Here is a 57,671-nt window from a genome sequence, read left to right as displayed (position 1 = left end):
CAGTTTGAGTTTTTTCCTATCTTCAGATAATCGGTCAGCATGAATATAGGCTCAAACACTTTTCTGATTCTTGAATTTCTTTTTTCACCATCCTGCCATCCCCAGTACGAATTATAATTTTTACCCATGATATCATAAACCTCCTGGGTATTCGGAGAATTAGAAGCCCTGTATGTAGGAGATCCGAAACCGGTCAGGTTGATGGAATGCCTGTCACTGAACTTCTTTTCAATAGAGCCAAAATAGGCATAAGCATCCTGATAAACCCCGTCAATAATCGCCCGGTCTCCCCATCTTCGGCTCCCCGAAAAGGTAAATGCCCATCCGTCTTTGGTAAGACCGGAAGAATAGGTTGCCAAAGCCCTCTGCATATAGCTCCTGTTGGTGAAAGAATAAGCTAATGAGGTCTGTTTCCTATAAAAAGAAGCTCTTGTATTATAATACATCACTCCTCCCAAATTACCGAAAGTGTATTCTGAAGGAGTAATATTATCTACATTTTCATAAGGATACCGCGTTACATCATTCAGTCCACCCCAGTTACTGAAATCTATCTTCCCGTCATCATTCTTAGACATGGACACCCCGTTGAAAACCACATCCTCATATCTGTTGTCTACACCTCTGGGCCTGAACCAGTAAGCTCCCAGCTCAAACGCGGATACATTCTGAAAAGCATCTCTTCCTGAGCTTAAAAGCCCTACCGTAGGCTGCATGGCAGAGCCTCCGTCTTCAGTGTCATTGGCAGAGTCATCAATTACTACCACTCCTGCATCTGTCCCCAGATTGTAATTGAGTGTAATAACACCCAAATCTTTTCTCTTCTCGTCAGCAGTTACATCAAACTCTACAATTTTTGATTCATAATTCGGTTTGGAAACAGTAATAAGATAATGGCCGGGCATTAAGTCTACAAACTGGAAGTACCCGATTTTATCCGCGGTGAGGTCATCGCTGGATTCCGCCAGATCTACTTCTGCTCTCTCCAGGGGCTTACCGTCCTGATCTTTTACATAGGCGAAAACAGTGGTTTGCGCAAAGTAATATGACGCAGGCAATAATGTAAACAAGGAGATTAGGGATAGTTTTTTCATCATAATAATTATTTTTTTGTCCCTTCCTTATTCAGGGATAATAAATTTAGAATTATTTTTATTATATCGTGTGTTTTTAAGCCCTTATTCTATTAATTTTCTTAACAAGCGCTATTTATTGCAAAAAAAGCTCCCATTTAACATCAATAGTAGAAAGCCACATATTAAGGTTAATTAACTTCATTCTGATATAAAATTAGTAATTTTATTTCCTTAATTTTCCGAAATATACTAAGAATATGAAAAAATATTTAATTGCTGTTGCTATTTTCTGCTTTGGGCTTGTATTTTCTCAACAGAGACAGGTGAGGAGAGCCGCCATCGCTTTTCTGAATGTTGAAAACCTTTGGGATACCATCCCTTCTGCAGATTATATTGACGGAACATTACCGGTTTCTGATCCCAGATTTCACAGAAGCGTTCCCCTCGACTCCCTTCAATATCTTGAAATCACTGAGGATTATAAAGGAGAATGGAACGATGATCTGTTAATAGGAAAAAAGGTGGTCCGCAGGCAAGTCCTGGCAGATGAATTTACCATGAACAGCCCTAAGAGATGGGGAACAAAGTTTTACAACCAGAAATTAGCCAACGAAGCTAAAGTAATTTCAGAATTAGGAAGACAATATACCAATGACAATCCTGTCATCTGCGGGCTTATTGAGGTGGAAAACAGGCAGGTTATTGAAGACCTGATCAAACAGCCGGCTCTGGCAAAAAGCAATTACGGTATCGTTCATTTCAATTCCTATGACGCCAGGGGAATTGATGTGGCCATTATTTATCAGAAAGCAAGGTTTTCCGTTTTGAATTCCTATAAAAAAGAAATAAAAATCTTTGATGAGGACGGAAAAAGGGAATATACCAGGGATATTGTTGTGGCTATCGGACTGCTTGACGGAGAAAAAGCAGGCATATTCATGAATCACTGGCCTTCCAGAAGAGGTGGCGAAGCCGTTTCCCAAGCCAAAAGAAACATGGCTGCTACTGTATTGAAGAATGAAATGGACAAAGTATCTGCAGAAAATCCAGGCATAAAGCTATTCTCAATGGGGGATTACAATGATGATCCCGTAAGCCCGAGTCTGAAAAAATACCTTTCCGCAGTAGGTGATCCCAAAGAATTATCAGATCAGTACCCTTATTACAATTTAATGTATAAATTATATAAAGCAGGTGTAGCATCGCTGGCCTACAGGGATTCGGGGAACCTATTCGATCAGATCATTGTTTCAAGAAACCTGTACTCTCCGGAAAAGCTCACTCCCACCTATTCTATTTATAAAGCTGAAATTTATGCTCCGTCCTATCTGGTCAACAAGGAAGGACAGTTTAAAGGCTATCCTTTCCGTTCCTGGGATGGCGACAGATTCACAGGAGGATACAGTGACCACTTCCCTGCAGTTTCAATAGTTCAAAAAGAATACATCAGAAAATAAAGAAAGGCACCCTTATTGGTGTGTCTTTATTATAAAACAGAAGTTATGAAAAATTTGATCGTATTAATACTTCTTATTTTCATTCCTTTTAGCTGTTCCTCACAAGACAGGCCTAAAAGCGAAAAGGAAAAATCCGAGATCAAGCCTTCTAAAAATGAGGACGGAGAATGGGATATTACCGTATTGGACACTCAGTTTGATTATTTTCTGAATACCATTGCAAAACCGATAAGCCAATATTCGGAAGCGTATCTAAAAAATAAAAATATACTTTTGGTAAACGAGTGGAACTCCTATTACTTTTCAGGAAGGTACAGAAACATCATCGAGTCATCCATTGATTATGATCCAAATGAAAACTACGGTTTAAAATTTGAGTATAAGCTATACCAGGTTTTTGCTTATGTTAACTGGAAATATGGCTTAAGGATGAACAATCTCAGCGGAGCCGATGTTTACAGAAGATAAAACAAAAAGGTCCAGAATATTCTGAACCTTTCATTTTTATAATAGTTTGGAAATTATTTGTTATATAACTCTTCAACTTTATCCCAATTAACTACATCAAAGAAAGCTGCCACATAGTCAGGTCTTCTGTTCTGATAGTTTAAATAATATGCATGCTCCCAAACATCCAGCCCTAAAACCGGAGTCCCTTTCACATCGGCAACAGGCATAAGAGGGTTATCCTGATTAGGTGTGGAAGAAACCGATACGGAGCCGTCCCTGTTTTTGATTAACCAGGCCCAGCCGGAACCGAATCTTGTTTTAGCCGCTTCGGAAAAATCAGTTTTGAATTTTTCAAAGCCTCCGTAGTTTTCAATGGCAGCTTTTACATTACCTACAGGCTCTTTACTTCCCCCGGGAGTTAAGATTTCCCAAAATAAAGAATGGTTAAAATGTCCACCTCCATTATTTCTTACCGCTGGCTTATCTGTACCTGTTTTACAGATCTCTTCTATAGTTTTTCCTGCTAAATCAGTTCCTTCAATGGCTTTATTTAAATTGTCAATATATGCCTGATGATGCTTTGTGTGGTGGATTTCCATAGTTTTCGCATCAATAGTCGGCTCTAATGCATCATAAGCATATCCTAATTTTGGTAATTCAAATGACATAATTTTTATTTTTAATGTTATTATTCAAATTTAGCCAATATTTGACCTATCTTCAAAAAATGGACATTACTTTAATAAATCTTTAACATTGATATTTTAATTAAACTCTCACAGATTGGAATTAAAAAGCACAGACTTAAAAAAATCTGTGCTTTCCATTTAACAATATTAAATTAATTTATTTATTCATAGACATCAGGAACTCTTCATTATTCAGGGTACCTCTGATATTTTTGTCAACAAATTCCATAGCTTCCACAGGATTCATTTCAGAAAGGTATTTTCTTAATATCCACATTCTCTGTGAAGTAACTTCATCTAAGAGGAGATCATCCCTACGGGTGCTGGAAGCAACGAGGTCAATGGCAGGATAAATCCTCTTATTGGCGATTTTCCTGTCAAGCTGCAGCTCCATATTCCCTGTTCCCTTGAATTCCTCAAAGATCACTTCGTCCATTTTGGATCCCGTATCAATCAGGGCCGTCGCAATGATCGTCAGGGAGCCTCCTCCCTCAATCTTTCTCGCTGCTCCGAAAAATCTTTTAGGCCTGTGAAGGGCATTAGCATCTACACCTCCCGAAAGCACTTTACCTGAAGCCGGAGTAACCGTATTATAAGCCCTGGCCAATCTCGTGATTGAATCTAGCAGGATAACCACATCATGCCCGCATTCCACCATCCTCTGGGCTTTTGCCAGAACAAGGTTAGCTACTTTCACATGCTTTTCCGCCGCTTCATCAAAGGTAGATGCTATCACTTCTGCATTTACACTTCTTTCCATATCGGTAACCTCTTCCGGACGTTCATCTATCAGGAGTACCATCATATAAACTTCGGGGTGGTTGGCAGCAATGGAGTTGGCAATATCCTTTAACAACATTGTTTTACCTGTTTTAGGCTGCGCAACGATCATTGCCCTCTGACCTTTTCCGATCGGGGCAAACAAATCCACAATCCGGGTGGAGACTGTAGAGCCATTACCGGCAAGATTGAATTTTTCTTCCGGAAAAAGCGGAGTTAAATATTCAAAGGCCACACGGTCTTTAATAAACGCCAAATCACGTCCGTTGACTTCAGTAGGCCTTAATAATGAAAAATATTTTTCTCCTTCTTTGGGCAATCTTACAATCCCTTTTACGGTATCCCCGGTTTTCAGCCCGAAATTCCTGATCTGAGCAGTGGAGACATAAACATCATCGGGAGAGGAAATATAGCTGAAATCTGACGAACGTAAAAATCCGTAGTTATCCGGTAATATCTCCAAAACCCCTTCAATACTAACCATACCATCGAAGTTGAACTCTTTCTTAGGCTCGGCTTGTTCTTCGGCTTTTTCAGAATTTCTATGCTGATTCTGGTTTTGGTTTTGGTTCTGATTCTGGTTTTGCTGGTTTTTATGCTGATTTCCACCGTTCTGTGGATTATTGTGTCCTCTTTGAGACTTAGCCTGAGGTTGAGGGATGTTTGGCTTTTCTTCTGCGGGAGCAGATTCTTGAGGTTCTGTGTTTTTAGGAGCGTCTGGCTTTTCCTGGGATATTTCTGCATGGTTTGCATTGGCAGAGATTCTTTTCCTTTTCTTCTTGGCCGGCGTCATAGTTGGTGTTTCATCTACGAGCGCTTCGGCTTTTATTTCTTCAGGTTGTATCTCTTTGGAAATTGTTTCCTCTACTTTTTCTTCAGCTTTGGGCCCGGTCTCCGCCGGAGTCTTTGCTTCGGATTTTGATTTTGCCGTCTTTTTTGTGGCAGTCCTTTTGGCAGGGGCTTTTACAGGTTTTTCTGCTGTTTTTTCTTCAGTATTTGTACTGGTTTCTGTGGCGGTGAAATAATCTTTAGCAACTTTAGGATTAGAAGCCTGAAAGTCAAGAATTGCAAAGATTTTGTCATTTTCATTGCTGTTTCTAGCAACCTTAACGCCTAAATCTTTTAGGATTTTAGTCAATTCCGTTACGGATTTTGACCTTAACGTTTCAATGTTAAACATATTTAATGTAAAAAATGTAATTAATTGTGAATAAGAAAAGTAAGTCCGGTGACTTTTGTTTTCAAGTATACATTGTATAATGCAAAGCTACACTTATTTTTGAATTATGCAAAATTTATGCTATTTTTGCCAGGAATTTAATATTCATGCTTCAAAGAATACAGACTATATGGACCTTTCTGGCAGTTTTAGCTGCTGCCTTTTTGTACGTTACGGGGCAGGATGTCGCTGTTTTTGGCAATATTCCTGTGCTGGATATAAGCTGTATAGTACTTGTTCTGGCTGGATTGCTCAGCATATTCAGCTTTAAAAACAGAAAAAGACAAATATTGCTGAATACGGTCAGCATTATTATAAACGTTTTGTTGATTGGTGTATTGGGGTACTGGCTACTCAACTTATCCGGAGGAATCCAGTTTCCTGAGAAGGGTATTGAGCCGGTTTTTTCATTGATTGCGATTATCTGTCTGCTTATTGCAAACGTATATATCCGTAAAGATGAAAGGCTCGTAAAATCTGTAGACAGACTTCGATAACCTTACAACGATTTTTTGAGTGAGAACAGCTTCCCTAAGAAGCTGTTTTTTATTTCATCCGGTCCCGACTTACATCATAAGAGGCCTGTATGTTAAAATTTACCTGCTGCTGCAACATTTTGCCTAATCCTGCGACAGATAGTATATGAATAATTCCATTTTTATGAAACAGCTTACTTATCTTACCTTATTCCTATCTGTATTCAGTTTCGCTCAGGAAGTTCCCACAAGCAGAATCAGAACAGTGCTTTCCACGCTTGCTTCGGATGAAATGAAAGGCCGGGAGATCGGAACACCTGAAAATGACAATGCAGCCCGTTATATCGCAAAGCTTTTCAAGGAAAACAATCTGGAATACTGTACCGGAAACTCTTACCTGGTCCCTTTTGAATATAATGGAAAGACCGCCTATAACGTCTGTGGCATAAAAAAGGGGAAGACCAATAAATATTTGGGATTTTCAGGCCATTTCGACCATATCGGAACCAGCGATAAGACGGGAGACAATATATACAACGGCGCAGATGATGACGCTAGCGGAATTACCGCCCTGGTAGGAATCTCTGATTATTTTAAGAATAAAAAGCCTGAATTTTCAATGGTTTTCATGGCGTTCAACGGGGAAGAAAAGGGCATGCTGGGATCCAAGGCTATTTCAGAAGATAAAAATCTGGATAATATTTATAACAGTCTTTCCGCTCTTTTCAACTTTGAAATGGTGGCCACCGAATCTCAGTTCGGAAAAAACGCCCTTTTTATGACCGGCGACGAATTTTCTGATCTTGATGAGATTGTTAATCAAAACGCCGTAAACGGATTAAAAATATACCCTGACCCTTATGCCGGAGAGCAATTATTTTACAGATCAGACAACGTAAATTTCGTAAAGAAGAAAATCATTGCCCATTCCTTTTCAACGGTTGACATGACCAAAGCTACACATTATCATCGGGAAAATGACGATATACATGTTGTAGATTTTGATAATTTAACCAAGATCATCAATAACCTGGGAGAAACCCTGGAAAAATTAAATCCTGACAATTTTTCCCCAAAGTATAACGATAAAGTAAAATTTAATTAGAAGCATCTAATCTTTTAATTTTACGTAATTTTGCTATCCAATTTTTCATTGAATGAAACCCTTACAAAGAATATTATATTTCGCCAGACCTCATAGAAAATACCTTTTTGGAAGTATCCTGTTCAACATACTTTATTCATTATTAAGTATATTCTCAGTGATCACCATGCTGCCGATCCTGAGGATTCTGTTTAAGCTTGACAAAGCCATTGATACCACAAAACACCCTGTTTATAAGGGTAATGATGACAGTATCTTCGGATATATCGGGGATATTGGTCAATATTTTGACTACCTGAAGGAAATGGCATACTATAAAATCCAGATCAACATTAATGAGCATGGAAGCACTTACGTTCTGGCCATATTATGTATCATTACGGCCTTTGCCTTCTTATTAAGAAACCTGTTCAGATACCTGGGTGCATATCTTTTGGTGAATTACCGGGTAGGCATTACCAAAGATTTACGGACTGCCATGTACGATAAGTTTCTTAAGCTTCCGGTATCTTTTTTTACTGAGCAGAGAAAAGGAGATATGATGTCCAGGATATCAAATGACATCGGAGCTGTGGAAGGAGGAATTATGGGAGCCCTTGTAGATCTGATCAATGCTCCTTTCATGATCGTCGGAACACTAATTACATTATTTCTGCTTGATGGCAATTTGACCCTGTTTTCTTTAATTGTTTTCCCGATTATGGGGCTGATTATTTCATGGGTAGGTAAAAGCCTGAAAAGGCAGGCCACCGCTGCTCAGGAAGAATTGGGGAATATGTTTTCGCTTGTGGATGAGACCCTGAAATCCTCGAAGGTAATTAAAATATTCAATGCGGATAAAATATTAAAGAACAGGTTCAATACTACTACCAATCAATGGCAGAAATATGCGATCGGGATGAGCAGAAAGCGGGAAATGGCCTCTCCGATGAGCGAATTTCTGGGATCTGTCACCATTCTCCTGATCACCTGGTTTGCCGGTTTAAATATCATCAACGGAACCAATGATGACCCGGTAACATTCCTGGCATTCATCGGGCTGTTTTTTCAGATCCTGGATCCTGCGAAAAAGCTTTCCAACTCCATTTCCTCCATCCAGGGCGGAATGGCGAGTCTGGAAAGAGTTTCCGAAGTTCTCGATTATGACCTCAGGGTGGAGGAAATCGCAGAACCTATTTCCATCTCCACCCTTAAAAGCCAGATCGAATTTAAAAATATTGGCTTCTATTATGATAAGGACAATATCATCCTCAAAAACTTTTCAATCACAATCCCAAAAGGGAAAACAGTAGCTCTTGTAGGCCAGAGCGGCAGCGGCAAGACCACCATTGCCAATCTTTTAGCAAGATTCTATGATGTAAGCGAAGGTGAAATTTTAATTGACGGAGTCAACCTAAAAAATCTAAAACTGAAGGAATACCGCCAGCTTTTAGGAATGGTGACCCAGGAATCTGTTTTATTCAATGATACCGTTTACAATAATATTTTGATGGGTAAACCAGATGCTACGAGAGAAGAGGTAATTGCCGCGGCTAAAATAGCCAATGCAGATTCCTTTATCTCCCAACTTCCCGATGGGTATGATTCCAATATCGGAGATGACGGAAATAAGCTCTCCGGAGGCCAGAAGCAAAGGGTTTCCATTGCCAGAGCAGTGCTGAAAAATCCTCCTATCATGATCCTCGATGAAGCTACCTCGGCCCTGGACACAGAATCAGAAAGATTCGTTCAGGATGCTTTGGAAAAAATGATGGAAAACAGAACCTCCCTGGTTATTGCCCACAGGCTTTCCACTATACAAAAAGCAGACTGGATCATCGTTATGGAAAAAGGAGATATTATAGAACAGGGAACTCACCATGACCTCATCGCTAAAAAAGGAATGTACCATAAGCTTGTGGAGTTACAGAATTTCGACTAGTTCAGATGAATCCGATACAAGAGTATTTCTACAGAATTGAAGAACCTGCAAGAAGCATCCTCCTGTTTTTAAGAAAAAAAATACTGGAGTCTGATACTCAAAACATTTCGGAAACCTTCAGCTTCGGCCTTCCTTTCTTCAAATACAAAAAGAAAATGCTGTGCTACCTGTATTACAGCAAAAAGTTTAAAAAGCACTATATAAGCTTCTATCACGGTGACAGATTGAAATATCCTGAGCTCATCCAGGAAAACAGAAAAAAGTTTAAGATCCTTTTAATAGATCCTGAAAAAGACCTGCCCCTGGAGTTTATTTTAAGCTTAATTAATGAAGTAAAAAGTTATATAAAATAAAAAAAGAGAAAATTACCTTTTCTCTTTTTTTCTGTTTATTGTTAGCTTAGTCCTTCAATTTTGCAATAACATCCAGACCTCCTTTGGTAATGTCCCCAATTTTACAAATAATTTCAGTATCCAGCGGCAGAAAGACATCCATTCTGGAACCGAACTTAATAAAGCCAAACTCATGTCCTGCTTTAGCCTCATCTCCTTCATTGCAATAGAAGACAATTCTTCTCGCCACATACCCCGCGATCTGCCTGAAAACTACTTTATGGTTCGTCATGCTTTCCACAGCAACAGTTGTCCTCTCGTTCTCTGTAGATGACTTTTCATGCCATGCTACGAGATATTTCCCAGGATGATATTTTTTATAGATCACTTTTCCTGAAACAGGATACCTGCAGATATGAACATTCAGTGGTGACATAAAAATAGAAACCTGAATCGCTTTCTCCTTTAAAAACTCATTTTCTTCGACTTCTTTGATCATCACTACTTTCCCGTCAACAGGCGCCACTACGTTTTCCCTGTGCTCAAGGATATCACGGTCCGGAACCCTGAAAAACCAAAATACCAGACTATAAACAACCAATAATGGCATGATGATCAACAGTGACCATATTTTAAGAAAATAGATGGCCAGCGCACCAATAATGATGAAAAGTATCGTTGCTACGGCAATCGTTCCTTTGGATTCTCTGTGTAGTTTCATGAGTTTAAATAAATTTTTCTAGAATAAAGTACAAATATACGACAGGAACGCAGATTAAAAAACTGTCAAGCCTGTCTAAAACGCCTCCGTGCCCCGGAATAATATTTCCGCTATCCTTCACTCCGAAATTTCTTTTAAGCTGACTTTCCACAAGGTCTCCTACCGGTGCAAATGCAGCGACCAGAAATCCCACCACCATCCAGTTGCCCCGGAGGTCCTGCTGATACTGCTCAATAAAATAAGACAGGACGAGCGTCAGCACTACTCCTCCTATATACCCTTCCCAGGTTTTTTTAGGAGAAATCTTGGGTGCCATTTTATGTTTCCCGAAAAAGCGTCCCACCAGATAAGCAAAGGTATCACTGCTCCAGATCAGAATAAACAGGAACAGCACTTCCAGAGAGAACCTGTCATCAAATCTTGAAAATTTTGGCAGTCCCAGGGCAAAGCCAAACGGAAGCGCCACATAGATCACCGTAAAAATAAGTTTTCCACTGTCGTAATAAAGTTCGTTGGGATATTTGAACAGAGTAATTACGGCAATTAAAATTAACAGCAATGCCAGTATCTCACTTAGCCTGAAATCAAAAAAGAAATCGTAATGAAAGTATCTTTTGGAAAAAATATAAAATACAAAAGCGATAAGGGGAAACACCACCCATCTTTCATAGCTTCTTCCAAATTTCATGATGTTGAAACATTCCCAGGAACCTATCCCTAACAGAAGTGTGATCAGCCCATAGTATAAATATTGTTGTTGAATAAGGCCGGGAGAAATGCTGTTGATCAGTTGCGCCCCAAGAGGAGTCGTGCAAAAGATAATAACTGCAACATAAATAATCCCGGAAACGGTCCTTTGAATGAGATTTTTGTCCAAAATTTAAAATTTAGAAGTTGTTGCTTAATCTTCAAGCAGCAGCAAAAATAGCTTTGTATTGGTATTGGAGGAATTATCCAGTTTTGACTGACTGCCACTGATGGAAGTCAGATTCTTGATATTCCCGTTTCTTTTTATTTTTCCCATGGCATCATTAAGATTGCTTACGATCTGGGAAACATTGGCCATAATAATAATTTTATTGGGCAATCTTGACGAATGATAGTGAAGAATATTATTATGAGACAGCATAATCCTTCCATCATAGGCAATAAGATATTCACAGGTGATAAAGGCCGCATCATTGGAGTGCTCCAGTTCTGAGGTATAAGGTGTCTTTACCACATTAAGAAAATTCTGAAGATCTTTATCCCAACAAAAAACATGCTGTATCCCTTCTATCCTGATGATCTGGTTCAAAGTCTGCAGAGCCTCCGCTTCATCCGCACAATAATTAAAAAATCCCCCCGAATGCGTAAATAATTGGGCAAACTTATAATCAAGATCCGCATTTTTCAACGAATCCCCAAGCTTTTCCAGACTCTGTTTTTCCTCTTCTTCAGGCTGGTTGGTAAGTTTGCTTACAATCCTCTTGAATAAATTCAACTTAATCTATTTTTAGTCAACTTTATACAAAAATAAAAAATTAATTATATAGATTCTAAAAAACTGCGCTTAAATATGAAAAAACCTGGTAATTCAGGTTACCAGGTTTTTATTATTCATTTTACGTATTAAGTCTTAAAGCTGTGTAGGGCTTTCCGGAGCCTGAATCTCGCTTTCTTCCTCCTTCTCCTTCATTGCGGTCTGCTCTTGCTGCTCTTTTTCTCCGGGAATCGTATTCGTTACAGGTTTCTCTGTCAATTCAGGGTCCCATGCTCTTTTACCGAATATTTCTTCCAGGTCTTCACGGAAAATAACTTCTTTTTCCAAAAGCTTGTTGGCAAGAGCATCCAGCTTGCTTTTATTCTCTGTAAGAATCCTTACTGCCCTGTCATACTGGTTTTCAATGATAGATTTGATTTCAGCATCTATCTTTGTAGCAGTTTCTTCAGAATAAGGTTTCCCAAAAGAATATTCAGACTGGCCTGAACTGTCGTAATAAGAGATATTTCCGATATTCGGACTCAAGCCATAGATCGTTACCATTGCCTGGGCTCTTTTCGTCACGCTTTCCAGGTCAGAAAGGGCACCTGTTGAAATATTATTGAAAATAACCTGTTCTGCAGCCCTTCCTCCTAAGGTGGCACACATCTCATCCAGCATCTGCTCGGTAGTTGTAAGCTGTCTTTCTTCCGGAAGATACCATGCCGCTCCTAAAGAACGTCCCCTAGGAACAATAGTTACTTTTAAAAGCGGTGAAGCGTGTTCTACCAACCATGAAATAGTGGCATGCCCGGCTTCGTGATAAGCTACCCTCTTCTTTTCGGAAGGCTTGATCGCCTTGTTCTTCTTCTCAAGACCACCGATAATTCTGTCTACGGCATCCAGGAAATCCTGTTTAGTTACTGAGGTATGGTTATTCCTTGCGGCAATAAGCGCCGCCTCGTTACAAACATTTGCGATATCCGCACCACTGAAGCCCGGAGTCTGCTTGGCCAGGAACTCTCTGTCTACACTGTCATCCAGCTTGATCTTCTTTAAGTGAACATCAAAGATCTGTCTTCTTTCATGAAGCTCCGGAAGGTCTACATAAATAGAGCGGTCAAAACGTCCTGCTCTCATCAAGGCCTTATCCAGAATATCCGCTCTGTTGGTTGCTGCCATTACGATAACGTTGGTGTCGGTACCGAAACCATCCATTTCCGTAAGAAGCTGGTTCAGGGTGTTTTCTCTTTCATCATTTCCACCGGAAAAATTATTTTTTCCTCTGGCACGTCCGATCGCATCAATTTCATCAATAAAAATAATGGCCGGGGATTTGGCTTTAGCCTGGGCAAAAAGGTCTCTTACCCTGGATGCACCTACCCCTACGAACATTTCTACAAAGTCTGAACCCGAAAGGGAGAAGAACGGAACCTTTGCCTCACCGGCAACAGCTTTTGCAAGCAATGTTTTACCTGTTCCCGGAGGACCTACCAAAAGAACACCTTTTGGAATCTTTCCTCCAAGCTTGGTATACTTTTCAGAGTTTTTAAGGAAATCCACCACTTCCTGAACTTCTTCCTTGGCGCCTTCCAATCCGGCAACATCCTTGAAAGTCACCTGGATTCTTTCCTTTTCATCAAAAAGCTTCGCTTTGGATTTCCCGATTGAGAAAATCTGTCCGCCAGGGCCTCCGCCGCCGCCCATTTTTCTGAAAAGAAGGAAATAAAATAATCCTAATATCGCAATCCATATCAATGCTGAAACCAAAATATCCGTGAACGGGCTTTTCCCTGCCCCGTAATCTTTGGTGGTTTTAATATTGGGATTATCCGCTTTTACTTTATCAAATTTCTGAAGAAAAAGCTGTAGGTCTCCATATTTTACGGTGTAGTCGGCTTTTGGGGCCATTTCAAATGCTGAAAACGGATCATTTTTCCTGGCAGATTTCTTCACCAGTTCCGTTTTTGCAGCTTGGGTAAGGAATACATCAGCCTTTTCTGTGTCTTTATATATCAATACATTCTGAACTTTTCCCGCCTGCATGATTGTGAAGAACTCATCTTCATCTATAGATTTTGCATTATCGCCTCCTAAAAAATTGGATCCGAAAAATAACAAAAGAGCTATGATCGCAATCGGAAAAAACCAGTTAAATCCTTTATTGTTCATCTATCTTTTTTAAAATTTAAAATTCATTTTCGATTTTGGTGATCGTAGCATCACCCCACAGTTCCTCTATATCGTAGTACTCACGTACCTGCTTCTGGAATATATGAACGACTACTGAAACATAATCTACCAGGACCCACATCGCATTTTCCGTACCTTCTACGTGCCATGGCCTTTCCCTGAGTTCGTTTCTTACTTTTCTCTCCACGCTTCCGGCCAGAGCCGCTACCTGCGTATTGGAGTTTCCACTGCATATCACAAACGTTTCCGCCACTGAATTTTCGATGTTTGAAAGATCAAAGATCATAATATCTTCTCCTTTTACATCCTGGATAGCCTCAACGATTTTATCTAATAATTCTTGCTTTTCTGCTGTTTTATTCATTAAAAAAATACTATAATCTGCAAATTTATTGTTTTTTCTTTACTTTAGCCTTACTTTTAGGCACTGAAAGTCTTAAAGTTTTCTTAAATGAGCGAGCTGTTTTACCTAAAAGAATGTTCTTCTACTAATGACGAAATCCCTGGATTTTTACTTTATGAAGAGTCAGACTTTGTAAGTTTATATACATTCAACCAGACTAAAGGCCGGGGGCAGTACGGAAATACATGGGCGTCTGCTCCTGAACAAAACCTGGCTTACACACTGGCCGTAAACGTCCTGAACTTTAATATTCCTGATAGTTTATTCAATTATTATACCGCAAGTATAATAAGAGATTTTCTTGCCAATTTGACTGAAACTTCCGTCACGATTAAATGGCCGAATGATATTATTCTTAAAGGTAAAAAAATCGTCGGAATTTTAATTGAAAAGAAAAAAATTAACCGGAATAATTATTTTATTATCGGGGCCGGATTTAATGTACTTCAGGAAAAATTTACCGAGATCTCCAATGCAGGCTCACTGTTTACCCAAACCGGGAAGAAGTTTGATTTAAATGATTTTGCAGAACAGCTTCATGAATATCTGGTCAGCAGATTAAAAAACATCCCTTCCGGACAGGAAATCATAACTGAGTTCAATTCCAGGTTGTTCCGGAAAGACGAAATCTCGGTCTTTGAACTTGAAAAAGAAAGACAAAATGGCATCATCAGATACGCCGATGAGAAAGGGGAGCTGTGGATAGAGTTCGAAGAGGGAATGAGATCTTTTTATCACAAAGAGATAAAGCTTCTTTACTGATTGGCCCTTTTCAGGTACAGGTATAAGGCGATCGGTAAGAATATAAGGTTCGGGAACCACATGGCCAGGGCAGGAGACATGCTTTTATTCTCCGAAACCACCTTCAGAGCTTCAAAGGAAAATACGAAAATAAATGCCAGAGAAATTCCTATAGCGAGGTTGATCCCCAGGCCCCCTCTTTTTTTCTGAGAAGAAAGGGACAATGCCAGAAATGTCAGAATAATGATGGAAACCGGCATTGACGTACGCTGGTACAGCTCATTAAGGTGGGCATTCAGGTTGCTGTTCCCTTTTTCTTTTTCCCTCTGGATAAATTTCAACAATTCCGGAGTGGTTTTGTTCTGTCCCAGCAGCTCATTCGGGAAAAGCTCTTCGGGAGCATGCCCGTAGCTTTTTTTCAGATCAAATCCGTTATTGAGCTTTTCAGTGTCATCCTTATTAATGGTTTTTTCAAGATATCCGTTGAGAACAAACTGCTTTTTATCCTTATCCCAATAAACATCATTAGCCTTGAGCTCATAGGTCATCCTTCTGTTTTTATCAAACCGCTGGAAGATAAAACCGGAACCTCTTTTTTCTCTTTTATTCCAGGAATTGATAAAGATGTATTCCGAACGGCTTAGTTGTGCGGATACGGGGGCAGTCCCCAATAGTTTCTCCTTATTGGTCGCGCTGTAAGTATAGGCTTCAAGCTCATTTTTTTTAATGTTGGCCCATGGCAGGACAAAATGATTCACCACAAGCGAAAGGGTTGCGATAAGAAGGGATGTGATCAGATAAGGCCTTGCAAATCTGTGGAAGCTTGCCCCACTGCTGATCACCGCAACGATCTCCGTATTATTGGCCATCCTGGAGGTAAAATAGATTACTGAAATAAAAACCAGGATAGAGAGAAAGGTCATTACCAGGTTGATGATCCAGAAAGGATAGAAATGGACAAGAAAATAATTCAGATCCAGCTTCGGATCCAGGGCCCTGGCATTTTCTATCCTGGGTATTTTCTGCTGGACATCAATGACCAATACAACGATAGACAGCAATATCAGCATGAAACTGAAAGTTCCAAGATATTTTTTAATGATATATCTGTCTATAATCTTGAGCATACTATTAAAGTCTTTGTCTGAGAACAGGGACTACTGATTTTTTCCATTCATAAAAATCCCCTGCCATGATATGTTCCCTGGCAACTTTTACAAGATCCAGGTAAAATGCCAGATTATGGATCGAGGCGATTTGTTTGGCAAGGTATTCTTTAGAAACAAATAAATGTCGTACATAAGCCTTTGAATATTCTCTATCCACGAAACTCGTCCCCGATTCGTCCAGAGGCGAAAAATCGCGCTTCCATTTTTCATTCTTCAGATTCATAACGCCCTTCCAGGTGAAAAGCATGGCATTTCTTGCATTCCGGGTAGGCATCACACAATCCATCATATCAATTCCCAGGCCGATAGATTCCAGAATATTCCAGGGTGTTCCCACGCCCATAAGATATCTGGGCTTTTCTTTCGGCAGGATATCCGTAACCTCATCCGTGATCCTGTACATTTCTTCTTCAGGCTCTCCTACAGAAAGGCCCCCAATGGCGTTTCCTTCTGCTCCGGCCTCAGAAATGACCTCTGCCGAAATTTTCCTGAGATCGGAATAAGTGGAACCCTGAACGATAGGGAAAAGCCTTTGCCTATGGCCATAAAGCTCTTTGTTTTGCCTGGTCCATTCAATACATCTTTTAAGCCATCTGTGCGTAAGCTCCATTGATGATTTGGCCTGGTTATATTCACAAGGATACGGGGTACATTCATCAAAAGCCATGAAAATATCGGCTCCGATCTGTCTCTGGATCTCCATAGATTTTTCCGGAGAGATGAAATGGTAGCTTCCATCAATATGTGATTTGAACTTCACTCCTTCTTCCGTCATCTTCCTGCTGCTTGCCAGGGAAAATACCTGGAAGCCTCCTGAATCTGTAAGAATAGGCAGATCCCAGTTCATAAATTTGTGCAGCCCTCCGGCTTCCTGCATGATATCCATTGTGGGACGCAGGTATAAATGGTAGGTGTTGCCCAGGATGATCTGGGCCTTTATATCTTCCTTCAGCTCTCTCTGATGAACCGTCTTTACACTGGCAACGGTTCCTACAGGCATAAATATTGGGGTCTGGATCTTACCATGATCTGTGGTGATCTCCCCAGCTCTTGCCTTACCTTCAGAGGTTTTTTCTATATTAAAAAATTTCTGCTCCATAATTATCTTGCGAAAGCGGGCACATTTCCGTTCTGTTTCAATTTATCTTTTACATATTTATCCGCTCCCGGATCTTTTTCCAATAGTATTTTTTGTGCATCCTCAGCAATACCATTAATCTTTTGTTTTACCGTATAATATCTAAAGCTTTCCACAAAATCATCGGGTTTTACCTGATGGGCCTGAAGAACATACCGTGTGCCTGCTTCCAGGTTGGTATTCTGGTACATAAAAGTAGCCTGATCATTTACTGCCAGATCTGCAAGGATTTCGGCCATTTTATCTTCGGATAAAAGGTTTTTTGGCTTGTCTATATAATTATTACATGAGAGCAAGCATACTAAAACAAAAAGGCATACAATCTTCTTCATAACCTGTTGATCAGTGATTTCCATTTTAAATTTAATACTCCGAAAACCGCTTCATGGATAATGCCGCCATTCATTTTGCTTTCTCCAAGTATCCTGTTGGTAAATATAATCGGTACCTCTACAATTCTGAACTTCTTTTTAAAAGCCCGGAATTTCATTTCAATCTGAAACCCGTATCCTTTCAATCTGACATTATCCAGGCCAATTTCTTCAAGGACTTTTCTTGAGAAACATACGAAACCTGCCGTAGTATCATGGATAGGGAGGCCTAAAATGAATCTTACGTATTTTGATGCAAAATAAGACAGCAAAACCCTTCCCATAGGCCAGTTCACCACATTTACCCCTTTTGAGTAGCGGGAACCGATAGCCATATCCGCCTGTAAACAGGCTTCATAAAGCCTTGGCAGATCTGCGGGATTGTGTGAGAAATCGGCATCCATTTCAAAGATATAATCATATTCTTTTTGAATCGCCCATTTAAATCCGTGAATGTATGCCTTTCCCAGACCGTCTTTTACATGCCTTACAGACAGGTGCAGACTATCCGGAAATCTTTTTTGAAGCTCTTTTACAATCTCCGCTGTACCGTCAGGCGAAGAGTCATCAACTACCAAAATATGAAAGCCATCTTCCAATGCAAAAACTGCGGAAATAATATCTTTAATATTTTCCTTTTCGTTATAGGTTGGAATAATGACCAGTTTTTTCATTTCAGTTTGCAAAGATAGTTTATTTAACCTTTTTATTTTATACAAAATAATCTATAATTTTGCAAAAAATATTCCGTTGCTGTTATCACAAAATTTTATAAATCAAGTAAGGATACCTGAGAACAACGACTGGGTGATCTTTATATTGCTGGGATGCATCCTTTTATATGTTTTTATGATGAATGTCATAGAAAGAGATGCTAATCTGAAAGATTTTTTGCTGCAGAAGTATTTTGACGCCAGCAACAATCTTCCGAGCTGGATCATCACTTCCTGTGTAACTGTACTTACACTTTCTGTGCTGATCTCCCAGTACATCCCTATCGTTCCTGAATATATTGCCGGGTTACAGGTTTTGGGGTTCCAGCTGAATAAATTTGGCTATACCCTGATCGCTGTTATCTTTTTTTATCTTATAAAATCCACATTGGGTTTTTTATTTTATCAAAGTATAGGTGATGGTAAAAAATGGACTGTCTTTTATTTTACCGCCACAAAGTTTTATTTTATTTTATCTTTTCTCCTGATTATTTTGTGTGTAGCCCATTATTATTTCCCGGTAGACAGAAATAAAATGTTTTTATATTACCTTTTCTTTTTTTCTTTTGTATTCATTTTCAAGGTTTTTTTCTATTTATTTCACAAGAACAATATCTTACCGGAAAAATGGTATTATAAATTTTTGTATATTTGCACCCTCCAAATCACGCCTTTATTGCTGCTTTGGAAATTATTATTTTTTTAATGAAAGTCAATGATGAGAATAAAGTCTATATTGGTTTCTCAACCAGCGCCAAGTGAGTCTTCTCCATATCTGGATATAGCAAAGAAGGAAAAAATAAAGATTGATTTCCGTCCTTTTATCCATGTTGAGGGAGTTGACAATAAAGAGCTTAGAACACAGAAGATTGATCTTACTCAATATACCGGAATCATCTTTACCAGTAAAAATGCTATAGACCATTACTTCAGGCTTGCTGAAGAGCTGCGTTTTACGGTACCGGATACTATGAGATATATCTGCCAGTCTGAAGCCATCGCGAACTATCTTCAAAAGCACATCGTGTACAGGAAGAGAAAGATCAGCTTCGGAGAGAAAAATTTTTCGGACCTGCTACCTCTCTTCAAGAAATTTCCTACGGAGAAATACCTTTTGCCGTCCTCAGATGTTTTGAGCCCGGATATCGTAAAAACTCTGGATTCAGCCAATGTTGAATGGAAAAGGGCGATCATGTACAGAACCGTTTGCAGTGACCTGACAGATATCAATGTAAAAGATTACGACATGCTAATATTCTTCAGCCCTCAGGGAATCAAATCATTACAGCAAAACTTCCCTGATTTCCAACAGGGAGATACCCAGATCGGCGTTTTCGGAAACACTACCCTGGCAGCTGCGGAAGAGGCAGGATTAAGAATAGATTTAATGGCTCCGACGAAAGAGACCCCGTCTATGACCATGGCACTTGAAAAGTACATTAAGGCACTTCATAAGTAGCTCTTATCTGAAACATACAACAGCCGTCTTTTCATTAAAAAGGAAAGATGGTTTTTTTTTAACTAAATTTGAACAAAAATTAATATTGAATGAAACGTCCTACAGAGACTTTTGAAAAGGCAGGTAAGACATTTCAACCGACAGGTAAATAAAATATCCGGATGAAAGTTCCAAAGGCAAAAAAAATAGAAAAAATACTCGAAATTCACGGAGACAAAAGGATTGACAACTATTTCTGGCTTAACGAAAGGGAGAATCCTGAGGTCATCAGATATCTTGAAGAAGAAAATGCTTACGCCGAGTTGATGATGAAAGATACGGAACAACTTCAGGAAGAGCTTTTCGAAGAGATGAAAGCCCGGTATAAAAAAGATGATGAATCTTTACCTTACTTTTTTAACGGATATTGGTATATCGTCCGTTACGAAGAGGGCAAAGAATATCCTATTTTTTGCAGGAAACATGAAAGCCTGGACAATCCTGAGGAAATCATTCTTGACGCCAATATCCTTGCAGAAGGGGAAAGCTTCTTTGAGATCGGAAGTGTCGCAGTAAGCCCCGACAATCAGCTGGCTTCTTTTTCTTCGGACAATGTGGGAAGGAGAATTTATACGATCAGCTTTAAAAATCTTAAAACGGGAGAAATTCTTCCTGATAAAATAACCAATACCACCGGAAAAGCTGTTTGGGCCAACGATAACGAGCATATTTTCTACATCAGGAAAGATAAAAGCCTGAGGGCATTCCAGGTATACAGGCATAAGCTGGGAACGGATGCTTCCCAAGATGTTTTAATCTTTCATGAGAAAGATGAGACTTTCGACGTCAATGTATTTAAAACAAAATCCTTGAAATATATTTTCATCGCAAGCTCCAGCACCATTTCCGATGAGCACCGGTTTATTCCCGCCGATGATGTTTTTGCAGAATGGAAAATCATACAGCCCAGAATAGATGATCTTGAATATTCTGTAGAGCATTATGAAGATGAGTTTTACATTATCACCAATGCGGATGGAGCCATTAACTTTAAGATCGTAAAAACCCGGATAGATCAGTGTGGAATGGAAAACTGGACCGATGTGATCCCCCACCGGGCGGAAGTTTTACTGGAAGGTTTTGAAATATTTAAAGACTACCTGGTTCTTGAAGAAAGGGAAAAAGGACTCCTGCAGATAAAGATCATCAATGAGAAGACAGGGGAAGCAGATTACCTTCCTTTCTCTGATCCTACTTATACCGCATATATCGGGGTTAATCTGGAATTTGACACCGAAGTTTTACGGTATGGCTATACTTCATTAACCCAGCCAAGCTCAACATATGAGTACAATATGAGGGAAAAGACCATAAAACTATTGAAACAACAGGAAGTACTGGGCGGAAAATTCTTTCCTGAAAATTATATTTCCGAAAGAATCTGGGCAGAATCCCGGGATGGAGTGACCAAAATACCTGTTTCCCTGGTTTACCATAAAGAGACCAAAAAGTCTGCGGATACGCCGTTGCTTTTATACGGGTATGGCAGTTACGGGCATACCGTGGATGCAAGTTTTTCAAATGTAAGGCTGTCTATTTTAGACAGGGGCTTTATTTATGCCATTGCCCACATCCGTGGCGGGGAATACCTGGGAAGGGAATGGTATGAGGAAGGAAAGATGCTGTTTAAGAAAAATACGTTCTTCGATTTTATTGATGTGGCCCAATACCTGATCCGGGAAAATTATACTTCATCAGATCATCTATATGCCATGGGGGGCAGCGCCGGCGGCCTTCTGGTAGGGGCTGTCATCAACTATGAGCCCGGGCTGTTCCATGGAGTTATCGCTCAGGTACCCTTTGTAGATGTGGTCACCACCATGCTGGATGAAACCATTCCGTTAACCACCGGAGAATATGATGAATGGGGAAACCCGAATAATAAGGAATATTATGAGTATATGAAATCTTACTCCCCTTACGACAATGTGGAAGCGAAAGATTATCCCAATATACTGATCACTACGGGCCTTCACGATTCCCAGGTACAATATTGGGAACCTGCCAAATGGACTGCCAAACTGAGAGCGCTGAAAACGGATAACAACCTGCTGATCTTCAAGACAGATATGAGCTCGGGGCACGGAGGGGCCAGCGGAAGATTTGAATCTCTGAAGGAAGATGCCCTTGAATACGCATTTCTCCTAAAATTAGAAAACAAAAAGCATGATTAACGAAGCAGAATACTGGAATAAAATAGAACAATTCTTTGAAGATAATTTTGGCACCGAAAAAAATCCGCCGGTGGAAACGCTGTTGTTTCTGATCGGACTTCAGGAGCTGGGAAGCGGACAACAAAAATATACAAAAGACGATAAGGTCAATTTAATTCATATTGCGGTCTGCCGGCTGCTCGAGCCGTTCGGATATTATAAGTTCACCCATTATGAGGACGGATGGCCTCAATTTGAGAAGCTGGAAGATCTTCCCGAACTGAAACCGAATGAGCAGACATTGCTTATGAAAAAAGCAATTATCCAATATTTTCAGGATGAAGAGCTGATCTGATGTGCCGATGTGATATTTGACCGGATCTTCAATATCGGTTCCCGAATATCACATCTGCACACTAAATTATCCTTTCAGGATCTCCTCCAGCTGATTCAGCCCCATTTTAAAGCCTTCTTCAAAACCCATTTCCAGCTGCTGCTTCATTGCCTGCTGGTCGGGAAAATGGATATTGATAGTAACTTTTGTGCCCTCTTCTACCCCGGTAAAGCCGATAAGCCAATTGGATTGGGCAAAATCCTCATTGATGTTGCCTTGTTCATCACAAAAGGCATCTACCCCGTCAAAGCTTCTATGTTCCCTGATTTCCCCATATTTTACCCGGGCATACATCTTTTCGCCATCCGGGCCTACCATCGCATAATGCCAGATCCCACCCGCTTTGAAATCCTGATGTACCGTTTCACACTTCCAGGGTTTCGGAGCCCACCATTGATCCAGCAATTCGGATTTTGTAAAATAGTCCCATACTTTTGAAACGTCTGTTCCATAGATCTTCATTACATAAACACTGTTAGCGTCAAAATCTTTGTTGAAAATGATTGTAGATTCCATAGGTAATTATTTTTAAACAAATCTACCTTTTTATCCTTACATATCACTTTCCCTATGACAAGTAATGAAGAATTTATAAATAAATGTTAAAAAATATGGTTTTAAGAAAAAAAATACAATTTTCTGGCTCGTTTTTTGTTTATCAAATCATAAAATAATTAATTTTAACACTTATAATTCCAATTAAGAATAAATAATGAATAATAAGTTCATCCCAATAATTTCGGTGTTTATGACGATCTCACTGATTGTCTTTGTCACGCTCCAATTTTATTGGCTGAAAGGATATTACGGGGCTCTGGAGCAGGATTTCTCAAATAAGGTTTATTCCGCCCTGGAAAGCACCTCAAAAAGCATAGGTGAAATTGAAGTTGAAAAATATCTGGATGAAGATTATAAAAATTTCAGAAAAAACATTCTTGCCAACAGCGATCAGCCGTCTTTAACGACGATACAGCAGGTAGAGGATTCCGGCACCCAAAGGCAGATCATCTACTCTAAAAACATCATCGAAAAAACCCAGCTTCCCATTTCTCAAAAAGGAGACTCCCTGAAACTGACAACATTATATACCGACGAGGCTGCCTATAAGATAAAAAGAGATACCACAAACCGGGAACTGCTTACGGCAGATATCAATCAGGATATAGAAAGCGGCGATTTCTCCATGAAAGAATATGCAAAAGTTTATGGAAACAATTTGCCTATAACAAAAAGGGTCAATGAAAAGGTTCTCGATTCTGTAATTACAAAAGAGCTGAAGATAAGAGGAATTACAGCCAAATTCGGCTACGGAATCACAGATAAGAACAATAAGCCCACAAGCGTAGTGAACAAGCTCTATAAAGAAAGAAAAGATAATAATACCTACAGCTATCCGCTCTTCACAGACAAAAAAGACCGTACTTTGTATAGCCTTGCCCTGGTGTTTCCCAAAAAAGAATATTCCCTGGCCATGAACAACTGGCCGATGCTGCTGGGAACTTTTCTCTCTTTGCTGACCATTCTGGGAATCTATATTATTTCCATCAACTATATGATGAAGCAGAAAAAACTGGCAGAGATAAAAACGGATTTCATCAACAACATGTCCCATGAGTTTAAGACTCCGCTGGCAACCATTTCCGTGGCAACGGATTCGCTGGCCAATGACAAAATTGCCACTAACCCTGAAAAGGTGAAATACTATTCGGAACTGATCAAGCAGGAAAATTTAAGGATGAAGAAGCAGGTGGAGAATGTACTTAACATGTCCAAACTGGAAAGAAATGAAGTGAATCTGTTCCTGAAGGAAACCAATGTGAGAGAACTGATCAAAAAAACCACAGAATCATTCAATCTTATCGTAGCCCAAAGGAACGGCTCCCTTACACAGGAGTTTAACGCTACCGATTATATCTTCAAAATAGATGAATTCCATATCTCCAACGTACTGGTAAACTTGCTGGACAATGCCAACAAGTATTCTCCCGAAGCTCCGGAGATCCATGTAAAAACAAGAAACGAAGGGCATTGGTATGTTATTGAAATCTCCGATAAGGGCATGGGAATGGAAACCCATAATAAAACGAAGATCTTTGAAAAGTTCTTCAGAGAAGAAACCGGCAATATCCATAATGTAAAAGGACAAGGTCTGGGACTCTCCTATGTGAAAAAAATCGTAGAGCTGCATAAAGGACAGATTCTGGTAGATTCCCATAAAGGAAAGGGAAGCACCTTTACTATAAAGCTACCGATGAATAACTGAGAAAGCCATGATCAGAAATCAAGATAAAGAAACCAATAACAAAATATAAGAAGACAGAGTGAGCGTTCATTCTTAATACTAATTTAATTATTAAAACTATGAGCAACAGAATATTACTAGTAGAAGACGATCAGAGTTTTGGAGCCGTGCTGAAAGATTATTTAACGATAAATAATTTTGAAGTTACCTTAGCTACAGACGGCGAGCAGGGATTAAAGGAATTTACGGAAAACGAATTTGATATTTGCATCTTTGATGTTATGATGCCTAAGAAGGACGGGTTTTCATTGGCCGAAGATGTGAAAAAGATTGATAAAAACACCCCTATCATTTTTTTAACGGCAAGAAATATGAGGGAAGATATCCTAAAAGGCTATCAGTTGGGAGCTGATGACTATATTACAAAGCCGTTTGATACAGAATTGCTTTTATATAAGATCAAGGCTATTCTTCAAAGAAGCTCCACCCTTGAGAATGAAGAACAGGAGCAATTCAAGATCAGCAATATCTTTTTTGATTCCATGCTGAGACAGCTGAGGGTAGGCGATAAGGAATATAAGCTTTCTCCAAAGGAAAATGAACTGCTGAAGCTTCTCTGCATCCATAGGAATGATTTCATGCCGAGGGATCTTGCGTTAAGGAAAATCTGGAAAAAAGAAAACTATTTTACGGCAAGAAGTATGGATGTGTATATTGCCAAGCTTCGTAAATTGCTAAAAGATGACGAAGGGCTGGAAATCATCAATGTTCATGGTGAAGGATTCAGGCTCTTAGTTAAAAATTGATTTAAAATTTTTAATATCTCTATAAAATTAGCAAAGCAATTAAAAATGTTTTGCTAATTTTGTTTTATGAAGAACTTTGTTTTAGGAATTGTTGCGGTCTCTGTAGGTATCATTTCCTGCAAGAAAGACCAGAGAGCAACCTATTTAACGGAAGAGGCAGCTGTCCAGCAACCTGCTGTCAACAATTCGCCTAAGGTTTCACTTTTAGACCAGGCAGGTATACAGCCGGTTCAAAATACTTCTGTAGCGGCCACCGCACCGGGAATGAACCCGCCCCATGGCCAGCCCGGGCACCGCTGTGATATTCCTGTAGGACAACCTCTGAACAGCAAGCCTGCTCCGGCCCAGCCGGCAGCTCAGAATATCAGCGTAAATGGCAATCAGACGGTTAAGATCGATCCTAACGCCGTATCGCCTGGAAAAATTGCAATCGACAATAACGGCCAGCAGGTAAAAACTGCTCCGGGAATGAACCCTCCACACGGACAACCAGGACATCGATGTGATATTCCCGTAGGCCAGCCTTTGAACAGTAAGCCGGCTCCACAGCCTGCTTCCCAGAATATTGCACAGAATGCAGCTCCCCCGGTTCCGGCGCCCGCTGCTCAAAATCTCGCGGCAGGAGAAAAACCGAAGCTGAACCCTCCTCACGGAGAGCCTTGGCATAGCTGTGCTATAAAAGTTGGAGATCCTTTACCATAATTTTTGTAATTTTACCCCGTGAAATTATTTCAGATTTTAGCCTTAGTTTTCTGTTTAGGAGTTTTTTTAATTCCTAAAGACTACTTCTATGGCCAATCCATGTCTGAAACCTGTTGTCAATCGAATGCCAAAGCAGAAGATTGCTGTAAGGATCACAAGCCATCATCCGGAAGCCATGATGAAAAATCCCAATCATCACCCTGCGGTAATGACTGCCATTCTTCATGCGTTCCATGCTACACCTTTATAGAAGCGCCATTTTCAAGAGGCTTACATTTTGAGCTGTCTTATTATAAAGCCAACAAAAACTTACAGTTCCAATATTCTGATCCTCATATTTCAGATCGTTTAAAAGAAATATGGCAACCGCCGAAAATAGCTTAATTAAAAATCATCTCCGTTTATTAATATTTAATGAACTTTTTTAATTAATCTAAACTTTTAAACAAAAATGAAATTATACATTTCCAGGTTTATTCTTGGACTTTTCTTATTATCCGTACAATTTATTCATGCACAAAATCTTTCCAAAAGCCAGTTTAAAGTAAAAGGAAACTGTGAAATGTGCCGGGAAAGAATAGAAGATGCCGCCAAAACAGCAGGGGCTAGTGAGGCACGCTATTCCGTAGAGAAACAAACACTTACTCTGGAAACAAAAAGCGGGATCTCAACGGATGTGATCCTGAAAAAGATAGCCGAATCCGGTCATGATAACGAAAAATTCCAAGCTACCGACGAAGCTTATCATAATCTTCCGGAATGCTGTCATTATGAAAGAAACACCTCAGCTTTCACTGCAGCAATCCAAAACCCTAAAAAAGACAATGAGTTTTATGTGAAAGGAAACTGCGGGTCATGTAAGGCCAGGATTGAAAAGGCGGCCAAAGAGGCCGGAGCCGGATCAGCCGAATGGGATGCCGAAAAGCAAAGCGTTACCTTAAATTTTGATCCTTCAAAAACCTCAGCAGACAAAATCCTGAAAAAGATCGCAGAAGCAGGACATGATAATGAAAAATACAGGTCTGAAGACAGTACTTATAAAAACCTGCCTGCCTGCTGCCTCTATGACAGGGATATTCCATTGGGTGAAGCCAATCCTAAAGTACATTTTGAAGAAGGAGAAAAAAATGGGCATTCTGATCATGCCGATGGCGGGCTTTACAATGAAAAAAAAATAGAGGAAGTAAAGCTATCCGCATCAAAAGCCCCCACTTCTTTAAGCAAAAAAGAAGCGGGAATGGTTTTTAATATTGACAAAAAAGAATTGTTGAAGGCAGCCTGCTGCAACTTATCTGAAAGTTTTGAGACCAACGCAACGGTAGATGTGTCTTTCAGCAATGCCGTTACCGGAACCAAACAGCTGAAAATGCTGGGACTGGATCAGAAGTATACGAGCCTTACCCGAGAGCTTCTTCCCGAGATCAGAGGTCTGGCCTCTGCCTATGGGCTGAATTTCATTCCCGGAAGATGGATCGAGAGTATTCAGCTGACTAAAGGAGGAAGCACCGTTACCAACGGCTATGAAAGTATAACCGGACAAATAAACACGGAACTTTTAAAGCTGGCCGATCATCCTGAAACTACCCTGAACCTGTTTACGGATTTCAATGGAAGAACTGAGGCTAATTTCACCCATGTTACTCCCATTGATGAACGCTGGACTCAGACATTTTTACTTCACGGCAACGGAACCTTCGGAAATACTGATATAAATGATGACGGTTTTCTCGACAGACCAAAGGGAACCCAGCTGAATGCCGCGTATTTGCTCAATTATAATGACTTGGAGCAATCCGGTTTCGGAACTCATTTTGGGATAAATTTCGTAAAAGATGAAAGGACTTCCGGACAAACCTCTTTTGACAAACGTCTGGATCAGAGTGAGCAGGCTGCTTACGGGGTCGGGATCAATATTTCAAGATTCCAGGTATGGAATAAGACAGGATATGTTTTTAAAGGAAAGCCTTTCCAAAGTCTTGGCTGGATGAACCAATATGTCTATCATCAGCAGGATAGCTTTTTCGGACTGAGAAGCTATTCCGGGAAGCAGCATACCTACTACTCCAATCTGATCTTTGAGAGCATTATCGGGAATACCAACCATAAATACAAAGCCGGTGCAAGCTTCATGTATGACGGCTATGATGAGATATACCTGGAATCACAATTTAAAAGAAACGAAATAGTTCCGGGTATTTTCGCAGAATATACTTTGACAGGCTTAAAATATACTTTGGTAGCAGGAGTAAGAACAGATTTCCACAACCTGGCCGGAACACAGCTCACCCCAAGGCTGAATTTCAAATATGATCTTTCACCTAAAACCATCTTAAGACTTTCCGCGGGCAGGGGATTCAGAACGGCATCTATTTTTGCGGAAAACCAGCAGTATTTCGCATCGAACCGTTCCCTTCAGATCTTACCGTCTGGTGGGGAGATTTATGGCCTGAAGCCGGAGATCGCCTGGAACTATGGAGCCAGCCTGCAGCAGGAATTTAAAATATTCGGAAAAAAATCAACCCTCGTTGCTGATTTTTTCAGGACTGACTTCCAGGATCAGGTTCTCGTAGACCTGGACCATTCCGCCCAGCAACTGAGTTTTTATAATCTGGACGGCAGGTCCTTCGCCAACAGTTTTCAGACGCAGTGGGATTTTACACCTTTCAATAATTTTGATGTAAGGCTGGCGTACAAATATTATGACGTTCAGGCTGATTACCGGGACGGAAGAAGAGAAGTTCCGTTCATGGCAAAGCACAGGGGATTTCTGAACCTGGCTTATTTCACAAATAAAAATAAAAAAGGCGGCTTCTGGAGCTTTGACACAACTTTGAACTGGATCGGAAAACAGAGGCTTCCTGATACATCCGGAAATCCTCAGGAATTTCGGATGCCCATCCACTCAGGGGCTTATGCCGTTCTAAATGCCCAGATATCAAAAAACTTCAATAAAAAGATCAGGGCTTATCTGGGAGGTGAAAACCTTACCTCTTATACCCAAAAGAATGCAATCATCGATTTTAAAAACCCGTTTGGAAATTATTTTGACGGTGGAATGGTTTATGCTCCTATTATGAAAGCCAATTTTTATGTCGGTTTAGACGTTACTTTCTAAAAAGCCGAACTTAAGGTGAAGAGCATGATGGTGATAATTTAATATTATTGCAATCATGCTTTTTCGTACCTTTAGTCTAAAGTAAATACATGTCCCAAGCACTCATTTTTGAAGATCATTACAAAAAATTCGGGTTCGGAACCTTTTGTGAGAAAAATCTGGAAATCATTAACACAAATCAATTCCAGTCTGAGATCAAAATCCTTTTTGCGCCTGTAGGCTATGAGCTTACGGTAGACTTCAATCATTACATCATAGAGGTGCCCACCCTCTTTTTTCTCACCAACCATCTTTTAGAGGTTACGAAAGCTAATGCTGATGAATCTGTTATCCTTTATTACAACAGGGATTTCTACTGTATCCAGATCCATGATAAGGAAGTGGCCTGCGATGGGCTCCTGTTTCATAACGTTTTTGAAATCCCGAAAGTGGAGCTTGATGCCGGGGAAGCCGCAGCTATTAAGAGCTTATTTCAAAATATTAAAGATGAGCTTGAATGGAGGGAATCATTCGGTGAGGAAATGATAAGAGCCTATTTAAAACAGATCATCATCCGGGCCACCAGAAAATGGAAAAAGCAGAACCTGGAAACAGATACTCTGAATATTCCTCATAATGAGCTTGAGGTTTTCAGGGATTTCAGCAGATATCTGGAAATTCATTTCAGGAAAAAACATAATGTGGCAGACTATGCGGAACTTCTTCATATAGCTCCTAAAACCCTGACCCATAAATTCAAGAACCTTAATCTTGAATCCCCTAACCAGTTTATAATCAACAGGATCCTGCTGGAAGCCAAAAGACTGTTATTCTACACAGATAAGCCCGTAAAAGAGATCGCATATGATCTGGGTTATGATGACCCTGCCTATTTCAACCGGCTTTTCACCAATAAAACCGGCAGCACCCCGACAAATTTTAAAAAAAATTATGCTTCGGGAAAAAAGTACAATATTTAAGCCTTTTTGTCTATTTATATCGCCATAGAACCGCCATATCTTTGTAACATCAAAATCAAACATATTAAACAAAAAAACAAACATTATGAGACGTAACGCAACAGCCGTTTGGAACGGTAACATTAAAGAAGGTAAAGGGCATTTAACCACTCAGAGTACAACCTTAAATGAAACACAGTATTCTTTCAACAGCCGTTTTGCGGATGGTGTAGGAACAAATCCTGAAGAATTGCTGGCTGCAGCCCATGCAGGATGCTTTACTATGAAGCTAAGTGCCGAGCTTTCCCAGGCCGGTTTCACACCGGAAGAATTAAAAACCACCTCCGTTATCACGCTTGATCCGGGAATCGGAAAAATCACAAAATCTGAGCTGACCCTAACGGCAAAGGTTCCGGGAATTTCAGAAGAAGAATTTCAAAAATATGCTAAAATCGCTGAAGAAGGATGTCCTGTAAGTGCTGCTTTCAACTTTGAGATCACCTTAAATGCCACCTTAGTTTAAGCCAACTGTATAACCGATTATTAACCTAAAAATTAACCATCATGTCACAAAGTAATTTACCCGCAGCTCAGGATCCAAATATTTTAAAAGATATCCGCGCTTTTCTTAAAGAGTTAAACAGCGGAAACGGAAAGCCGCTTGAAGAAATGTCTCCTGAAGATGCAAGACAGGCTCTTGTGGAGGCTCAAAAGTCAGTAACCTTTGATTATTCGGATATTGAAGAATCTGAAAAGACAATCAGTCAGGACGGGATCTCAGTACATCTCCATATTGTAAAACCAAAAGGGGCACAGGACCACCTTCCCGTTTTTATGTTTTTCCACGGCGGAGGCTGGGTATTGGGAGACTATCCCACCCATAAGAGACTGGTGAGAGATCTGGTGGTAAAAAGCGGGGCTGCCGCTGTCTTCCCCGACTATACTCCATCTCCTGAGGCGCATTACCCTGTCGCTATAAATCAGGCATATGCCGCTACCAGGTGGGTAGCTGAAAACGGAAAAGAGATCGGTGTTGACGGTTCCAGACTGGCCGTTGCAGGAAACAGTGTCGGAGGAAATATGGCTGCTGTAGTTGCACTGATGGCTAAAGATAAAAAGGGTCCGGAACTGAAATACCAAATCCTGTTCTGGCCGGTTACCGATGCGGATTTCACCAGAAAATCCTATGAGAAATATGCGCAGGAAAGGCTTCTAACGACTCCGTTGATGAAATGGATGTGGGATAATTATACTTCAGATCCGGGAGAAAGAAAAGAGAAATATGCTTCTCCTTACCAGGCTACCCTGGATGAGCTGAAGGGATTGCCTCCTGCATTGGTTCAGGTAGCTGAAAATGATATCCTTCACGACGAAGGTGTTGCCTATGGAAGAAAACTGGATGAGGCGGGCGTCCCTACTACACTGGCCGTTTATAAAGGCTTCATCCATGATTACGGAAACCTGAACCCTCTGGCCCACATTCCGGCAATTCAGGAATCAATAGCTCAGGCTGCATCAACCTTAAAACAAGCTCTGTTTAAATAAAACCTTTTAATCCGGAAGCTGATGGCTTCCGGATTAAATTTCAAAACAAAATATACCCATCGGTATATTTTTTGTATATTTGCATTATAATTTACTGAAAAATAATGTCAAAGGCAGAAAAGACAAAACAATTCATCATTGAAAAAACCGCATCTCTGTTCAACAGCAAAGGCTATACTTCCACATCTCTTTCTGATATCACACAGGCGACAGGCCTTACGAAAGGAAGTATATACGGGAATTTTGAAAACAAAGATGAGGTGGCTCTGGCTGTGTACAGGTACAATTCGGATCTGCTGAGCAAAAACATGGCACGTTCGTTTGGAAATGAATTTCCGACAACGCTGGAGAAGCTTTACGCATTTGTAGCTTTCTACAGAAAAAACTGGCGCTCCGTATTTTCTAACGGCGGCTGTCCTCTGATGAATGCCGCAACGGAAGCTGATGATACATTCCCTGTTCTTAAGAACCAGGTGAAACGATCATTTGAAAAATGGATCAAGAAGGTTTCTGATGCTATCTTACAAGGCCAGAAAAACGGAGAACTGAACGATAAAATTAATGCAGAAGAATACGCATCTCTGTTCATCATGCTGATCGAGGGCGGGATCCTTCTTTCAAAAACCACTGATGATGAGAAATACCTGAATCTGGCTTTAGATAAAATCATCAGCATTATCAACAATGAATTAAATATTCTTCCATCATAAACTTTATACTATGGAAACAAAAAAAGTGGCAATTGTAGGATACAACAGGATCCCTTTTGCCAGAATCAATACAGCATATGCGGATCAGGGAAATCAGGATCTGCTTCTTGCTGCATTAAACGGATTGATAGACCGCTATCAGCTGAAAGGCAAACGTCTCGGAGAGGTTGCCGGTGGTGCGGTTATCAAGCATATTTCCGAAAGTAACCTTATCAGAGAAACCGTAATGAACACAGCACTGGACCCCGCAACACCGGCTTGTGATCTGCAGCAGGCCTGTGATACCGGGATTGAAGCAGCTATCTATATCGGGAATAAAATAGCTTTAGGACAGATCGAAAGCGGGATCGCCTGTGGTGTTGAAGCCATGAGCAATATTCCTTTTGAATCTTCTCCACGGTTGAGAAAAGCATTACTAAAAGCCAATAAGGAGAAGTCAGCATTTGGAAAATTAAAACAGATGCTAAGCCCAAAACTGAAAGACTGGTTGCCGATACCTTATAAAGGACAGGAGCCTAAAACAGGGCTGGTAATGGGAGAGCATACGGAAATCACAGCCAAATATTATCAGATTTCACGGGAAGAACAGGATCAGCTGGCATTAAAAAGTCACCGGAATATGGCCAAAGCTTATGACGAGGGCTTTTTTGATGATATGGTTTCCCCCGCTTTTGGACTGGAGAAAGATAATAATCTTCGTCGGGATACAAGTATTGAGAAATTATCCCAGCTTAAGCCTGCTTTCGATAAGCAAAGCGGCACGCTGACCGCCGGGAATTCAACTCCTTTCACTGATGGTGCTTCAGCAATCCTTTTGGCGAGTGAAGAATGGGCGAAAGCCAACAATCTTCCTGTTCTGGCCTACATTACATTCTCAGAAATAGCCGGGATCGAATATGTTGAAAACAAACATAACCTTCTTCTTGCACCGGTTTTTGCAGCAGACAGAATGCTTAAAAAAGCAGGAATGAACCTTGAAGATTTCGATTATTATGAGATTCATGAAGCTTTTGCCGCCCAGGTCCTGGCCACTATTAAAATCTGGGAGAATGATGATCTGGCCATAAAATTCGGACTGGAAAAAGCATTGGGAAGAATAGACCGGAATAAGCTTAATGTAAAGGGAGGAAGTCTGGCTGCTGCCCATCCGTTTGCAGCAACAGGAGGAAGAATCATTGCCACCCTGGCTAAGCTGCTCAACGAAAAAGGAAGCGGAAAGGGTTTTATTTCCATTTGTGCCGCCCGCGGACAAGGGGTAACGATGATTTTAGAAAAATAAACAGGATATGGACAGATTAGCACAACTGAAACAATTCATCGGCAAGGAATTTGACCAATCCCCTTCTCCTTTCATGACATGGCTGAGACCGGTAGTAATTTCCGCTGAAGAAGGACAGCTTGAATTTCAGTATACAGTAAGACGGGAATGGCTGAATCCCATAGGAAATCTTCATGGGGGTGTAACGGCCGCCATCATGGACGATATCATTGGAGCAACGATGTTTTCTTTAAATGAAAATTCCTTTATAACCACCATAAATAATGTGATCGATTATTTTTCAACTGCAAAAGAAAATGATAATATTGTAGCCGAAACTAAAATTATAAAAAGAGGTAAGCAATTTGTAAATGCACAATGCGAAATATGGAACGCAGACAAGACCAAATTAATTGCAAGAGGAACCTCAAATCTGTTTAAAATTAATAACTAAGTATGAAAAGAGTTGTCATTACGGGACTGGGGGCGGTAACGCCTCTGGGAAACAATGTTGAAGATTTTTGGAAAAACAGCATTAACGGAGTTAGCGGAGCTCATCTAATCACCCATTTCAATACAGAAAAATTCAAAGTACACTTTGCCTGCGAAGTGAAAAACTTTGATCCAAAGGTACATCTCAGCCACAATGAAATAAAAAGGAGCGACCTTTTTTCTCAGTATGCCATGTATTCATCCGCGGAAGCCATTCAGGATTCCGGGCTGGAACTGGAAAAAATGGACCCCTTTGATATAGGAGTAATCTGGGGAACCGGCCAGGGAGGAATGGCAACTTTCGAAAATGAAACGGCGGAATTTTATACCGGGGACGGAACACCCCGCTTCAATCCTTTCTTTGTTCCTAAGTTCATTGCCAATATGGCTTCAGGAATGATTTCCATGAAATACGGACTTCAGGGGATCAATTATACAACAGTTTCCGCCTGCGCTACAGGAAATACTGCTTTAATGGATGCCTTCAACTACATCCGCCTGGGAAAAGCCAAGGTGATTATCAGCGGAGGTTCAGAGGCAGCGATTACCCCCGCATCAATAGGAGGGTTTTCCGTAATGAAGGCCATGTCCACAAGAAACGATGATTTTGCTACCGCAAGCCGTCCTTATGATACAGGCAGGGATGGTTTTGTAATGGGTGAAGGCGCAGGAGCCCTGATACTCGAGGAATATGAGCATGCCAAAGCCAGAGGCGCAAAAATTTATGCGGAACTGGCAGGAGCAGCCATGACGGCAGATGCCTATCACATGACGGCGCCACACCCGGAGGGCACAGGAGCCATACAGGCAATGAAGCTGGCTCTTAATGAAGCCGGAGCCAATATTGATGATATCAATTATATCAATCCGCATGCAACCTCAACGCCCATCGGGGATATTACAGAGCTGGCTGCCATTAACAAATTGTTTAAAGGGAGCAGGAATCTTGACATCAGTGCCACCAAATCAATGACGGGCCATTTGCTGGGAGCAGCCGGAGCGGTGGAGGCTATCCTCTGCATCAAGGCGATTAAACACGGGATCATTCCACCAACCATTAACCTGCATTCCCTTGATGAAAATGTTCCTAAAGATATCAGCATCGTTTTTAATGAGGCCAAAGAAAAGAATATCGATTGGGCATTAAGCAATGCTTTCGGATTCGGAGGGCATAATGCGACCGTAGTTTTCAAAAAGTTCAGCTGATACTGAATAATATGGCCACCAGTGCCAGTACTTAATAAACAAAGCAGTCTGTTCAGACTGCTTTGCTTTATCCTTTTAACCATTCCGAGGAGGAAAGGTAATCAGGGTCCGGGTAATAGATAAACAGGCAATTTCTTCCTTTTATCGTATTAATAATGGTGGTGGCCAAAGCTTTCGGAAGCGCCGGGCATCCCCAGCTTCTTCCTATTCTTTTATGCATTGCCGCAAACTCATCACTTACGTAATCCGCTCCATGTACGACAATCGCCCTTTTATAAGCCGCATCATTAAACCCTTTATCCATTCCCAGGAGCTTTAAAGAATACCCATTATCTCCTTCATAGGTTGCATCCGTAATATAAAATCCTAAACTGCTCTGGTAAGAGCTTTCGGTATTTGAAAAACTCTGGGCAAATTCTTCCCCTGTATTCTTCCCGTGAGCAACCAGGGAATTGAATAATACTTTCTTATCATTAAGATCAATCACCCAAAGTCTTTTAGCATTTGAAGACATAGAAAAATCGCAAATGGTCAGTAGGTGCGAATCCTGATTCAGCAATCCCGCTTTTTTCAAATTTTCATATCCTGTCAGCGCTTTTTCAAAGGCATCATAATTCAGTTTATGATCTGCCTCAAATGGTATTGAGTTGTATAATTCTTCTGATGAAGCTGCCGTATTGGCAATCTTCCCAGATTTCGTGTCAGCTAATGCTTCTGTTTTTTTTGACTTGATAATTTCATCCTTTACAATCGCCTTCTCCGGAGAAAGATAGAATGAAGTGGTAATCATGTATATCATGCCCACTAAACTATATAATCCTTTCATTCACTATTATGTTAAGTCCAAATTAGTGAGGCAAAATTATAAAAACATCATTACCAGGAGGGTATAACTCTAAAAAGTTTAACTCAATTTAAGAAACTTTAACTTCCTGATTATGTGAATTAAAGCATATTATTTATGGGAATCGGGAACGAATTCCAGACTCACAGAATTCATGCAATATCGTAAGCCGGTGGGCTTCGGGCCATCATCAAAAACATGGCCCAAATGAGAATCGCACCTTTTGCAAAGCACTTCCACCCTGTCCATTCCATATGAAAGGTCCCTTTTATAATATACCCCGTTTTTATCAGCCTCAAAAAAGCTTGGCCAGCCGCAGCTGCTGGCAAATTTTGAGGTTGAACGGAACAGGTGATTCCCACAAACCGCACAATAGTATTCGCCTACCTCATCAAATTCATTGTATTTCCCCGTGAAAGCCCTTTCTGTAGCTGCTTCTCTGGCGATGGCATACAGCTCGGGAGAAAGGATCTTCCTCCATTCATCATTGGAAATATTGAGTTTGGTGGTATCTGTTCTGGAATAGTATGGATTATTTTTTGCTTCTGTATTTTCCATAGGAGTAATTTTAACAGGTTTATGATTCTGTGAGCAGCTCAGCAGAAAAATTAATAATAGTATTGAAACTAATGATCTCACCGTATATTTAAATCTGTAGTAGTGATCTGGTTTTTTTAAGGACCTGCCAGTTTCATTACCAAATTTAGTAAATTTGAGAATATGAATGATGAAGCTAAAAGAAAACAGTTAAAGAAATATAAAGCTTTTGCCACAGGATTATTCTTGCTGATGGCAGCTATTTTTATCGTCACCACTCTCTTACAGAAAACCAATCATTCTCACTGGATAGGCTATGTACGTGCTTTTTCCGAAGCCGCCATGGTAGGTGCCCTCGCAGACTGGTTCGCAGTGACCGCGTTGTTCCGCCATCCTCTTGGCCTGCCAATCCCGCATACCAACCTTATTGAAAACAGCAAACAACGGCTGGGAGATAATCTGGGAAGCTTTGTGGTTACCAATTTCCTTTCACCACAAAACATTCGTCCCTACATTCAAAAGCTTAAAATATCAAATTTTGCAGGCGAATGGCTGGGAAAGGAAAAGAATCAGGAGATCCTGATCAGAAATCTTTCAGATATTGTCCTGGATATCCTCAGCAAGCTTGATAACAAGACCGTAAGCCAGTTTATAAGCAGGAAAGTCTCGGAAATGACAGACGGCATACAGCTCAATAAGATCGTGGGAAATGGCATCAGCTATATTCTGGAAAAGAAAGACCATCAAAGGATCATCACCAATCTCTCAAGACAGGTAAAGGATTATATTCTCGAAAATGATGAAATGATCCAGGAACGTGTGAAAAAAGGCAGCTACTCTTTCATCCCTGCATTTATTGATAATAAGATTGCGGAAAAGATCGCAGACGGGCTTGCCGATTTTTTTAAAGAGATTGAGGAAGATCCGGAACATGAAATCAGAAGCCTGATCACCAATAAAATCCAAGAATTTTCCGTTGACCTGAAAGAGAATCCCAAATGGAGTGATGAGTTTAAAAGTATCAAAAACGACCTCTTAAAAAATGATAAGCTGGATGAATATTCCAATGATATCTGGATCTCCATTAAAAGCACATTGATAAAAGAGCTTCAGGAAGACCATTCTTCATTAAAGAATTATATCTCAAAAAATCTGGATGAGTTCTCCCGGAATTTAAAGACCGATGAGAACCTCCAAAACAAGATTGACCACTGGGTGAGGGTTACCGCTTATAAATACATCCTCAAAAATACCCACCAGTTTGGCAACCTCATCAGCTCCACCGTAGGAAACTGGCAGGGAAAGGAATTAAGCGAGAAGCTAGAACTGGAGGTCGGGAAGGATCTTCAGTTTATCCGGGTTAACGGCACATTGGTCGGAGGCCTGGTTGGTCTCATTATTTATACCGTTGCCCACTTTTTCCTGTGAAAAACGGAAACCACATCATCGATATAGGCTACAACGTTATACAGACGCTGCGTAACCGGAGGTTATGTCTTTAGATGGTAAAAGCTATCGTGGTAATCTGCCTGCCCTTTTTAAAAGCTCTTTATTAATCTCATTGATCAGTTCGGGACCTTCATAGATAAATCCTGTATAAAGCTGCACCAGACTTGCCCCCGCATCCAGCTTTTCAATGGCATCTTTTGCAGAATGTATCCCGCCTACCCCAATAATGGGAAAAGCCCTGTTGCTCTTTTCGGAAAGGAAGCGGATCACTTCGGTGGATCTTTTGGTCAGCGGTTTTCCGGATAGCCCTCCAGTCTCAGATTTAGCTTCTGAAACCAGTCCGTCTCTTGAAAGTGTTGTGTTGGTAGCAATAACCCCTGCAATTCCGGTCTCCTTCACAATATCAATAATGTCCAAAAGCTGATCGTTCGAAAGATCCGGGGCTATTTTTAAAAGAACAGGCTTCGGATTTGCTTTTTCGCTGTTCATTTGCTGTAAAGTTCCCAGAAGCCGGGTAAGAGGTTCCTTATCCTGAAGCTCACGGAGGTTCGGGGTATTGGGAGAGCTTACATTCACTACAAAATAATCTACATAAGGGAAAAGCTTTTCGAAACAGATCTTGTAATCATTTACAGCCTCCTCGTTAGGGGTCATCTTATTCTTACCGATATTCCCGCCGATCAGCACATTTTTATTTTTTTTAAGACGCTCTACCGCCGCATCCACACCTTCATTGTTAAAGCCCATCCTGTTGATAATAGCGGAATCTTCTTTGAGGCGGAAAAGTCTTTTTTTCTCATTTCCGGGTTGTGCCTTCGGGGTTAAGGTCCCTATTTCTATAAATCCGAACCCCAAAGCTGAGAGCTCTTTGTAAAGCCTGGCATCCTTATCAAAACCTGCGGCCAGTCCTACCGGATTCTTAAATTTCAATCCGAAAACTTCTCTTTCAAGTCTTTTATCCTCTATAGGCTTCGGAAAAAAAAGCTTCGTGAGGAAAGAAAAATTCTTCAGCATTGAAAAAGTAAAATGATGGACTTCTTCGGGGTCAAATTTAAACAGAACGGGACGGATCAGGTTTTTGTACATTGCCTTTTTTGGGGTACAAAGATACGAAATTTTGAAATGGATAAACGGTAGCTTCAATGGTATATCTTTGCGATCCCTTAGGATACGCTCTACTTTTCCGGCCCGGGAGGAATATATGTGGCCCGTATTATCTGAAGCCGGCTTTCACTCTAGCCCTGATGGAAGCGGCATCCTTTTGCGGAACACCGTGAAGCAAAAGATATAGCGTACAGCAGGTTCCCGGCTCCTGAAATATAAAAACTGACCGATCGTTATTTTTTAACCGCTTTTTTTAGTGAATTTCATGAATTTGGAATCCAAATTCATATTTTTGCACTTCAGATGTAAAAATATGGCAAAACAAGAAGATGTTTTCAAGAAAGTGATCGCTCACGCTAAAGAATATGGTTTTATTTTCCCTTCCAGTGAGATCTATGATGGTTTATCCGCAGTGTATGATTACGGGCAGAATGGTACAGAGCTTAAAAATAATATCAAGCAATATTGGTGGAAAGCAATGGTACAGCTTAACGAAAATATTGTGGGTATCGATTCGGCCATCCTTATGCATCCTACTACATGGAAGGCTTCAGGCCACGTAGACGCTTTCAATGATCCGCTTATTGACAATAAAGATTCTAAAAAACGTTTCAGGGCAGATGTTCTGGTAGAGGATTACTGCGCTAAAATTGAAGATAAGGAGAAAAAAGAGATTGAAAAAGCGGCCAAAAGATTCGGTGACGCTTTTGACCAGGCCCAGTTTGAGGCTACGAATCCTAAGATCCTGGAATACCGGGCAAAACGGACTTCCATTCTCGCAAGGCTGGCAAAATCTTTGGAAAACAATGACCTTGCCGATGTAAAAGCTTTAATTGAGGAGCTTGAAATTGCTGATCCTGACACCGGTTCTAAAAACTGGACGGATGTAAGGCAGTTCAACCTGATGTTTGGTACTAAGCTGGGCGCTTCGGCAGATTCAGCCATGGACCTATATTTAAGGCCTGAAACCGCGCAAGGTATCTTTGTGAACTTCTTAAATGTACAGAAAACGTCACGTCATAAATTACCTTTCGGGATCGCGCAGATCGGGAAAGCCTTCAGGAATGAGATTGTCGCAAGACAGTTCATTTTCAGGATGCGTGAATTTGAGCAAATGGAGATGCAGTTTTTTGTAGCCCCGGGCACAGAGCTTGAGTTTTATGAGAAATGGAAGCAAACCCGTCTGAACTGGCACCTTGCTCTTGGACTTGGTGATGAAAATTACAGGTTCCATGACCACGAGAAATTGGCACACTATGCCAATGCTGCCGCCGATATTGAGTTTAACTTCCCATTCGGCTTTAAGGAACTGGAAGGTATCCATTCCCGTACAGACTTTGATCTGAGCGCCCATGAAAAATTCTCCGGAAGGAAGCTCCAGTATTTCGATCCGGAAAGAAACGAAACCTATGTTCCTTACGTCGTGGAAACGTCAGTAGGTTTAGACCGTTTATTTTTGGCTATTTTCTCCCATTGCTTAAAAGATGAAGTATTGGAAGACGGCTCGGAAAGAACAGTTTTATCTTTACCTCCGGCGCTGGCACCCATCAAGGCTGCTATTCTTCCGCTGATGAAAAAGGACGGCCTGGCAGAGTATGCAGAAAAAATCTTTAACGATCTGAAGTACGATTTCAATTTATTCTACGAAGAAAAAGATGCCATCGGAAAACGTTACAGAAGACAGGATGCCATCGGAACACCGTACTGTATTACCATTGACCACGATTCTCTGACAGATCACACGGTAACGATCAGAGACCGGGATACCATGGCCCAGGAAAGGGTTCCTGTTTCGGAGTTAAGGAGAATCATTGATGAGAAAACAAGCTTCAGAAATTTACTCTCAAAAATATAGATTATAAGCCCTGAAAAATCAGGGCTTTTTTATAGCCAATATTATCCCTGAATTGATTATTTTTGGATCTCAAACTTAAACCATGAAAAAAATGACACTGTTGATGTTTGGGCTGATCCAGACATTCGCTTATACCCAGACCCAGGATCTGGCTTCTTTAGCTTCGGGAAAAAATGTTGGCATGAATGCCTTATTTGATACTAAAGATAATCTCTATGGCTATGTTTCCATATATTCTTACGGTAAAACTGACAAGAAAACCCAGAAATTCGAATATGTAATTTTAGATAAAAACCTTAACCCTGTTGCTAATAAAGAATTTGAGGCCGGCCCTCTTGTTGCCAATTACTTCGGATATGTAGACTTCAGGGGGCAGATCATCCTGCGGCCTTCGGATTTTCACTATATGCAGGCCTTTGCTAAAGACGCTGCAACACCTGTATCAATGGTTATTGATCCCAAAACCAACACTGTCGCCCCTAAGGTCTATTATGATTATCAGGAAGACGGAACCTTCAAGGAAATCAGCCAGCCAAAAAGCTGGCGGGACGAAAGAAAAGAAACCAGAGCCGAGAAAAAGGAAAAAGGCTACAACTATGTCTCTGCCGTTGCCGAGATTAAAGAAGGAGGCTATATCGCGGTTGAATACCATGATTACGGAAGATACGTGAACAATAACAGTCTGATAAAGTTCGACGAAAACAGAAAAGAGGTCTGGAGATACCGCTATAACACAAACGGGGACAAAAAAGCTTTTTCAGATCTTACGATCCTGGATAGAGATGAAAATAATCTGTACGGAATTTTACGGAAAGTAAATGATGATGACAAAACCTTTTCTCTTCTGGTGATTGATATGAAGACCGGGAAAGAGCTTTCCAACAAGCCTGTTACAGGGCTTTCGCCGGAAACGATCTATAATATTGATGTTTTAAATTCCGGAACCGGAAGGATTGATAATGACAAAACTTTTGACGATAAAATCATTTTACTGGGGAGAAATTATATTTCGAAGGCTGACAGAGGCTTTGCCAGATTTATGCTCGATAAGAAGAACTTCAATGTGGATCTGAAAACGATAGCCTATAAACCGGACCTTTCCGCGTTCATTCCGAAATTAAGTGCCGACGGAGGTGTAGAAAACGGCTATTATCTTCAGACCAAGGATGTTTATTTCATGAGCGACGGGAGTGTGGGAATCCTTTCGGAGAAGTTCAAGCCGGGCGGACAATATAGTGTACCCAAAACTACAGATTTAGTTTATATCAATACGGATAAGGATTTTAAAGTAAAGGATGTTCAGGTTTTTGAAAAGGAAAAATCAAGATGGGTAAACAGCGATTATCTCTTTTCTCAATACTTGAATGACGGGAAGGATGTTGTCTTTTTTTACCGTGATTATCAGAAAGACCAGGTGACAAAAGAAAAAAAATGGAACCTTTTTATCAATACCATTATCGACGGAAAATTCAAACAGGAGATTATTCCTATTTCTGAAAAGGACAATTATATTGTGACGCCTTATGTTGCGAAAAAAGGTTACATTTTACTGCGGGAATACAATGAGAAGGAGAAATTTAATAAAATCCGCTTGGAAAGATTAAATTACTAATAGAGAAAAAATCCTGACCTTCGGTCAGGATTTTTGATAATAGTCCGCAATATTTTTTATTTCGTCCAGACTCAGATTCCACATAAAGTTCAGGAACTGCTGGTAACTCTCACTTTGGTTTTTCGGATCTACGCGGTCTAAATACCGGTTTAGATTATAATTCTTCCGGGCTTCATAAATTTTAGCGAAACATTTTCCGAGCCATCTTTTATAATATTCTTCCTCTTCATTATCCTGCAAAAACTGAAGCGAAGCATATACCCCGAGTCCATAATCCTCGGAATGATAGAGGTTCGGCAAAGTTTCCATCCTGGCTATTTTTTCTAGGGTGGCATAAGATCCGGAAGGCTCTTCCTCTGTGCCTTCAGTGTTCAGTTCAGGAAATAACTTTTTAAGGTTATTGATCCTTAGGGTGATTTCAGGATGCGATTTCAACGAATCTTTATCTAGCTTCTCTTTAAAATGGCTGTAATCATAAAGCGAAAAGTCTTCTTTTTTAAGCCATCTATCCCTGAACTCCTGCTCCGGAAGATTAAAATACTTTTTATAAGTTTCTACCTTTAGTTCTCTCGGTGAAATCGTATCAAAATTTTCAAGTCTTTTTAAGGTATGGATAAATTCGCTTTTTTTAAAGTCACTGTTCCTGAAAACTATATACCCTAAAGAATCTGCCTGCATTTCCTGTTTTCTGTTTTCAGCTCCTTTTTTATAGATTCTGTTTTTAAGGATATCAAAGGCTCTCTGATTACGGTTTTCCTTGGTTGATTTAATGCTTTGCACCACTATTCTGTCCATCTGATCCTGATCAATAATGCCCAGGAAGGTTTTTAAGGTATGTTCTGAGATCTTGTGTCCCAATTCATGGGAAATCACTGCTGCCAGCTGATCGTCATTGTTCAGCCATTTAAAGAGTCCCATATTGATCACAAAAGTTCCGTCGGCGAAACAATATGCATTTGGCGTATTATCTTTGGCTATAAGAATTTTCAGATTTTGAGGGACCTGAGGATTATTTTTGCTCAACCGCTCTATCAGGCTTTTTACCTTGCTATCAAAGGCAGAATTGAAAACAAAGCCTTTCTCCTTCACCTTTTTTTCAAAATCTTTTTCAAATTCCTTATAGATTCTGGACAGCTCATTTCCTCTTTTACCGGGATAATCCTCCCTGCTTTTTTTAATAAGGTTCTCAGTATTGATGGAAAAGTTTCTGAGAAAATCTCTTCTCTGTGCATAATCTGCCGTATCAATCGGCTTATAAGCCTGTCCGAAAGAAATTATGAAGCCATAAAAGAATAAAAGGGATATCAGTTTTTTCATCATGCTTTCGTGAATAACTACAAAAATAAATGATTTCTAATCATATTTTCAAATTTATTTTAAATTTGTTACAGATCGATTTATATGATAATCCTTATATATTTTACAGCTTTTATTGCCGTTGTAGTGGTGATATTTTATCTTCTCGGATATGGGTATATTTTCAACGGTATCTCCAAGACCTATCTAAAAGGGAAACTAAGCGCCAATATAGATGACAGAAGCTATTTCCCGGGTAATATCATTGCAGCAGGATCACCAAAGCCCTGGAAAATGGCCCCGGAGTATAACAAAACCGTTTTACCGGAACATCTGGCTGATAATCTAAGAGCCTCCAATACGGCTTCTTTTCTGGTGATAAAGCATGGACAGCTCGTTCACGAACAATATTGGAACGGCTATAACCAGTTTTCAAAGACCAATTCTTTTTCTATGGCCAAGGCTGTTACGGTAATGCTTTTGGGGAAAGCTCTTGAGGAGGGAAAAATCGATCATATTGATGCCCCATTCTCCGGTTTCTTTGAAGAATTTAAAGATAAAGGACCGGGAAAAGATCTTACATTAAAGAATCTCGCTCAGATGGAAGCTGGCCTCGACTGGGAAGAAAATTATAAGAATCCTTTTCTTCCTAATGCCAGGGCATATTATGGAAAAAGCCTTATCAAAGCTACTTTTTCAAGGAAGTTTAAAGACATGCCGGGAACAACATTTGAATATCAGAGTGGTGCTACCCAGTTATTGGGTTTTGCTGTAAGAAAAGCCGTTAACCAATCTTTAGCAAGCTATTTATCCGAAAAATTCTGGATTCCAATAGGGATGGAACAGGATGCGGAATGGAGCACGGATGAAAGCGGAATGGAAAAAACATACTGCTGTATTCATTCCAATTCCAGGGATTTCGCCAAACTTGGTCAGCTTTTCCTAAATGACGGGAAAGCAGATGGCAGACAGATCCTGGATCCGGATTTCATCAGGCAGATGAGAACACCCACCCGGGCTTCCGGGGAAACCTACGGGATGGGATTCTGGATCAATCATGACAATCCCGTAAAACACTACTATTTTTTAGGCCTCCAGGGGCAATACATCATTATGGTGCCCGAACATGACATGGTTATCGTGAGAACAGGCAGCTATAACAATTTACCCAAAAATGACAGAGGACGCCCGGACCAGGTAAGATATCTCGTCAACGAATGCGTAAAACTATTTTAATAAAAATAAAATATTCTTTTCTGAACCCTTTTTAGCTGGCATTCCGGAACATAATCCGTAATATCCAAGAAAAAAAAACCAAGATTGGAACAATCTTTGGTAATCTTGTCACAGACAAATATTGAAAATAAAAACACTTTCGGATGAAGGAAAAGATCACTCTGCTTTTCTTCGCTATTTTTTCCGTTTATATGTACTCTCAGACACCATCCTGGTTTGAGGAGCAGTATAAGCAGGCTCGGATGCTATCCAGCAAAAACCCGGACAGCTCGGAAATTGTGCTTAATCAGATCATTGAAGCCGCACAGAAGAAAAACCAGCCCAATTATATAGCGAAGGCCTATTATTTAAAATCGTATAACAGCTATTTAAAATCTGATGCCGAAAGCACACTCAATCTTGCAGAAAAAGCTTTACAGGTTTCAGAACAAAACAATTATCCTGTAGGAAAAGCTTTGGCCTACCGGATGCAGGGAACGCAATATGCCAAACTAGGACTGTTGGAAGAGGCTTACGAAAGCCTGGATAAGGCTCTCTCCCAGGTACGGAATGATGAGACGGATGAAGGACATGAGCTGAAGGGGATGATCTACAATTCATTTTTAATCCTTCTCAATCAAAATGAATATCAAAAAAAGGATTATTATTCCAGGAATGCCATCGGGGAATTTCAGAAAATAAAAAATATACCCCGCAAGAATGAGCTTTTGGTTTCAGCTTATACCAATATGGGATATAATCTGTCAGAAGTGAAAAGATTCAGCGAATCCAAATCTTATTTTCACAAAGCACTTGCCCTGGTAGGGAAAGATAATCATTACTTGAGATGCAATATCCTGCACGACATCGGTTTTTCTTTCTCTGAACAAAACAAACAGGACAGCGCTGTTTATTATTATCAGAAAGCACTGGGTATCGCAAAAGCCTATGGCTTTAATGAAAAGAAAATCGAGATCACGGAGAATTTGGAAAAAGCCTATAAGAAGCTCAATGACCTGACCAATGCCAGAAAATATAAGCTGGAGCATCTGGAATTAAAGGACAGTATAGCCTATAGCCAGAAAATGGCGGTTAATAAGACGCTTTCGGTAAAGGAAAAGAATTTTGATGAAAAGCTTAATAAAAGCCAGGCCCTTACCGGCGGCCTGATCACCGTTTGTGTCATTCTGATTCTTGTTTTAGGTGTGGTTATATTCAAAGCCACCCGGCTCAGGAAAAAACATAAGGAGATCATTGCCCGGGTGTACCGGTCAGGCATTACTCCGGTTTCCTATGAAGAAGACAGGCAGGAATTTGTGGAAGATGGTAAGGCCGGCCCTGCTTCTTCCGATATAAAAATTTCCCCTGAAGCAGAGGAAAATATTCTGACCGGCTTAAAAAGTTTTGAGGAAGGCCTGCACTTCAACAACAAGAATATTTCACGATACAACCTGGCCAATGAACTGAACGTCAATACCAAATACCTTTCAGCAGTCATAAAAAAACATAAAAATTTCAATTTTAATCAATACATCAACCATTTACGGATCAGCTATATTGTGGACCAGCTTAAAAATGATCCACAATACAGGAAGTATAAAATCAATCATCTTGCTGAGATTACGGGATACTCCTCACACAGCGCTTTTTCCCTGGAATTTAAAAAAATTGTGGGAATGCATCCTTCAGCCTTTATCAAAGCTCTCGAAAAGGCCTGACGGATATCGCAAGTTACTGTTCAACAATTGTTAAAACATTATAGCCTCCGGTGTTAAGAAGCGGCCGCTTATCCGTATCCCATGCAACATTTATCCATACAAAAGGCCTCAATTTATCGCCTTCATTCAGGTACACACTCACTGTACAAGCTGAGCCTACGATCACCGCATTCGGTGGGTTTCCTGTATCCTGGGGATAACCATTATTGGTTTTAATCCTTTGCGTAACCACATTGGAGGAATTTCTTACCTCCCAGATGGCCTCAGTCTGGTTTTGTCCGTAACTCGTATTCACCTGGCTTGGGGCGAGCGCAAAAGTAAATGTTGCAAAGTACACTCCTGCTCTCGGGGCTACAAATTCTCCCGTAGCGGGGTTGAAATTAGACCTGGGCTGGCCGGAGTCAGAATCTAATTTCTCAGTCCACGAGGTCAGATATGAAGAGGACCTGCCGGGGATTCCATCTGTATAATTTCCTGTAGGCCAAAGTCCTGTTTCAAAAACGGTACAGTTGTTATTTGTTTTTTCCGCCATGACCACAATTCTGGGTTTCCCATATGGCAAGATGGGCACCCAGGAAGAGCCGTCGGAATATTCTATATAGCCCTGTACTCCTATTGCCGGGTTAGGATTATAGCGCACTGCTCCTGCTCCGGCCTCGGCGGCGGTTTGGGTGGTCATACCTACCGCCATAGAACCATTGGCCCCGTTTCTCAGGTCAACAGCCACCTTTGGAGTGGCAACCCCCACGCCTACCTTTCCTGTTTTATCAATAATAAATTTCTCAGCCGCCTCCACTTCCAGGACATTGGACGGACTCGGGTTATTACCGCCTATGCTTATCTGTGCCTGCACTTTATTCAGAGGGAAAGCCGATATACCCAAAGCTAAAAATAATATACTTTTATAATGTGATTTCATTTCTGTGTTTTAAAGTTCATAAATACTAATACTGTTGTTCGTCCCATTGTTCGCCGTATCTATATTTCTGCTGCCGCCTAAATTGTGATATACTTTGAACTGAATTGTATTTCCTGCAGATAAATTAAAAATAGCTGTACAGTTGCCTCCCACAATATTGCTCACTGTAGAGACATCCCATGCCGGATATGAATTCACGCTTCTGTAGGTCTGTATATTGTTTGTTGAAGAATTACTTTCAATGATTGTTTCTATTCTTGAATTTTGGGCGATATTGGCCTCAGCCAGGGAAATATTGAAGGAAACGATATAAAATCCTGCCCTGCGTGCAGTAAAAGTCCCTGTCGTGCTGTTAAAATCAGATTGGGAATCTGTAAGCACCGACCATCCGCTTACGGTTGTGGTCGCATTATTGGCAAATGACTGGTTGCTGCTTTTATTGGCCAGTACCAATGCCTTTGGAGGTAAGGTCATTGGGAGATCATGCCACCCCACCCCGTCAGAATACTGGATAATATTGCCCGTGCTGTATCGTATTGCTCCGGGGCCTGCTGCTGCAGGTGTCTGGTTGCTGGTTCCCAAACCAATGATCCCTTTCTGATCAGCAGACCGGAGATCTACCTTTGTCCTGGGATTTAAAAGCCCCACACCTAATTTTCCGTCCGGGGTAACCACCACATCATTTAATATCTGTGACGCCGTAGGTGTATCGCTGTTGTCTTTTCCACTATCAATGTGAAATGGCTGTAAAGGATTTTTTGTATATATGCCTATCTGTCCATTTATAGTTACTCCAAAGGAGAAAAACAGCACAAAGTATAGTGCTTTATATAAAGATTTCTTTTTCATAATCCGGTTTTTAATGTTCGATAATAGTGAGGTTATTAAAGCCCGCATCAGGATTTGTCCAGTCAGAATTCATTCTTAATGCCCGTGACCCGGAACCTGTAATATTCTGGCGGAGCTGCGGACGGACGGTCTGATTAGCCGTCAGCCGCAAAGTAATGGTAGCCGAACCTCCTACCTGAGCATTTTCATTAGCACGGGCAAAGGTCTTGAACGAACGCGCTAAAATGGATCCCGCGCTGGGGCTGTAAAACTGGCTCGTTACCTCTGAAGAATTGGCTACTGATCCTGACACAAAGTTATAGGTCATTAAAAAAGTATACACCCCGTTCCTGGGAGCCGTAAAAATTCCCGTAACGGGATCGAAACTGTTTGAAAAGTCCCTGACCTCATCCCATCCGGTAATATTAACATCTGAATTGTAGGCCACTGAGAACGGAGTGGTCATTCTTGCTACTACTACGGCTTTTACAGGTAGAACTATGGCTGCTTCCCATACGCTCCCGTCTGAAACCTGGATCTTGGATAAGGTTGGCTCATACCGAACGGCTCCTGCCCCGGCGGCCCCGGCACTCATGGTAGTAGCTCCCAAACCGATTGCATTTTGTGGTCCATCCGACCTTAAATCAAGTTTTACAATCGGATTTAATACTCCTACCCCCACAAACCCTTCATTGGTGACCACAACGTCGTTGGATCTCTGAGCACTGTCCGGGATACCAGTAACAGGGTTGTCTTTACCGCCATCAACATGAAGTTTGGCCAAAGGATTACTATTATTTATCCCTACCTGTGCATGTAAATTATTAAAGAATGGAACAGACAATAAAGTAGCTAATATGCTTTTAGTAAAAAGAGCATCGAAATTTTTCATAACATTTTGTTTTTAGAATCTAAATTCTGTCACAAAGATATATTCAAAGTCTGATGCCTCACAATGGATTGAGGGTCTGTAAAATAACAAAATAAGGTAAACGTCTGAAATATTGACAGTTACATTACAAAAAACAGGATCAGATACGATATTAAAATTCCGAATTTTAATATTTTCAGGGAGCCTGAACGCAAAAAAACGAATGACAAAAGATGAAATAAAAGTATATTTTATTATTAAATGATCGATTAATGAAATCTGAAATTGGCTTCTGGAAGTGTATTATTTTTTAAGAAGGCTTCATATTCCGGAGATAATTTGGCGCGCCCGAAAGTATTTTTTCCACTCATGCTTCCCAAGCGCACTTTATCTTTTCCATATTTCCTGTTCATGGCATCCATTGCTTTCATAACCGGCAGATGCCGGTTCTGGATATCTTCTTCAAACAAACTGATCAACCTTTCACTTTCGGGAACAAAATCATTTACAATAACCCCCGCCCTTTTGTAATGAAAGCCATCTTTATAAATTGTTTCAAAAAGTTCATTGACCACCCTTCCTATTAAAATGGAAGAATTGGTAGGATTAGAAAGAACCTGAGTCACAGCCTGTTTATATTCCGGAAGATCTTTCCGGAAACGGTTCGTCTGGACAAAAACGGTAACCATTTTACAGCAGGTATGCTGTTTTCTAAGCCTTTCAGAACAATACATGGCAAAAGTTTCCAAACGTTCTCTTACCTCTTCTTTACTGGTCAGCATTTCCATAAAGCTCCGTGTAACGGCAATAGACTTTTTGGGAGCATATGCGGAAAGCTCCAGCTGGCGGATGCCCTTTAGCTCATTGATCATTCTCACCCCATGGATCCCCATGATCTTGCGTACCCACATCTCCGGTTTCTGAAGAAGATCCCATGCCTTGTAAACCCCATTATCGCGCATTTTTGCCGCCAGTCTTCGTCCTATTCCCCATACATCCTCTATATCCAGCCACCTTAATGCTTTTTCAATTTTTTCCTTAGTATCCAGAATGTATATGCCCTGGAAACTATCCGGAAATTTTTTTACGATCCTATTGGCCACCTTACATAAGGTTTTTGTTGGGGCAATCCCGATACTTACAGGGATATCCGCCCTGGTTTGAATAGCATTCCGTATTTCAAGGCAGTAATTATAAAGGTCTACATACTTAAAAGTCCTTAAGTCCAGGAAAAGCTCATCGATGCTGTAGATTTCATAATCTGATTCTCCCACGTAAGATTTGGCAATATTAATCACTTCCTGGCTTTTATAGTTGTAATATTCAAACTTTGCGGAAAAGCTTTTAACGTTGTGCCTTATGAAAAGTTCCCTGTATTTGAACGCAGGTGCAGCCATAGGTATCCCGAGAGCCTGGGCTTCAATACTTCTGGATATGACGCAGCCGTCATTGTTGGAAAGTACAACAACAGGCTGGTCCTTAAGCGAAGCATCCAAAGTCCTCTCACAGGAAACGAAGAAATTATTGCAATCTACTAAAGCATACATGGTTCAGATAACAGATATTCACCAGAACAAAATTATAATATTTAAAGATAAAATTGCCATTTTATTAAAAAATTATATTAAATATAAACAATTGATTACAAGGATATTAAAATATTCAAATGCGTCAGGTTTTGTCGCGGGCCCTGTCTACTTTTGTGTTCAGCATATAATATATAATTATGGACAAAGTGACTTTACAGAGAATAGAAAAGCTTCATCCGCTGGTAAGGGAAGAGGTAAAACAAATTATTAATGAATGTGACCGGGCCCTTACGGGAAGAGCCAGAGTAAGGATCACCCAGGGCCTGAGATCTTTTGAGGAACAGGAGAAACTTTACGCAATCGGAAGGATCACCAAAGGAAGAAAGGTGACCAATGCGAAAGCAGGCCGAAGCATTCACAATTATGGGCTTGCCGTTGACATCTGCCTGATCATAGACGGAAAAACAGCAAGCTGGGACACCGCAAAAGACTGGGATAATGACAGGGTGGCAGACTGGTATGAATGTGTAAAGATTTTTGCAAAACACGGCTGGGACTGGGGTGGAAACTGGAAGACCTTCAAAGACCTTTCTCATTTCGAAAAGAAGAGCATACTTACTCGGAAAGGAGTGGTAAAAACCAACTGGAGAACATTATCCAAAATGGCCAGAGATAAGGAAAACTACGTCATCTTCTAATTCTCTTTTATTTGAAATCAATTATAATACGACAACTTCTGTCGCTTTCCCTGCCTACCTTTGCTTTACAAATGAAACAGCGAAAAACACGAAATCTATATGTCCAAAGCCAATGGTTATTTCATAAAAAACTATTGGTTTTTTCATCTGGAATCAGTTCGGTTTTTTCTAAATCATTATACATTCATATGAAAAAGATAGCCATTCTTTCTTTAGACGGTGGCGGGATAAGAGGTATCATTACCTGTATTATTTTACGCTACATAGAGGAGCAGCTACAGATTTTCGATAAGCCCGGCGCCAAGCTTGGAGATTATTTTGATCTGGTTGCAGGAAGCAGTACGGGAGCTTTGATTGCATCAATCATTTTATGCCCTGATGAACACCGTAAAGCGAAATATTCCATCCGAAAAGGCCTGGAATTATATGCTGAAAAAGGTGGTGACATATTTCAGGTATCTTTCTGGGAAAAACTGGTCAACCCATTCGGATTGCTGAATGAAAAAATTTCCCAAGAAGCACTTGAAAAAAACCTGAATGACTTTTTTGGGAATCTGGAACTAAAAGAATTAATAAAACCATGTCTGATAACAAGTTATGATATAGAGAACAGAAGAGCAAAACTTTTTAATTCCTGCAAGGCGGTCTTAAGTACCGATAACTTTTATGTAAAAGATATTTGCAGGGCAACTTCCGCAGCCCCCACTTATTTCAGCCCGGTACAGATCAAATCAATGTACGGACAGATTTTCAGTCTTATTGACGGTGGAATGTTTGCCAACAATCCTGCTCTTTGCGCTTATGCAGAAGCCAGGAAAACCCCTTTTGCGGAAGTTTTGAAAAATCATCAGAAAGCTAATCACCCTTCTGTAAATGATATGATCATCGTTTCTATCGGTACAGGAGTTGAAGCAAGACCCTATTCTTTCAGAAAACTGGAAAAAGCAGGAAAGATAGGCTGGGTAAATCCCATCATTGATATACTGATGTCCGCCAATGCCGAAACCGTGGATTATCAGCTTTGCCAGATGTTCCGCACGTTAGGCCAGCGGAACCAGAAAAATTATTATCGCCTAAATCCATCATTGAAAAATGCTTCCCCGGCCATGGACAATGTGAGACGATCCAATATTGAAAACCTGATACAGGCCGGTCTGAGCTATATTGATGATAACAGGGAAACATTGAATCAGATTGTCCAGAAACTGATCAAAAACCGAATATAAGCGTATTTGCTTATAAATACAAAATATAAGCTAAATACCTTATATTTCGTTTGAAAATTTTTTTAAAACGTCGAGTTTTGTCGTCCATGCATACTACTTTTGACGTATAAATCAAGACACAAAACAATCATTAAAGAGTTTCGAAACCTGATTGGGTTCAGCATCAATACATGCCGAACAGCCAAAGATATGTTTAACATTTCAGAATAACCTTAAAACATTAAATATGGAAACATCAAATCACAATCCGGATATTATTTTTGATGAAGATCTCTATACCATTGAATGGAGCGACATCGAAAATGCAGAGATGGACTATGAGAATTATCTCAATGACATTGAAAATTTCTTCAGAGAGGATTTTGAAAATGATATTCTTGAAGAAGATATGTATTAATCTGATTTTTTAACACCGGTTCTGTTGCTGTCCGATATCAGTCGGACACCGATACCATCAACAATCAATTTAATTTTGCTGAGACCTTTGAATTCACCATTCACAAAATGTTGGACAGCCGGAACTGTGTTAAGATCAGCCATTTAAACACTACAAATGAAATAAAAACAATTACCTCAATATACACGCCACAGTTTGTCGTATTAAATTATATATTTGCTGTTAAATATATAACTGTATAACCTGGCACTGCTGCTAATAAATATTCCGAAATGAAAAAAGATTTTTACCTGACAAGATATGCCTTAATCATCAAAAGGCTGGAAAGTTCCCCGGCTACCTATTCGCAACTGGAAGACTATCTTCTTAATTCCTTCGAATTTCAGGATGCGGGGATTAAAAGCTACTCTATCCGTACCTTGCAGAGGGATATCCGGGAGATTTCCGATCTTTTTAATCTTTCCATTCACAATAAAAAGAAAGGAGACAACCGGTATTATATTGAAAGCCGCCCGATCATGGAAGTAGATGAGTACAACCAGAAATTACTGGAATCTTTCCAGGTAAGCAACGCGCTGAATCTGCATCCCGATTTTTCAGGCTTCATTTTTTTCGAAACCAGAAAGCCTACGGGAATTGAGCATTTTTATGATCTTTTCTTTGCCATCCGCAATAAAAGGATAATCACTTTTGAGCATTACAATTATAAAAACAAGGTAATGACTTCCAGAAAGGTGCATCCGCTTGCCCTGAAAGAATCTAAAAACAGATGGTACCTTATCGCAATCGATACGAAGGATAAAGCTTTAAAATCATTCGGGCTGGACAGGATCAATTACCTCAATGTGGACAAGGCAAAATTCCGGGAAAAATACAATTTCAACTTAAGAGAACATTTTAAGAATTCCTTCGGGGTAATGAATCTGGCAGAGCAAAATCCTGAAAAGATCGTCATAAAATGCAGCAGGCATCAGGGAGAGTATATTAAAAGCTTTCCACTCCACCAGTCTCAGAAGGAGATCAGGGAAACCCCGGAAGAAATGTTCTTTGAGTTTTTCCTGCATCCTACTTATGATTTTTTACAGGAGATTCTTTCTTATGGAAAAGAGGTAACCGTTTTAGAACCGAAATCTTTAGTTGAAGAAATCAGGACGCAATTGCAGGAATCCCTGAACAGCTATCTTGAAAGCTGAAAATATATTAAGCCATTTGGCTTTTTTTGACTATTTTTACATAAATATATTCCAGTGAAATGTTTTTTTCTTTGCTTATTTGGTCTTGCCTCTTCTTTTTGTTTTTCACAGCAGGTCGAGGAGTTCAGGCTTGTGAAAAATTTCTATAATCATCACCGGAGCTTGCTCAACAAGGAGTTTAAGAAAAAATTTGATGCCGAAACCAATATGGCCGGTAAGGCCGCCATCGAAAAAGATTTTCTTCTCTTCATCAGTAAAATGGACAGTATCGAAAATGTAGCCCTGATCGGAGCCCTGTTAAAGGTTAAAAATCTTGAAGATATTAATAAAATACGAAACAGTGGTTCTGCTGCGGAAAAAGTCTCTGAAGTATCTTCCGCCACAGATAAGGCCGCCGATTATCCCGGTGGAATCAATGCATTAAGAAAGGAAGTGGCCCGGATTTTTTATACGGGAGGGGTCTATGCGGAAAGCAAAACCGTAAAAACCAATGTAGCTTTTATCGTAGAAAAAGACGGAACGGTAAGTAATGTACAGGCACAAGGTGATAATTTTACCTTTAACAGGCAGGCAGAAATCGCTTTGTATTCCATATCAGAAAAATTTTCACCGGCCCTAATCAATGGAGATCCGGTAAGATTCCGCTATCAGCTTCCTTTAACCCTGAATATTAAGGATTAAATGTTTACAGACGAATATTATATGAAAATGGCTCTCCAGGAGGCAGAAATCGCCCTGGAAAAGGATGAGGTTCCTATAGGATGCGTTATCGTTTCCAATAACCGTATTATCGCCCGGGCTCATAACCTTACGGAAACCCTTAATGATGTTACCGCCCATGCAGAAATGCAGGCAATAACTTCCGCGGCCAACTTTCTCGGTGGAAAATATCTGAAAAATTGCACTATGTATGTTACCCTGGAGCCTTGTGTAATGTGTTCCGGCGCACTGTCATGGGCACAGATCTCTAAGGTGGTAATCGGAGCCCGTGATGAACAGAGAGGCTTTATCAGCAAGCACCTTTCCCTTCATCCGAAAACTGAAATCGTCGTTGGTATTATGGAGAACGAATGTTCTGCTATTGTTAAGGAATTCTTCAGATCGAAACGCTAATCGTTTTTTTTAAAAACAGAATACATAACAACATCAAAATATTCCTCGTTTTTTCTGATATGCTGCTTTAACACAGCTTCCTGTTCCATTCCCGCTTTTTGCATGACTTTTCCTGAGGAAGGGTTATAGAGGAAATGGGTAGCATATATCTTATGAAACTTTAAGCCTTTAAAGCCAAAATCTATAACCGCTTTTGCAGCTTCTGTAGCATATCCCTTATTCCAAAATGGTTTGGCGACCCAATATCCCAGCTCAGCTGCATTATTTCCCCTGTGATGAATCCCCACGGCCCCCAATATTTTATTATTTCCGTCCCGGATGGCAAAGGTATATCCTTCATTTCTTTCAAAGGCCTCCCGGGAGATCTTCAGCCAGAATTCAGCATCTTCATGTCTATATGGGAAAGGGATATTGGAAGTGTGCTCAGAAAAGACTTTTTCCTGCAGATATTCTACAATATAGGGGATATCCTCTTTTTTCAGTTCTGAGAGGATAAGCCTTTCTGTCTTTATTATAGGAAATTCTTTCATGACTGATCTTTTCCGAGGAAATACAATCCTTTCAGGGTATGGAGCCTGTCCATGACATGGATTTTGTCGGTAAGAGGTTTATAGATGTGGGAGACGCCTCCTGTGGCTACTACAAAACAGTCATCATCAACCTCATCATTAATCCGGTCTATGAATCCCTCTACCATCCCTAAAAAGCCATAGACCATTCCGCTTTGCATACAGGTGACGGTATCCAGCCCGAGAACCGATTTCGGTTTCTTCAGCTCTATCTCCGGAAGTTGTGCCGTCTGGCTGATCAGGGAATTTAAGGAAGTGACGATTCCCGGAGCAATGATAACCCCCAGGGTTTCTCCATCTTCGCCCACACAGCTTGCTGTAAGTGCCGTTCCGAAATCCAGGACGATTTTTTTTCTGTCGGGATACATATTATGGGCAGCAACCAGGTTGGCATAAATATCAGTCCCCATCTGCTTGGATTTAGCCTGAACTCCTGAGGGTGTATTTCTGTCAACAATAACCGGATGTATATCATGGATCTTTTTTATTGCCGACCCCATCACTTTCGTAAGTTGTGGCACAACGGACCCAATGATTACTTTATTGATACTTTTCGGTTCGATTTTATAGGTCTGGTACAGCATCATCATCTGGGCATACAATTCATCCGTTGTCCTGTACGGCTTGGTATTGATCACCCATGAGATCTCACAATTGTCTTCATTAAAAAAACCAAATCTGATATTGCTGTTCCCTATATTGATTACGATGGAATTCATTAAATTCTAAACTAAAAAAGGTTTTCAAAAATAACTGTAAAAATAAGTTTTTATCCCCAAAAACCTACAGAAATTGATTTTAAATACGCTTAATTTATGCATTAACATTTAAATGATATCCGGAAACATTTATTAAATCAGGTCAGACACTTGCTGATTTTTCTTTTTTCTGAGAACAGGCTTAATGTAAATTCGTATACAATCAATTAAAAAGTGTAGTATGAAAAATTTAAAGAAAATTTCCAGAGGGGGATTAAAATCCATCATTGGAGGCAATGTGACCTGCCCCATACCCGGCAGCAGTGTACCGGCAATATGTCCGGGAACCGTTTGCCCGCCTGATCCGTGCACCAGCACAACTTGCCTGATCCCTGCCAGCTGTGCAGGAAACGGACCCTTTTAATAAGCGGGCCCAGCTTTAGGGATCTCCAAAAAACCGGAGAAATAAAAAGAGGCTGTCTCAAAAGTAAGATAGCCTTTTTTATATTTTACAAAAAAAGGAAA

58 protein-coding genes (1 of these 58 running past the window's edge) are annotated in these 57,671 nt (G+C 40.4%); 35 read left to right on the top strand and 23 right to left on the bottom strand.

Translation table 11 applies throughout. The features are described from left to right. On the bottom strand, positions 1-1,097 hold the start of the coding sequence (locus ABMQ40_RS09135) for a carboxypeptidase regulatory-like domain-containing protein (RefSeq protein WP_370898785.1). 1,639 nt of this gene lie to the left of the window's left edge; the window shows 1,097 of its 2,736 coding nt (coding positions 1-1,097); its start codon is at positions 1,095-1,097; its stop codon lies off the left edge, out of view. A gap of 236 nt (positions 1,098-1,333) precedes the next feature. Here ABMQ40_RS09135 and ABMQ40_RS09130 point away from each other — a divergent pair, with 236 nt between their 5' ends. After that, the gene (locus tag ABMQ40_RS09130) at positions 1,334-2,533 is read left to right on the top strand and encodes an endonuclease/exonuclease/phosphatase family protein (RefSeq protein WP_370898783.1); all 1,200 of its coding nucleotides are present in this window, start codon (positions 1,334-1,336) and stop codon (positions 2,531-2,533) included. Between the two features lie 45 nt (positions 2,534-2,578). Then, a complete protein-coding gene (locus ABMQ40_RS09125; RefSeq protein WP_370898781.1) occupies positions 2,579-3,001 on the top strand; it encodes a DUF6146 family protein in 423 nt (140 codons plus the stop codon). Positions 3,002-3,054: 53 nt separating this feature from the next. Here ABMQ40_RS09125 and ABMQ40_RS09120 read toward each other — a convergent pair whose 3' ends face one another. Together ABMQ40_RS09120 and rho are read right to left on the bottom strand one after the other, a co-directional pair. Beyond that, positions 3,055-3,651, bottom strand: coding sequence for a superoxide dismutase (locus tag ABMQ40_RS09120; protein ID WP_370898779.1), 597 nt, complete (start codon positions 3,649-3,651; stop codon positions 3,055-3,057). Positions 3,652-3,829: 178 nt separating this feature from the next. Beyond that, positions 3,830-5,632 carry a transcription termination factor Rho gene (gene rho / locus ABMQ40_RS09115; RefSeq protein WP_370898777.1) on the bottom strand — a complete coding sequence of 601 codons (1,803 nt, stop codon included), beginning with the start codon at positions 5,630-5,632 and terminating at the stop codon, positions 3,830-3,832. A gap of 146 nt (positions 5,633-5,778) precedes the next feature. Between rho and ABMQ40_RS09110 the strand changes: the two genes are divergently transcribed. The 4 genes from ABMQ40_RS09110 to ABMQ40_RS09095 all read left to right on the top strand — a co-directional run bounded on the left by ABMQ40_RS09110 (position 5,779) and on the right by ABMQ40_RS09095 (position 9,526). Then, positions 5,779-6,168, top strand: a complete 390-nt coding sequence (locus ABMQ40_RS09110; RefSeq protein ID WP_370898775.1) for a DUF4293 domain-containing protein — start codon at positions 5,779-5,781, stop codon at positions 6,166-6,168. Positions 6,169-6,331: 163 nt separating this feature from the next. Then, a complete protein-coding gene (locus ABMQ40_RS09105) occupies positions 6,332-7,252 on the top strand; it encodes a M28 family peptidase (protein WP_370898773.1) in 921 nt (306 codons plus the stop codon). 52 nt (positions 7,253-7,304) lie between these two features. Next, on the top strand, positions 7,305-9,173 hold the full coding sequence (locus tag ABMQ40_RS09100) for an ABC transporter ATP-binding protein (RefSeq protein ID WP_370898771.1): 1,869 nt from the start codon (positions 7,305-7,307) through the stop codon (positions 9,171-9,173). A gap of 5 nt (positions 9,174-9,178) precedes the next feature. Continuing rightward, positions 9,179-9,526 (top strand): DUF1801 domain-containing protein, encoded by a 348-nt coding sequence (locus ABMQ40_RS09095; RefSeq protein ID WP_370898769.1) that lies wholly within the window; start codon positions 9,179-9,181, stop codon positions 9,524-9,526. 46 nt (positions 9,527-9,572) lie between these two features. Here ABMQ40_RS09095 and ABMQ40_RS09090 read toward each other — a convergent pair whose 3' ends face one another. From ABMQ40_RS09090 to rsfS, 5 genes are all read right to left on the bottom strand, one after another. Next, the gene (locus tag ABMQ40_RS09090; RefSeq protein WP_370898767.1) at positions 9,573-10,226 is read right to left on the bottom strand and encodes a phosphatidylserine decarboxylase family protein; all 654 of its coding nucleotides are present in this window, start codon (positions 10,224-10,226) and stop codon (positions 9,573-9,575) included. Between the two features lie 4 nt (positions 10,227-10,230). Beyond that, complete coding sequence (locus tag ABMQ40_RS09085; RefSeq protein WP_370898765.1) at positions 10,231-11,103, bottom strand: phosphatidate cytidylyltransferase; 873 nt, start codon at positions 11,101-11,103, stop codon at positions 10,231-10,233. A gap of 24 nt (positions 11,104-11,127) precedes the next feature. Continuing rightward, complete coding sequence (locus ABMQ40_RS09080) at positions 11,128-11,709, bottom strand: LUD domain-containing protein (RefSeq protein ID WP_370898763.1); 582 nt, start codon at positions 11,707-11,709, stop codon at positions 11,128-11,130. A gap of 135 nt (positions 11,710-11,844) precedes the next feature. After that, a complete protein-coding gene (gene ftsH, locus ABMQ40_RS09075; RefSeq protein WP_370898761.1) occupies positions 11,845-13,860 on the bottom strand; it encodes an ATP-dependent zinc metalloprotease FtsH in 2,016 nt (671 codons plus the stop codon). 16 nt (positions 13,861-13,876) lie between these two features. After that, complete coding sequence (rsfS, locus tag ABMQ40_RS09070; protein ID WP_370898759.1) at positions 13,877-14,245, bottom strand: ribosome silencing factor; 369 nt, start codon at positions 14,243-14,245, stop codon at positions 13,877-13,879. 87 nt (positions 14,246-14,332) lie between these two features. On the opposite strand from rsfS, the gene ABMQ40_RS09065 reads away from it, so the two are divergent. Further along, positions 14,333-15,046, top strand: coding sequence for a biotin--[acetyl-CoA-carboxylase] ligase (locus ABMQ40_RS09065; protein ID WP_370898757.1), 714 nt, complete (start codon positions 14,333-14,335; stop codon positions 15,044-15,046). On the opposite strand, the gene ABMQ40_RS09060 is transcribed toward ABMQ40_RS09065, so the two are convergent. From ABMQ40_RS09060 to ABMQ40_RS09045, 4 genes are read right to left on the bottom strand one after another with little or no spacing between them, the layout of a single operon-like run. Then, entirely contained in the window at positions 15,040-16,152 is a 1,113-nt protein-coding gene (locus ABMQ40_RS09060; RefSeq protein ID WP_370898755.1) for an LptF/LptG family permease, read from the bottom strand. The two genes, ABMQ40_RS09065 and ABMQ40_RS09060, sit on opposite strands and share 7 nt — an antisense overlap. Positions 16,153-16,156: 4 nt before the next feature. Further along, entirely contained in the window at positions 16,157-17,293 is a 1,137-nt protein-coding gene (gene tgt, locus ABMQ40_RS09055) for a tRNA guanosine(34) transglycosylase Tgt (RefSeq protein WP_370898753.1), read from the bottom strand. Between the two features lie 2 nt (positions 17,294-17,295). Beyond that, positions 17,296-17,664 (bottom strand): DUF4296 domain-containing protein, encoded by a 369-nt coding sequence (locus tag ABMQ40_RS09050; RefSeq protein ID WP_370898751.1) that lies wholly within the window; start codon positions 17,662-17,664, stop codon positions 17,296-17,298. Further along, positions 17,661-18,377: a polyprenol monophosphomannose synthase gene (locus tag ABMQ40_RS09045; protein ID WP_370898749.1), complete on the bottom strand. Its 717-nt coding sequence runs from the start codon at positions 18,375-18,377 to the stop codon at positions 17,661-17,663. The genes ABMQ40_RS09050 and ABMQ40_RS09045 overlap by 4 nt, the downstream gene beginning before the upstream one ends. A gap of 76 nt (positions 18,378-18,453) precedes the next feature. Here ABMQ40_RS09045 and ABMQ40_RS09040 point away from each other — a divergent pair, with 76 nt between their 5' ends. From ABMQ40_RS09040 to ABMQ40_RS09025, 4 genes are all read left to right on the top strand, one after another. After that, entirely contained in the window at positions 18,454-19,122 is a 669-nt protein-coding gene (locus ABMQ40_RS09040) for a DUF4271 domain-containing protein (protein WP_370898747.1), read from the top strand. A gap of 12 nt (positions 19,123-19,134) precedes the next feature. Further along, a complete protein-coding gene (locus ABMQ40_RS09035) occupies positions 19,135-19,875 on the top strand; it encodes a uroporphyrinogen-III synthase (protein ID WP_370898827.1) in 741 nt (246 codons plus the stop codon). Positions 19,876-20,036: 161 nt separating this feature from the next. After that, complete coding sequence (locus tag ABMQ40_RS09030) at positions 20,037-22,088, top strand: S9 family peptidase (RefSeq protein ID WP_370898745.1); 2,052 nt, start codon at positions 20,037-20,039, stop codon at positions 22,086-22,088. Next, on the top strand, positions 22,081-22,422 hold the full coding sequence (locus ABMQ40_RS09025) for a hypothetical protein (RefSeq protein ID WP_370898743.1): 342 nt from the start codon (positions 22,081-22,083) through the stop codon (positions 22,420-22,422). Before ABMQ40_RS09030 ends, ABMQ40_RS09025 begins: the two co-directional genes overlap by 8 nt. A gap of 66 nt (positions 22,423-22,488) precedes the next feature. On the opposite strand, the gene ABMQ40_RS09020 is transcribed toward ABMQ40_RS09025, so the two are convergent. Then, positions 22,489-22,977 (bottom strand): SRPBCC family protein, encoded by a 489-nt coding sequence (locus ABMQ40_RS09020; RefSeq protein WP_370898741.1) that lies wholly within the window; start codon positions 22,975-22,977, stop codon positions 22,489-22,491. Positions 22,978-23,173: 196 nt separating this feature from the next. Between ABMQ40_RS09020 and ABMQ40_RS09015 the strand changes: the two genes are divergently transcribed. The 12 genes from ABMQ40_RS09015 to fabF all read left to right on the top strand — a co-directional run bounded on the left by ABMQ40_RS09015 (position 23,174) and on the right by fabF (position 35,475). Beyond that, positions 23,174-24,724 (top strand): sensor histidine kinase, encoded by a 1,551-nt coding sequence (locus ABMQ40_RS09015; RefSeq protein WP_370898739.1) that lies wholly within the window; start codon positions 23,174-23,176, stop codon positions 24,722-24,724. Between the two features lie 98 nt (positions 24,725-24,822). After that, positions 24,823-25,509 (top strand): response regulator transcription factor, encoded by a 687-nt coding sequence (locus tag ABMQ40_RS09010; protein WP_007842513.1) that lies wholly within the window; start codon positions 24,823-24,825, stop codon positions 25,507-25,509. Positions 25,510-25,575: 66 nt separating this feature from the next. Next, complete coding sequence (locus tag ABMQ40_RS09005) at positions 25,576-26,211, top strand: hypothetical protein (protein WP_370898736.1); 636 nt, start codon at positions 25,576-25,578, stop codon at positions 26,209-26,211. A gap of 88 nt (positions 26,212-26,299) precedes the next feature. Continuing rightward, complete coding sequence (locus ABMQ40_RS09000; RefSeq protein WP_370898734.1) at positions 26,300-26,461, top strand: hypothetical protein; 162 nt, start codon at positions 26,300-26,302, stop codon at positions 26,459-26,461. Positions 26,462-26,662: 201 nt separating this feature from the next. Continuing rightward, complete coding sequence (locus ABMQ40_RS08995) at positions 26,663-29,326, top strand: TonB-dependent receptor domain-containing protein (RefSeq protein WP_370898732.1); 2,664 nt, start codon at positions 26,663-26,665, stop codon at positions 29,324-29,326. An 89-nt stretch (positions 29,327-29,415) separates the two neighbouring features. Continuing rightward, entirely contained in the window at positions 29,416-30,285 is an 870-nt protein-coding gene (locus tag ABMQ40_RS08990) for a helix-turn-helix domain-containing protein (protein ID WP_370898730.1), read from the top strand. A gap of 85 nt (positions 30,286-30,370) precedes the next feature. Next, the gene (locus tag ABMQ40_RS08985; RefSeq protein ID WP_370898728.1) at positions 30,371-30,787 is read left to right on the top strand and encodes an OsmC family protein; all 417 of its coding nucleotides are present in this window, start codon (positions 30,371-30,373) and stop codon (positions 30,785-30,787) included. A gap of 41 nt (positions 30,788-30,828) precedes the next feature. Then, positions 30,829-31,809 (top strand): alpha/beta hydrolase, encoded by a 981-nt coding sequence (locus ABMQ40_RS08980; protein WP_370898726.1) that lies wholly within the window; start codon positions 30,829-30,831, stop codon positions 31,807-31,809. A gap of 104 nt (positions 31,810-31,913) precedes the next feature. Continuing rightward, positions 31,914-32,519, top strand: coding sequence for a TetR/AcrR family transcriptional regulator (locus ABMQ40_RS08975; RefSeq protein WP_370898724.1), 606 nt, complete (start codon positions 31,914-31,916; stop codon positions 32,517-32,519). A gap of 10 nt (positions 32,520-32,529) precedes the next feature. Beyond that, complete coding sequence (locus tag ABMQ40_RS08970) at positions 32,530-33,798, top strand: acetyl-CoA C-acetyltransferase (protein WP_370898722.1); 1,269 nt, start codon at positions 32,530-32,532, stop codon at positions 33,796-33,798. Between the two features lie 7 nt (positions 33,799-33,805). Further along, positions 33,806-34,231 (top strand): PaaI family thioesterase, encoded by a 426-nt coding sequence (locus ABMQ40_RS08965; protein WP_370898720.1) that lies wholly within the window; start codon positions 33,806-33,808, stop codon positions 34,229-34,231. Positions 34,232-34,233: 2 nt separating this feature from the next. Continuing rightward, positions 34,234-35,475 (top strand): beta-ketoacyl-ACP synthase II, encoded by a 1,242-nt coding sequence (fabF, locus tag ABMQ40_RS08960; RefSeq protein ID WP_370898718.1) that lies wholly within the window; start codon positions 34,234-34,236, stop codon positions 35,473-35,475. A 67-nt stretch (positions 35,476-35,542) separates the two neighbouring features. Here fabF and ABMQ40_RS08955 read toward each other — a convergent pair whose 3' ends face one another. Continuing rightward, complete coding sequence (locus ABMQ40_RS08955) at positions 35,543-36,301, bottom strand: murein L,D-transpeptidase catalytic domain family protein (RefSeq protein ID WP_370898716.1); 759 nt, start codon at positions 36,299-36,301, stop codon at positions 35,543-35,545. Between the two features lie 129 nt (positions 36,302-36,430). Beyond that, entirely contained in the window at positions 36,431-36,877 is a 447-nt protein-coding gene (msrB, locus tag ABMQ40_RS08950) for a peptide-methionine (R)-S-oxide reductase MsrB (protein WP_370898714.1), read from the bottom strand. A gap of 162 nt (positions 36,878-37,039) precedes the next feature. Here msrB and ABMQ40_RS08945 point away from each other — a divergent pair, with 162 nt between their 5' ends. Then, positions 37,040-38,284 (top strand): DUF445 domain-containing protein, encoded by a 1,245-nt coding sequence (locus ABMQ40_RS08945; protein ID WP_370898712.1) that lies wholly within the window; start codon positions 37,040-37,042, stop codon positions 38,282-38,284. 84 nt (positions 38,285-38,368) lie between these two features. On the opposite strand, the gene ABMQ40_RS08940 is transcribed toward ABMQ40_RS08945, so the two are convergent. Continuing rightward, positions 38,369-39,391 carry a quinone-dependent dihydroorotate dehydrogenase gene (locus ABMQ40_RS08940; RefSeq protein WP_370898710.1) on the bottom strand — a complete coding sequence of 341 codons (1,023 nt, stop codon included), beginning with the start codon at positions 39,389-39,391 and terminating at the stop codon, positions 38,369-38,371. 331 nt (positions 39,392-39,722) lie between these two features. Between ABMQ40_RS08940 and ABMQ40_RS08935 the strand changes: the two genes are divergently transcribed. Together ABMQ40_RS08935 and ABMQ40_RS08930 are read left to right on the top strand one after the other, a co-directional pair. Next, positions 39,723-41,264, top strand: a complete 1,542-nt coding sequence (locus tag ABMQ40_RS08935; protein WP_370898708.1) for a glycine--tRNA ligase — start codon at positions 39,723-39,725, stop codon at positions 41,262-41,264. 82 nt (positions 41,265-41,346) lie between these two features. Then, positions 41,347-42,876 carry a hypothetical protein gene (locus tag ABMQ40_RS08930; RefSeq protein ID WP_370898706.1) on the top strand — a complete coding sequence of 510 codons (1,530 nt, stop codon included), beginning with the start codon at positions 41,347-41,349 and terminating at the stop codon, positions 42,874-42,876. 24 nt (positions 42,877-42,900) lie between these two features. Here ABMQ40_RS08930 and ABMQ40_RS08925 read toward each other — a convergent pair whose 3' ends face one another. After that, on the bottom strand, positions 42,901-44,196 hold the full coding sequence (locus ABMQ40_RS08925; RefSeq protein WP_370898704.1) for a M48 family metalloprotease: 1,296 nt from the start codon (positions 44,194-44,196) through the stop codon (positions 42,901-42,903). A gap of 81 nt (positions 44,197-44,277) precedes the next feature. On the opposite strand from ABMQ40_RS08925, the gene ABMQ40_RS08920 reads away from it, so the two are divergent. Further along, positions 44,278-45,408, top strand: coding sequence for a serine hydrolase domain-containing protein (locus ABMQ40_RS08920; RefSeq protein ID WP_370898702.1), 1,131 nt, complete (start codon positions 44,278-44,280; stop codon positions 45,406-45,408). Positions 45,409-45,551: 143 nt separating this feature from the next. After that, a complete protein-coding gene (locus tag ABMQ40_RS08915) occupies positions 45,552-47,105 on the top strand; it encodes a helix-turn-helix domain-containing protein (RefSeq protein ID WP_370898700.1) in 1,554 nt (517 codons plus the stop codon). A gap of 13 nt (positions 47,106-47,118) precedes the next feature. On the opposite strand, the gene ABMQ40_RS08910 is transcribed toward ABMQ40_RS08915, so the two are convergent. From ABMQ40_RS08910 to ABMQ40_RS08895, 4 genes are all read right to left on the bottom strand, one after another. Further along, positions 47,119-48,024: a hypothetical protein gene (locus ABMQ40_RS08910; protein ID WP_370898698.1), complete on the bottom strand. Its 906-nt coding sequence runs from the start codon at positions 48,022-48,024 to the stop codon at positions 47,119-47,121. Positions 48,025-48,033: 9 nt separating this feature from the next. Then, positions 48,034-48,873: a complement C1q domain-containing protein gene (locus ABMQ40_RS08905; protein WP_370898696.1), complete on the bottom strand. Its 840-nt coding sequence runs from the start codon at positions 48,871-48,873 to the stop codon at positions 48,034-48,036. Between the two features lie 10 nt (positions 48,874-48,883). Beyond that, positions 48,884-49,744: a hypothetical protein gene (locus ABMQ40_RS08900; protein WP_370898694.1), complete on the bottom strand. Its 861-nt coding sequence runs from the start codon at positions 49,742-49,744 to the stop codon at positions 48,884-48,886. A gap of 248 nt (positions 49,745-49,992) precedes the next feature. Then, positions 49,993-51,270, bottom strand: a complete 1,278-nt coding sequence (locus ABMQ40_RS08895) for a Y-family DNA polymerase (RefSeq protein ID WP_370898692.1) — start codon at positions 51,268-51,270, stop codon at positions 49,993-49,995. Positions 51,271-51,449: 179 nt separating this feature from the next. Between ABMQ40_RS08895 and ABMQ40_RS08890 the strand changes: the two genes are divergently transcribed. From ABMQ40_RS08890 to ABMQ40_RS08865, 6 genes are all read left to right on the top strand, one after another. Further along, the gene (locus ABMQ40_RS08890; protein ID WP_370898690.1) at positions 51,450-51,950 is read left to right on the top strand and encodes a M15 family metallopeptidase; all 501 of its coding nucleotides are present in this window, start codon (positions 51,450-51,452) and stop codon (positions 51,948-51,950) included. Between the two features lie 188 nt (positions 51,951-52,138). After that, positions 52,139-53,176, top strand: coding sequence for a patatin-like phospholipase family protein (locus ABMQ40_RS08885; RefSeq protein WP_370898688.1), 1,038 nt, complete (start codon positions 52,139-52,141; stop codon positions 53,174-53,176). A gap of 226 nt (positions 53,177-53,402) precedes the next feature. After that, positions 53,403-53,573, top strand: coding sequence for a hypothetical protein (locus ABMQ40_RS08880; RefSeq protein WP_370898686.1), 171 nt, complete (start codon positions 53,403-53,405; stop codon positions 53,571-53,573). Between the two features lie 272 nt (positions 53,574-53,845). After that, positions 53,846-54,766 carry a helix-turn-helix transcriptional regulator gene (locus ABMQ40_RS08875; RefSeq protein WP_370898685.1) on the top strand — a complete coding sequence of 307 codons (921 nt, stop codon included), beginning with the start codon at positions 53,846-53,848 and terminating at the stop codon, positions 54,764-54,766. 54 nt (positions 54,767-54,820) lie between these two features. After that, entirely contained in the window at positions 54,821-55,447 is a 627-nt protein-coding gene (locus tag ABMQ40_RS08870) for an energy transducer TonB (protein ID WP_370898683.1), read from the top strand. Further along, positions 55,448-55,879 carry a nucleoside deaminase gene (locus ABMQ40_RS08865; protein WP_370898681.1) on the top strand — a complete coding sequence of 144 codons (432 nt, stop codon included), beginning with the start codon at positions 55,448-55,450 and terminating at the stop codon, positions 55,877-55,879. It begins immediately after the preceding gene. Here ABMQ40_RS08865 and ABMQ40_RS08860 read toward each other — a convergent pair. Together ABMQ40_RS08860 and ABMQ40_RS08855 are read right to left on the bottom strand one after the other, a co-directional pair. Further along, entirely contained in the window at positions 55,876-56,409 is a 534-nt protein-coding gene (locus ABMQ40_RS08860) for a GNAT family N-acetyltransferase (RefSeq protein WP_370898679.1), read from the bottom strand. The two genes, ABMQ40_RS08865 and ABMQ40_RS08860, sit on opposite strands and share 4 nt — an antisense overlap. Beyond that, complete coding sequence (locus ABMQ40_RS08855; RefSeq protein ID WP_370898677.1) at positions 56,406-57,167, bottom strand: type III pantothenate kinase; 762 nt, start codon at positions 57,165-57,167, stop codon at positions 56,406-56,408. The genes ABMQ40_RS08860 and ABMQ40_RS08855 overlap by 4 nt, the downstream gene beginning before the upstream one ends. 220 nt (positions 57,168-57,387) lie before the next feature. Here ABMQ40_RS08855 and ABMQ40_RS08850 point away from each other — a divergent pair, with 220 nt between their 5' ends. After that, positions 57,388-57,570 (top strand): bacteriocin-like protein, encoded by a 183-nt coding sequence (locus tag ABMQ40_RS08850; RefSeq protein WP_370898675.1) that lies wholly within the window; start codon positions 57,388-57,390, stop codon positions 57,568-57,570. Positions 57,571-57,671 lie beyond the last annotated feature (101 nt).

It is taken from the genome of Chryseobacterium gossypii, assembly GCF_041361455.1.
GTDB lineage: Bacteria > Bacteroidota > Bacteroidia > Flavobacteriales > Weeksellaceae > Chryseobacterium > Chryseobacterium gossypii.
Note: the sequence above shows the minus strand (reverse complement) of the source record. Positions and strands in the feature narration are given on the sequence as shown.

Coding starts and splice junctions, on each gene's coding strand:
- ABMQ40_RS09130 (WP_370898783.1), top strand. CDS start 1,334: ATGAAAAAATATTTAATTGCTGTTGCTATTTTCTGCTTTGGGCTTGTA.
- ABMQ40_RS09125 (WP_370898781.1), top strand. CDS start 2,579: ATGAAAAATTTGATCGTATTAATACTTCTTATTTTCATTCCTTTTAGC.
- ABMQ40_RS09120 (WP_370898779.1), bottom strand. CDS start 3,651: ATGTCATTTGAATTACCAAAATTAGGATATGCTTATGATGCATTAGAG.
- rho (WP_370898777.1), bottom strand. CDS start 5,632: ATGTTTAACATTGAAACGTTAAGGTCAAAATCCGTAACGGAATTGACT.
- ABMQ40_RS09110 (WP_370898775.1), top strand. CDS start 5,779: ATGCTTCAAAGAATACAGACTATATGGACCTTTCTGGCAGTTTTAGCT.
- ABMQ40_RS09105 (WP_370898773.1), top strand. CDS start 6,332: ATGAAACAGCTTACTTATCTTACCTTATTCCTATCTGTATTCAGTTTC.
- ABMQ40_RS09100 (WP_370898771.1), top strand. CDS start 7,305: ATGAAACCCTTACAAAGAATATTATATTTCGCCAGACCTCATAGAAAA.
- ABMQ40_RS09095 (WP_370898769.1), top strand. CDS start 9,179: ATGAATCCGATACAAGAGTATTTCTACAGAATTGAAGAACCTGCAAGA.
- ABMQ40_RS09090 (WP_370898767.1), bottom strand. CDS start 10,226: ATGAAACTACACAGAGAATCCAAAGGAACGATTGCCGTAGCAACGATA.
- ftsH (WP_370898761.1), bottom strand. CDS start 13,860: ATGAACAATAAAGGATTTAACTGGTTTTTTCCGATTGCGATCATAGCT.
- rsfS (WP_370898759.1), bottom strand. CDS start 14,245: ATGAATAAAACAGCAGAAAAGCAAGAATTATTAGATAAAATCGTTGAG.
- ABMQ40_RS09065 (WP_370898757.1), top strand. CDS start 14,333: ATGAGCGAGCTGTTTTACCTAAAAGAATGTTCTTCTACTAATGACGAA.
- ABMQ40_RS09060 (WP_370898755.1), bottom strand. CDS start 16,152: ATGCTCAAGATTATAGACAGATATATCATTAAAAAATATCTTGGAACT.
- tgt (WP_370898753.1), bottom strand. CDS start 17,293: ATGGAGCAGAAATTTTTTAATATAGAAAAAACCTCTGAAGGTAAGGCA.
- ABMQ40_RS09050 (WP_370898751.1), bottom strand. CDS start 17,664: ATGAAGAAGATTGTATGCCTTTTTGTTTTAGTATGCTTGCTCTCATGT.
- ABMQ40_RS09045 (WP_370898749.1), bottom strand. CDS start 18,377: ATGAAAAAACTGGTCATTATTCCAACCTATAACGAAAAGGAAAATATT.
- ABMQ40_RS09035 (WP_370898827.1), top strand. CDS start 19,135: ATGAGAATAAAGTCTATATTGGTTTCTCAACCAGCGCCAAGTGAGTCT.
- ABMQ40_RS09030 (WP_370898745.1), top strand. CDS start 20,037: ATGAAAGTTCCAAAGGCAAAAAAAATAGAAAAAATACTCGAAATTCAC.
- ABMQ40_RS09025 (WP_370898743.1), top strand. CDS start 22,081: ATGATTAACGAAGCAGAATACTGGAATAAAATAGAACAATTCTTTGAA.
- ABMQ40_RS09020 (WP_370898741.1), bottom strand. CDS start 22,977: ATGGAATCTACAATCATTTTCAACAAAGATTTTGACGCTAACAGTGTT.
- ABMQ40_RS09015 (WP_370898739.1), top strand. CDS start 23,174: ATGAATAATAAGTTCATCCCAATAATTTCGGTGTTTATGACGATCTCA.
- ABMQ40_RS09010 (WP_007842513.1), top strand. CDS start 24,823: ATGAGCAACAGAATATTACTAGTAGAAGACGATCAGAGTTTTGGAGCC.
- ABMQ40_RS09005 (WP_370898736.1), top strand. CDS start 25,576: ATGAAGAACTTTGTTTTAGGAATTGTTGCGGTCTCTGTAGGTATCATT.
- ABMQ40_RS09000 (WP_370898734.1), top strand. CDS start 26,300: ATGGCCAATCCATGTCTGAAACCTGTTGTCAATCGAATGCCAAAGCAG.
- ABMQ40_RS08995 (WP_370898732.1), top strand. CDS start 26,663: ATGAAATTATACATTTCCAGGTTTATTCTTGGACTTTTCTTATTATCC.
- ABMQ40_RS08990 (WP_370898730.1), top strand. CDS start 29,416: ATGTCCCAAGCACTCATTTTTGAAGATCATTACAAAAAATTCGGGTTC.
- ABMQ40_RS08985 (WP_370898728.1), top strand. CDS start 30,371: ATGAGACGTAACGCAACAGCCGTTTGGAACGGTAACATTAAAGAAGGT.
- ABMQ40_RS08980 (WP_370898726.1), top strand. CDS start 30,829: ATGTCACAAAGTAATTTACCCGCAGCTCAGGATCCAAATATTTTAAAA.
- ABMQ40_RS08975 (WP_370898724.1), top strand. CDS start 31,914: ATGTCAAAGGCAGAAAAGACAAAACAATTCATCATTGAAAAAACCGCA.
- ABMQ40_RS08970 (WP_370898722.1), top strand. CDS start 32,530: ATGGAAACAAAAAAAGTGGCAATTGTAGGATACAACAGGATCCCTTTT.
- ABMQ40_RS08965 (WP_370898720.1), top strand. CDS start 33,806: ATGGACAGATTAGCACAACTGAAACAATTCATCGGCAAGGAATTTGAC.
- fabF (WP_370898718.1), top strand. CDS start 34,234: ATGAAAAGAGTTGTCATTACGGGACTGGGGGCGGTAACGCCTCTGGGA.
- ABMQ40_RS08955 (WP_370898716.1), bottom strand. CDS start 36,301: ATGAAAGGATTATATAGTTTAGTGGGCATGATATACATGATTACCACT.
- msrB (WP_370898714.1), bottom strand. CDS start 36,877: ATGGAAAATACAGAAGCAAAAAATAATCCATACTATTCCAGAACAGAT.
- ABMQ40_RS08945 (WP_370898712.1), top strand. CDS start 37,040: ATGAATGATGAAGCTAAAAGAAAACAGTTAAAGAAATATAAAGCTTTT.
- ABMQ40_RS08940 (WP_370898710.1), bottom strand. CDS start 39,391: ATGTACAAAAACCTGATCCGTCCCGTTCTGTTTAAATTTGACCCCGAA.
- ABMQ40_RS08935 (WP_370898708.1), top strand. CDS start 39,723: ATGGCAAAACAAGAAGATGTTTTCAAGAAAGTGATCGCTCACGCTAAA.
- ABMQ40_RS08930 (WP_370898706.1), top strand. CDS start 41,347: ATGAAAAAAATGACACTGTTGATGTTTGGGCTGATCCAGACATTCGCT.
- ABMQ40_RS08925 (WP_370898704.1), bottom strand. CDS start 44,196: ATGATGAAAAAACTGATATCCCTTTTATTCTTTTATGGCTTCATAATT.
- ABMQ40_RS08920 (WP_370898702.1), top strand. CDS start 44,278: ATGATAATCCTTATATATTTTACAGCTTTTATTGCCGTTGTAGTGGTG.
- ABMQ40_RS08915 (WP_370898700.1), top strand. CDS start 45,552: ATGAAGGAAAAGATCACTCTGCTTTTCTTCGCTATTTTTTCCGTTTAT.
- ABMQ40_RS08910 (WP_370898698.1), bottom strand. CDS start 48,024: ATGAAATCACATTATAAAAGTATATTATTTTTAGCTTTGGGTATATCG.
- ABMQ40_RS08905 (WP_370898696.1), bottom strand. CDS start 48,873: ATGAAAAAGAAATCTTTATATAAAGCACTATACTTTGTGCTGTTTTTC.
- ABMQ40_RS08900 (WP_370898694.1), bottom strand. CDS start 49,744: ATGAAAAATTTCGATGCTCTTTTTACTAAAAGCATATTAGCTACTTTA.
- ABMQ40_RS08895 (WP_370898692.1), bottom strand. CDS start 51,270: ATGTATGCTTTAGTAGATTGCAATAATTTCTTCGTTTCCTGTGAGAGG.
- ABMQ40_RS08890 (WP_370898690.1), top strand. CDS start 51,450: ATGGACAAAGTGACTTTACAGAGAATAGAAAAGCTTCATCCGCTGGTA.
- ABMQ40_RS08885 (WP_370898688.1), top strand. CDS start 52,139: ATGAAAAAGATAGCCATTCTTTCTTTAGACGGTGGCGGGATAAGAGGT.
- ABMQ40_RS08880 (WP_370898686.1), top strand. CDS start 53,403: ATGGAAACATCAAATCACAATCCGGATATTATTTTTGATGAAGATCTC.
- ABMQ40_RS08875 (WP_370898685.1), top strand. CDS start 53,846: ATGAAAAAAGATTTTTACCTGACAAGATATGCCTTAATCATCAAAAGG.
- ABMQ40_RS08865 (WP_370898681.1), top strand. CDS start 55,448: ATGTTTACAGACGAATATTATATGAAAATGGCTCTCCAGGAGGCAGAA.
- ABMQ40_RS08860 (WP_370898679.1), bottom strand. CDS start 56,409: ATGAAAGAATTTCCTATAATAAAGACAGAAAGGCTTATCCTCTCAGAA.
- ABMQ40_RS08855 (WP_370898677.1), bottom strand. CDS start 57,167: ATGAATTCCATCGTAATCAATATAGGGAACAGCAATATCAGATTTGGT.
- ABMQ40_RS08850 (WP_370898675.1), top strand. CDS start 57,388: ATGAAAAATTTAAAGAAAATTTCCAGAGGGGGATTAAAATCCATCATT.